Raw genomic sequence first — 57,256 nt, 5'->3', positions numbered from 1 at the left:
CCGCCCCGAAAGGCAGTCGGGGCGGACGGTCTGCACCACCCTGCCAGATCCCTCTGCAACACCCCAGCTAGCTCTCGTCAGGAGACTCTCGATGCGCAATCTGCGCTCTTCGGCGGCGCTCGTCGCCGCGGCCGTGGTGGCCGGCGGCCTGGCCCTCGCCACCCCGGCGGTCGCCGACCCCACCCCCGCGGGCACCTTCCGCCAGCTGGTCGGCGTGGGCTCGGACACCACCCAGGACGTGGTCAACGCCCTGGCCGGCGACACCGTCAACGGCACCAGCTACGCCGCGACCGCCGTGAAGTCGGCGGCCGGCGCCGGTATCGCCTCGTACGACGCGATCGAGCCCGGCACCGGCTCCACCACGTCCACCATCGTCACCCGCTCCGGCGGCGCGCCGTTCACCCGCCCGAACGGCTCCGGCAACGGCCAGAAGGCGCTGTCCGCGTCGCTGACCGGCGACAAGTTCCCGGCCGGCACCGGTACCGTCATCAAGGGCCAGGTCGACTTCGCCCGCTCCTCCGGCGGCCCGACCGCCACCGGAACCGCGCTCACCTACGTTCCGATGGCCCGGGACGCCGTCGGTGTCGCGGTCAAGGGCTCGGCCCTGAACTCGCTGACCAAGCAGCAGCTGTTCGAGATCTACTCCGGTTCGCTCACCGAGCTGAACGGCCAGACCCTGCACCCGAAGATCCCGCAGGACGGCTCGGGCACCCGCAAGTTCTTCCTCGCGGCGATCGGCATGTCCACCACGCCGCTCGGGGCGAACGTCCAGGTCGTCCAGGAGAACCAGGCCAACACGGCCCTCACCGAGGACGGCGCGCTCGTCCCGTTCTCCGTGGGCTCCTGGATCGCCCAGAACAACGGCGTCTCCCCCGACTACAGCAAGGCCGCGGCCGCGGCCGGCGGCCACCTGGCCTCCATCACGCTGCCGGGCGACACCGGCGACACCAGCCCGGTCACCACGGTGAACGGCAAGCTGGCCCCGGTCCAGGCCTACTACGAGAACTCGACGTTCGGCCGTGACGTCTACAACGTCGTCCCGTCCCGGGCGATCGACCCGACCAGCGTCTTCTTCGACAAGGACCTGTACGACGTCTTCGTCACCAGCGGCAGCCACATCGCCGCGACGGCGTCGGAGAACGCCGAGAAGGTCATCGCGGCGTTCGGCTTCGTCAACGAGCCGTACAACGGCTCCATCAACCTGCAGGCCAAGCACGCTCTGCAGGGCGGCCTGGAGGGTGCCTCCTCCGCCGTCACGGTGCCGGCCGCGCCGGTCCTCAAGTCCACCGTGGGCGACGCCAGCCTGAAGCTGTCCTGGACGGCCCCGGCCGCCACCCCGCTGCCGCTGACCGACTACCGGGTGACGCTGGCCGACGCGGACGGCGGGGTCGTCGCCACCAAGGACGTCCCGGCCACCACCAAGACGTACTCCTTCACCGGTCTCGCCAACGGCACCTACACCGCCACGGTCACCGGCTACAACATCGTCGGCGCCGGCGCGGACGCCACCTGGAAGGGTGCGGTCAAGTACGCCAGCACCACCAAGGCCACCACCGCCACCACCGCCTACGGCAAGACCCCGAAGGTCGCCGTCGCCGTCACCGGCACGCACGGTGTCAAGCCGACCGGCAAGGTCACCGTCAAGGACGGCACCACGGTCGTCGGCACCGGCACCCTGGACTCGGCGGGCAAGGTCAGCGTCAGCCTGTCGAACCACCTCAAGGTCGCCACGCACTCGCTGTCGGTCTCCTACCCGGGCACCTCCAAGCTCAACGCGTCCTCCACGACCGTCTCCCTGAAGATCACCAAGGCGTCGGCGGCGGTCTCCACCTCGCACCCCACCTCGGTGAGCCACACCGCCAGGGCCAAGGTCACCGTCAAGGTCACCGCGACCGGCACCACCCCGGGCGGCACCGTCCGCATCTACCAGGGCTCCAAGGTCATCGCGACCGGCACCCTGAGCGGCGGCAAGGTCACCATCACCCTGCCGAAGCTGTCCAAGGGCAAGCACACCCTGCACGCCTTCTACGTCGGTTCCTCGACCGTGAACTCGAAGACCGGCGCCAACTTCACCATCACCTCCAAGTAACCGTCTGACGGGCCCGCCGGGAGCCTTGGGGCTCCCGGCGGCCCCGCACGCATCTTCCGAAGGAGGCGGGCCCCGTGACCGTCGCCGTACCGACACCGAAAGCTCTGGCTGCGGCCGTGCCGCGCAGGCCCGTCCGCAGCCTCACCTTCGTCCGCCACCTCTCACGGGGCGGACTGCTCAGCCTCGCCGCCCTGCTGCTGGGCATCACCGCGCAGCTGCTGGTGGTCAGCGGGGCCCAGCAGCACTCCGCGCAGCACGCCGACTTCGACCAGCTGCGCGAGCAACTCGCCCTCGGCACCGCCCCGGTGGCCCAGACCGACCAGGACGGCAAGCTGCTGGCACCGGGCACCCCGCTCGCGATCGTCAGGATTCCGAAGCTGGGCCTGAGCCAGGTCGTCCTGGAGGGCACCGACTCCTCCGTGCTGACCGACGGCCCCGGGCACCGCCGGGACACCCCGATGCCCGGCCAGGCCGGCACCAGCGTGCTGATGGGCCGGGCGGCGGCGTACGGCGGCCCGTTCGGCAGGCTCTCGCAGCTGACCACGGGCGACACGTTCACCGTGATCACCGGCCAGGGCAAGGCGAAGTACCTGGTCATCGACGTACGACGGGCCGGGGATCCGGCGCCGGCCCCGCTCGCCGCCGGCAAGAGCCGGCTGGTGCTGATCACGGCGACGGGGCCGAAGTTCGTGCCCTCGGGTGTCCTGCGCGTCGACGCCGACCTGGTCTCCGAGCCGTTCCAGACCCCCGCGGCCGTGATCCGCGCCGGCACGCTGCCGGACTCCGAGGAACCCCTCGCCCGCCCCTCCGGGGTGCCGTGGCCGCTGGTGATGTGGCTGCAGGCGCTGCTGCTCACCGCCGTGGCCGCCGTCTGGACCTGGCACCGCTGGGGCCGCCACCAGACGTGGATCGTCTTCGCCCCGGTCGTCGCGGTGCTCGGCCTCCAGGTCGCGACGCGGACCACCGAACTGCTGCCGAATCTGCTGTGAACCAGGTGAATGAGATGACCGAGACCGCGACGACCGACACCGCCGCGCCCGACGCCGCGACGACCGACACCGCCGTACTGCCCGCCGCCGTCCCGGTGGTGGACGGCCCCGCCCCCGCCACCCTCGAAGCCCGTGCCGTCTCCGCCTGGTTCGGCTCCCACCAGGTGCTCAGCCAGGTGTCGCTGACCATGCCCGCGGGCGAGGTCACCGCGCTCATCGGGCCGTCCGGCTGCGGCAAGTCGACGTTCCTGCGCACCCTCAACCGGATGCACGAGATGATCCCCTCGGCGCAGTTCGGCGGTGAGGTGCTCTTCGAGGGCGAGGACATCTACAACCCGTCCTGGCGCCTGACCGACGCCCGCCGCAGGATCGGCATGGTCTTCCAGAAGCCGAACCCGTTCCCGGCGATGTCGATCTACGACAACGTGGTGGCCGGCCTCAAGCTGACCGGCACGAAGGTGAACCGGCGGGAGCGGGACGAGCTGGTCGAGGAGTCCCTGACCCGCGCGGGCCTGTGGAAGGAGGTCCGCGACCGGCTCCGGCAGCCGGGCGGCGCCCTCTCCGGCGGCCAGCAGCAGCGCCTGTGCATCGGGCGGGCGCTGGCGGTCCGCCCCCGGGTGCTGCTGATGGACGAGCCGTGCTCGGCGCTGGACCCCACGTCCACCCGCCGCGTGGAGGAGACGATCCAGGACCTGGCCGGCCAGGTCACCATCGTGATCGTCACCCACAACATGCAGCAGGCGGCGCGTGTCTCCCAGCAGTGCGCGTTCTTCCTGGCCGAACAGGGCACCCCGGGCGGCATCGTCGAACACGGCGCCACGGACGCCGTCTTCAACTCCCCGCAGGACCAGCGCACCGCGGACTACGTGGCGGGCCGGTTCGGCTGAGCCCGGCCGGCGGCAGGAGGGTCGATCGCCCGCCGGGTTTCCTCAGGGGACGGAACCCGGCGGCGCCCCGCACCGGTACGGCGACGACCGATTCGTCCCGCGCCGTCATCCCCGCGTACGCCGCGCCGTCACCCGTGCGGACCACGGCGGCGGGAAGCTGTGACCGAGGACACCGAGGACACCGGCCCGGGGCGCGCTGCCCCCCGTGTCCACGCCGATGTGAATACGCACGTCCTGAGGCCTTGCGGACCCTACGTATTGTAGGTTCCCCATCGGCCACGGCGGCTCGTCAGCTCATCGGGGGTACTCATGCAGGGCACGGACACACAGGAGGCGCGGCGCGGCCTCGCCCCCACGGTGGCGGTGCTGGTGGCGAGCCTGCTGGTCGCGGCGGTGGGCGTGTACGAGCTGTCCGGCTTCGGCCTGCACAGCCTGGACCGGCGCCCGCACCTGTTCAGCGACGGGCTGGCGACGGGCGGGGTGATCGTCGCGGCGGTGGCGGCGGGGGCGGCGATCGGGAACCTGGCGTGGGTGCTGGCGGCCCGGTGGCGGGCCGAGCGGGAGTGTCCGTAAGAGGACCCTCCCCCTGTTCACACCGTATTCCGCACCACGACCGGTCGCTCTCCCGGTCCGCGCCGTTACCCTACAGACTGTAGGGTCAGCTCCCTCCGCCATCGTCCCCGTCCCCAAGGTGACCGGTCACCATGCCCGCACAGCCGACGACCCTGATCCCCCCACGCGCGTCGGGCGACCGCCGCGCCCCCGCCGCCGCCCCCGGCGGCGCACTGCGCAGGCGGGCCGCCGACGCCACCGTCTGGTACCTGCGCCTGATCGCCGTCCTGAACATAGCGGCGGTGCTGTCCCTGCCGTTCCGCCAGGAGGTCGACGAACACAACAACGGCCGCCTCACCCTGCACCTGCACCGGCAGCACGCCCACCACTCCGGCCAGTTCTTCACCCCGTACCTGGCCACGGCGGGCCTGGTCTCGGCCGCCCTGGCGATCTTCTTCGTGCTGGTGATGCGGCGCCGCAAGCGAGCGGCGTGGGTGGTCAACGTGCTTCTGTCCACCCCCCTCTTCGCCCTCTACGTCCTCGCCCTCACCCAGCACGAGTACCGCGCCCACGTCTTCAACTGGGTCTCCGCCGCCCTGACCGGCCTCTTCGTGGCCGCACTGCTGATCAGCCGGCGGGAGTTCCACGCGGTGGGCGACCCGTCGAACCCGAGGCTGGCGCTGGCGGTGGGCGTGGGCGGCGTGGTCGTCACCGGCGTCCTCGGCACGCTCCTCGTCCACGCGACGAACAAGCTTCCCGGCGCCACCCTCCCCGACGAGATCGCCTACACCCTCCTGAGGGGCGTCAGCGTCGGCCCGCTCGCCGACCGCGTCACCGCGGTGCACGCCCCGCGCTGGACCGACATCGTCGTCAACGCCCTCCTCGCGGCCGCCTTCTGCCTGGTCCTGTACGCCGGTTTCCGCTCCCCGCGCGGCCGGCGCCTGCTCGGCCCGGAGGACGAGGCAAGGCTGCGCACGCTGCTCGACAGGCACGGCGCCCGCGACTCCCTCGGCTACTTCGCCCTGCGCCGCGACAAGGCGGCGATCTTCTCGCCCACCGGCAAGGCGGCGGTCACCTACCGCGTCGTGGGCGGCGTCAGCCTGGCGTCCGGCGACCCGATCGGCGACCCGGAGGCGTGGCCCGGCGCGATCGACGCGTGGCTGACGGAGGCCCGGCAGCACGCCTGGACCCCCGCGGTCATGGGCGCGAGCGAGGAGGCCGGCACGGTCTATGCCCGGCACGGCCTGGACGCCCTGGAACTGGGCGACGAGGCGATCGTCGACATCGCCGACTTCACCCTCGAAGGCCGCGCGATGCGGGTGGTCCGCCAGGCCCACAACCGGGTCCGACGGGCCGGCTACACGGTCCGCGTCCGCCGCCACGAGGACATCCCGCCCGACGAGATGTCCCTGCTGATCGACCGGGCGGACCACTGGCGCGACGGCACCACGGAACGCGGCTTCTCGATGGCGCTCGGCCGCCTCGGCGACCCGGCGGACGGCCGCTGCGTGATGCTGGAGTGCCGGGACGCCGACGACGTCCCCCGCGCCCTCCTCAGCTTCGTCCCCTGGGGCGAACAGGGCCTCTCCCTGGACCTGATGCGCCGGGACCGCGACGCGGAGAACGGCCTGATGGAGTTCATGGTCGTGGAGCTCCTCCTCAAGGCACCCGACCTGAAGGTGGACCGGGTCTCCCTGAACTTCGCGATGTTCCGCTCGGTCTTCGAACGCGGCTCCCGCCTCGGCGCCGGCCCGGTCCTCCGCCTCTGGCACGCGACCCTGACCTTCTTCTCCCGCTGGTGGCAGATCGAGTCCCTGTACCGAGCGAACGCGAAGTACCGCCCGATATGGGAACCGCGCTACATCCTCTTCACGAAGAGCAGCGACCTCCCGAGGATCGGTTTGGCAAGCGCCCGGGCGGAGGGGTTCCTCACGGTTCCTTGGGGGTCATGACGAGTCCGGGGACTCGGGGGAGGGCGGCGCGGACGGCTTCGGCCACTCGGGAGAGCTTCACGTCCAGACGGGTCAGGCGGGTCAGGAGATCAGGCAGGGGGAGCCCGGCGTAGGCGACGATCTCAAGGAAGTCGGAGATCGGCTTCCACAGGCTGAGGGGAAGGACTCCGACGGTCGTGCCCTGTACGTACGTGTCGAAGCACAGGCCACGATCGACCTCGTCCAGGTCGTCGACGCCGAGAACAGGCACGCGAAAACCGAATGCGGTCACACGTTCGACGACCTCCTCGGGTTCCATCAGCAGATTGCGGCCGGCGGAGACAAGGTGGTGCAGGGGCACCGGTTCGTTCTGGTCCAGCCGCTGTTCACCCTCGCCGTTCACGGCCACGCCCAGTAGTCCGGGATCGTCCCTGCGTGCCTTGGTCGGAGGTGCGGTCAGCGAGGTGCCCAAGCCGTAACAGGCCAGCCGGTCGACGACGCCGTTGGGCGGCTGGGCCGTGTTGTGGGCAGCACGCACCACCGCGCTCACCGGAACCCGGCGGTCCGGTCCGAGTCTGTCCCAGCTCCCCAGGGCGGCCCTGACCTCGCGGAGGTACACCCTGTCATGGGGCCCGACCTGTTCGGGAAGTTGTGTGTCCGGCGGGTTCAGGCCGTAGACGCGCAGCCGCGCGGCCAGCCGGGCCGGTGGCATCCCCAACTCATGGGCTGCCGAGACCAGGGATTCGAGGGGGATCTCGTCCCCTCCCTGGTAGAACCCCACCCACCGGGAACCGAGGATCCTGATGTCCTCGGGTTCGACCTCGTCGGGCAGCATGCCGACGGTGAGCGACAGCCCCTCCATCCGACGGGCCATGTCACCGAGCGGGACGGACGAGGCCTGCGCGGCACGAGCCAACAGGCCCAGCGGCAGGGGCGTCGTCGCCTTGAGCCGCCTCAGCTCCTCGAAGTCCCAGTCCCACTCCTCGCTCCGCCGCAGCAGTTCTCCGGCCAGGGGCTCGTCGAACCCGCCCAGCTCCGGACGGAATCCATAGCTCCGCAAAGTCTCGACCACGTCCGGGAACGACCGGCGCGTCACCGACATGGCGGCCACCACATGCCCGATGTCGACCGGCGTGTCCAGGCTGAGCCAGGGTTCCTGGGCGTTCAGGGAGTGGCTGAGCACGGCCACCACCCAGGCGTCCGGGGTGTCCGTCGGCATGCCCTCACCGGGAGTCTCGAAGCCGAGCGCCGCCATCCGGGCCCGTGCCTCCTCGATCCCGATGTTCAGCGCCAGGTGCGCCCTGAGGAGATGCCCCGGTGGCACGGGCTTTCCCGGGTCGCACCACCTGATGGCACCGGCAGCCGACGGACCGCCAAGACCACTGTCGAGCAGTGCCGTTCCCAACGGGTCCACCTCGATGTCATCACCAGGCGCTTGAGGGGGCGTCAGCCCCAGCAGCTCCATGCGGCCCAGCACGTCCCGGTACGCCACGCCACAGGCCTCGGCGACGGAATACGCGTGTCCCGGACGCGAGAGCTCTTCGGAGAGGTCGCCCTTTTCGGGCCACTTCCGGTTCCAGGGCAAGTTCGCGAGGGTGCGCAGCAGTACGTCCGAGGGCCGGGCGGCGAGAACGCCCCGGACTCGGGACAGCTCCGGAACCAGCTCGGTCAGTGCGGCCAGTTCGGCGCTGGGCCGATGCGCCAGCAGCCGCCACAGCAGTGTGACGTCGTCCAGGGTGCCGTCGAGTGGGACCGTGCCGGTGCCGTCCCGGCCGGGACGCGCATCCTTCCGGTGCACCATGCGGAGATCGGGCGGGAAGAACCCCACCCTGGCCACGGGTGCGGTATGGCCGTGCAGTTCCAGTGCGAAGCCCGCCGCCCCGGCCGCCTCCGTCACGATGTCCGCGAGCCTGGGGTTCGCCCCTGAGACCTCGGCGAGCCATCTCGTCGTCAGCAACGGCGGCTGCGCCGCGAACAGCGCCGGCAACGCGTCCCGGACGAGCCGCTCCACCTGGTCGCCCACCTCGCCGTCCAGGATCTCCATGCGGTCCACCGACAGGTCCTTCGGCCGCGTCGCCCCGGTCAGGTTCACCACCGCGCCCCTGAGCCGCAATGTGACGTTCGGACCGGCCAGCACCCCTCGCCGTACCCGGGGCTGGATGAAGATCCCGTCGGCCAGGATGCCGCCGCCGTGTTCGCACCACACCACCTGACCGTGAACGCCGTAGCCGCCCTCGGGGCGGCCGACCGTCCTGCCGTGCGCGAGGAATCCGGCCGGTCCGCCGAAGGGAGCTTCCCGGCGCCGGAGTACACCGGGCTTCCACCTCGCCTCCTGCTTGTCGTGCCTGGCACGGGTATGGAACTCGGCGATGCCCAGGAACCTGCGCAGCTCCTGCACGCAGGAAGGGGCCTTCTTGCCGTCCCGGAGGTAGAGGCGCACCGTGGTGCCGACACGCCTGCGCTCCTCACTGAGCCTGACCCGGAAGTAGTGGCCTGGACCGGTGATCAGCACGGTGAGCTGCTCCGAACCGCCTCTCGCGGGGCAGGTGGTGACACGGATCTCGTCGGCCAGCATGAAGTAGCTGAGCACGCCGATGCCGAACCTGCTGTTCGGGTAGACGTCGATGCCGTCCCTGCGCCACGCCTCGGACTCCTCCTGGAAACGGGCGTGTTCGGCGAACCGTACTCCGGCCTGCGAGAACACCTCGGCGAGGACGGTCTCGTCCATGCCGATGCCGTTGTCCCGGCACTCCAGGTAGTAGCGCTGCTCGTCCTCGTCGTACCCCTGCTCGAACTCGATCCGGCACCTGAAGTCGTCCTCGCCGTTGCGGGCGTGCTCCCAGGCCTTGCGGAGCCGGCAGGCGTCCAGGGCGTTCTGGTACAGCTCGCGGATGGCCAGGGAGCGGTCCCGGTAGAGGTTCTCGCCCATGAGGAGTTCCTGGATGCGGGTCTCGTCCAGCCGGAAGCGGATCACCTCGCCGCCCCGCTTGGGCTCGCCGGTGTCGTCGACCTCGTGCACCTCGTCGGCGTGCGCGTACACCGGCAACTCGCCGATCTCGTCCGTGGGCCGGGTGCGGCGCGCGTCCCGCAGCAGGGTGTCGACGTGCCGCGTGTGTTCGACGAGCGCGGCCACGACGGCGGGGTGGCCGCAGGCCGCCTGGAGACCGAGTGCGTCTCCGCGCGGAATCCACCGGGCCTCGTTCAGCACGATCCGCAGCGAGGCGGCCGTCACCGGCTCCGGAATGCCCACGTGTTCGACGACGTCCGGGGGCAGGTCGGTCGCCTCCAGGGCCATGGCATGGGCGATCGCGAACAACGGCCCGACCAGGTCCTCCCGGACCTTCTGCCACTCACCGCCTTCGAGTTCGACCGGGAACGGTTCGTGGTTCAGCAGTCCGTCCCGCCCCCTGGCGTACAGCGTGCGCGGCGGCAGATGGGCACAGGCCAGCAGCCGAGTGAGCAGCCGACGGTCGAGGAGCATGCCCAGGCCGGTGTCCCCGAGGTCCAGTTCGGCCAGCAGGACGCGCAACGAGCCGGTCTCCTGTCGCGCCCACTGGTGGAAGAGCCACCAGCCGATCTCCGGGCGCCCGTCCCCGCGGTCGGGCAGCGTGTGGCCGCGCTCGGCCTGCCGGACGAGCCGCCGGTGGCTGCGCAGCAGGACGTTGTGCTTCTCCCGGTACGGTCCGCCCTGTACCCGGTCGTTCAGGTTCGCGGGATCGACGTGGGCGAGTTCCGCGACGGTGTACGCGCCGTGCACCTGGTACAGAAAGGGCAGCAGGGCGATCAGGGCGGCCTCGGCGGGCGCCAGGCTCGCCCGCTGCAGACGTCCGTGCATCTCGTGCAGCAGGAGCTCCGCCGCCTGGGTCATACGGTGGGCGAACTCCGGGTCGTGCCAGGGATCCTGGTCCAGCAGGCCGCGCCGCTCGTCGTACAGCTTCGCGAGCCGTCGTACGACGTCCCGCGTCCGCTCCCGCACCGTCACGGCCCGCTCCTGCTCGGCGGCGAGGACGAGCTGCCAGGCCCGGGAGGTGGTCACGGCGTCCAGCCAGTCCTGGCCGAAGCCCGGTCGAACCGGCGGTTCCTCGGGTTTGACCGCCTTGCCTTCGCGGGCTCTGCGGGCCGCGTCCGCGAGGTTGTCCCACTGACTCCGTGTGAGGCGTGGCACGGAATCGGGGTTGCGGACCTGCGCGAGTTCCGTCAACACGTGCAGGAAGGCGTGCAGTTTGGCCTTGTCCCTGGGAACGACCTTGCACTGGCGCCAGCCGTCGATCGTGGGGGGCGGAACAGTGAGGCTGCATTTCCGCGCGATGTGCGCGCTCACGGATACCGAACTGGGTCCCCCGGCCGCCTTGAGCAGCCTCTCCAACTGTTCCTCGTAGGTCACCGACTGTCCCCCTCCCACCCGACCCGTACGACCCGTACGACTCGCGAAGTCGCAGATTACCGCCTTGACCTGCGATATCACCGGGTTTCGGGCACATCGGCCACCACCTTGGGCCGTGCACGTGGGCACAGTCGGCGGCGTCGATCCGAACCCCGGAAGGAACCCGATGGACCCCGTCCTCGTCTCTGCCGTCTGCCGTGTCGTCGCCCTTCTGATCCTGGCGATCGCCGCCGTGATCATCGTCCGTACCGCGCTCGGCGACACCGAGTCGAAGGACAGGGCACGGATTCTCACCGCCGTCGCGGCGATCATCCGCGCGCTGTGGGGCAAGCGGTGAGCCCCCGACGGCCCGTGACCGTCCGCCTGCTCGATCCCCGCCGACCCCCGCTTCTCCGCGCGGCGCGCCATCCGCGCATCCCCCGGCCCGTGGCGCGAGGGGCGTGGTTCACCCGCGCGGCGCCCCGCCGCCCGCGAGCCCCCCGCCCACCGTGAAGCCGATCACCGCGCCGCCGCCCTCGCGGCGGAAGGCGAAGGGGGCTCCGCCGTGGGCCATCGCGACCTCGCGGACGATGGAGAGGCCGAGGCCGGAGCCGGGGAGGGAGCGGGCGTCCGCGGCGCGGTAGAAGCGGTCGAAGATCCGGATCAGGTCGCCCGCGGCGATCCCGGGGCCGCGGTCGAGGACCTCCACGCGGACCGTGCCCGGCCGGGCGGGGCCGGTGACGTTGATCTCGATGGGTGCCTTGCCGTCCCGGTCGAACTTGGCCGCGTTCTCGACCAGGTTGGAGACGGCCCGCTGGAGCATGCCGGGGCGGCCGTCGGTGGTCGTGTCGCCGCTCGCGCGGAGCAGGATCTCGCGGCCGGTACGACGGCGGGCCAGCCCGGCGACGTCCTCCGCGATGTCGGCCAGGTCCACCCGCTGCGGCGGCTCCGCGTCGGACTGCCCGGCCGCCAGGTCGACCAGCTCGTTGACCAGGTCGGTCAGCTCGCGCGCCTCCTGGCCGAGGTCGGCGACGAGTTCGTCCCGGGTGGCCGGCGGCAGTTCGTCGATACGGCGGAGCAGGGAGATGTTCGTCCGGAGCGAGGTCAGGGGCGTGCGGAGTTCGTGGCCGGCGTCCTGGACCAGCCGCCGCTGGTCCTCCTCCGACTGGGCCAGCCGCCCCAGCATCCGGTCGAAGGCCCGGCCCAGCCGGCCCACCTCGTCCAGTCCCGTCACCGGGACCTGGATGCCGAGCTGCCGGGTGCGGGCCACGTCCTCCGCGGCCGAGGTGAGGATCACCAGCCGACGGGTGATCCGGCGGGCCAGCCACCAGCCGAACAGCCCCGCGGCGACCACGACCGCCGCCATCAGCGCCAGCGTCCGCTGCTGGAGCGCCCGCAGCAGGTCCTCCGTGTCGCTGAACTCCTGCGCCACCTGCACCGCGCCCCGGCCGTCGCCGAGCGCCACCGTGGCGATCCGGAACAGGTCGTCGCCGACCCGGACGTCCTTGTGCTGGGCCGTCGTCCCGGCCTTCTCGGCCATGGCGGCCGCCCGGTCCGCGTCGGTGACGGGCAGCACCGGGCTGCCGTGGTCGACGGTCTCGCCGTGCTCGCCGAGCACCTGGACGTCGGTGCGGGGCGGCCGGACCAGGTCATGTCCCGGCTTGGAGGAGAAGAAGTCCGCCGGGACCATCCGGTGCTGCTTGACCTCGTCCTGGACGTCGGAGACGACCTGGGTGAACACCGACTGCTCGTCCACGCGGACCAGCCGGGCGGCGGCGTTGTACGACAGGATGCCGACGACGATCGTGACGGCGGCGGTGACGGCCGCGAAGGAGACGACGAACGTGGTGCGCAGGGAGACGAGCCTGGGCCGACGCCTGACCAGCACCCGCCGGAGCCGCCTCAGGCGGCCCACTCAGTCCTCCCGCAGCACGTAACCCACGCCCCGGACGGTGTGGATCAACTGTGGGGCGCCGGGCTCGTCGAGCTTGCGGCGCAGGTAGCCGACGTAGACGGCGAGGTTCTTGGAGCCGGGGCCGAAGTCGTAGCCCCAGATACGGTCGTAGATCGTGGAGTGGTCCAGGACGATCCCGGCGTTGCGGGCGAGCAGTTCCAGGAGCTCGAACTCGGTACGGGTCAGCTCCAGCTCGCGCCGGCCGCGCCAGGCCCGGCGGGCCTGGAGGTCCATCCGCAGGCCGGCCGCCTCTACCTGCCGGTCGGAGATCTGCGGTTCCCCCCGGCCGGGGTCGGCGACGGCGCCGCCCGAGCCGCCGCCCGAGCCGCCGCCGGTGGTCACCGGGGAGGTGCGCCGCAGCAGGGCCCGCAGCCTCGCGAAGACCTCTTCGACGTCGAAGGGCTTGACCACGTAGTCGTCGGCGCCGGCGTCCAGTCCCGCGATCCGGTCGGCGGTCTCGACCAGCGCGGTCAGCATCAGGATGGGGGTGCGGTCGCCCTCGGCGCGCAGGACGCGGCAGACCTGGAGGCCGTCGATGCCGGGCATCATCACGTCGAGGACGAGGACGTCCGGCCGCTCTCGATGGGCGTGCGCCAGGGCTTCCACACCGTCCGCGACCGCCGTCACCTCATAACCCTCCAGGGTGAGGACCCGCTCCAGGGCGTGGCGGATGGCGCGGTCGTCTTCGGCGAGCAGCACAGTCTGGGGCACTCACCCAGTCTGCCAAGGCCTCCGGCGGTTCGGCCGGGGTGAGCGGGCCTACGATCACCCTTTTTACCTGGCTCTCACCGTCACAGAGGCAACCGGGCGCGTCGGATTTCGGGTGCGGGCGGGTGGGGGCTGGTCGCGCAGTTCCCCGCGCCCCTTACGGGGCGCTGCCCAGCCGCGTCCTCCATAGCTGCGGGCAGTCGTGCCACTGGGGCGGCACGGGTGGGCACTGGGGGTACCCCCTCTGGGGGAGGCACCCTGCCGGCGCCGGTAAGCGAAACCCCCCGCCCCAGCCGACCTCAGCTCGCCGCCAGCCTCGCCAGCTGTTCCTCGAACGGCACCACCGCCGGCGGAGCCTCCTGCCGCACACCGCTCAGCCCCGTCATCAGCGCCGCCAGTTCCCCCGCCGCCCGCTCGATCCGGGCCTCCAGGCCCTCCGCGCCCCAGTCCTCCGACGCCGCGTAGACGCCCGTCGGCACGACCACCGCCCGCAGGTACGCGAACATCGGCCGCAGCGCGTGCTCCAGCACCAGCGAGTGCCGGGCCGTACCCCCGGTCGCCGCGATCAGCACCGGCTTGCCCACCAGCGCTTCCTTGTCCAGGACGTCGAAGAACGACTTGAACAGGCCGCTGTACGAGCCCGTGAACACCGGCGTGACCGCGATCACGCCGTCCGCCTCCGTCACCGCTTCCAGCGCGGCCGCCAGCCTGCGCCCGGGGAAGCCGTTGGTGAAGTTGTGCGCGATCTCGACCGCGAGGTCGCGCAGCTCCACGACCTCGACCTCGACACCGGCGGCCTGCCGGCCCACCGCGGCCGCCAGCCGGTCGGCCAGCAGCCGGGTGGACGACGGCACGCTCAGTCCCGCCGAGACGACGACCAGCTTCATGCCCCGACCTCCTTCTTGTCCGACGCCGAGGCCTCCGAAGCGGCCGCGGCGAGCAGCGAGGCGTGCGTGGGCGCCTCCGGGACGTTCGCCGGACGGCCGTTCGCGAACTCCTTGCGCAGCACCGGTACGACCTCCTCGCCCAGCATGTCGATCTGCTCCAGGACCGTCTTCAGCGGCAGCCCCGCGTGGTCGACCAGGAACAGCTGGCGCTGGTAGTCGCCGGCGTACTCCCGGAAGGCCAGCGTCTTCTCGATGACCTGCTCGGGCGTGCCGACGGTCAGCGGGGTCTGGTCGGTGAAGTCCTCCAGGGAGGGCCCGTGGCCGTAGACCGGCGCGTTGTCGAAGTACGGCCGGAACTCGCGCACCGCGTCCTGCGAGTTGTGCCGCATGAACACCTGGCCGCCGAGACCGACGATCGCCTGCTCGGGCGTGCCGTGCCCGTAGTGGGCGTACCGGGACCGGTACAGCTCGACCATCTGCTTGGTGTGGTCGGCCGGCCAGAAGATGTTGTTGTGGAAGAAGCCGTCACCGTAGTAGGCGGCCTGCTCGGCTATCTCCGGCGAGCGGATCGAGCCGTGCCAGACGAACGGGGCGATCCCGTCCAGCGGCCTCGGGGTGGAGGTGAAGCTCTGCAGCGGTGTGCGGAACTTGCCCTCCCAGTCGACGACGTCCTCGCGCCACAGCCGGTGCAGCAGGGCGTAGTTCTCGATGGCGAGGTTGATGCCCTGCCGGATGTCCTGGCCGAACCAGGGGTAGACCGGGCCGGTGTTGCCGCGGCCCATCATCAGGTCCACCCGGCCGTCGGCCAGGTGCTGGAGCATCGCGAAGTCCTCGGCGATCTTCACCGGGTCGTTGGTGGTGATCAGGGTGGTGGAGGTGGAGAGGATCAGCTTCTCCGTGCGCGCGGCGACGTAACCGAGCATGGTGGTCGGCGACGACGGCACGAACGGCGGGTTGTGGTGCTCACCGGTCGCGAAGACGTCCAGCCCGACCTCCTCGGCCTTCAGCGCGATCGCGACCATCGCCTTGATGCGCTCCCGCTCGCTCGGCGTCCGACCCGTCGTGGGGTCCGGCGTGACATCGCCGACCGTGAAGATCCCGAACTGCATGCGCGCTCACCCTCCAGGTTGTTTACCGTTCAACTATACCCAGAGAACGAGACCCCACCCACCGGTATTCCCCAAGCCCCACCCACCGGCGTTGCCCAAGCCCTACCGCCGCCGTTGCCCAAGCCCTACCACCGGCGTTGCCCAAGCCCTATCGCCGGCGTTGCCCACGCCTCTTCCGTACGTCGCCCCCTACGCCTTCCAGCCCGGGTCCCGCCCGGTCACCCCCAGCAGCCGCTCGAACTCCGGCGCCCCCTGCACCACCGCCACCGGCTCCCCGAACATCCCCATCGCCCGCGCGGTCGGCGCCAGCCCCGCGACCTGCCCCGCCAGCTCCGCCACCACCGCCGGGTCGGCCGACGGCTCCCGCTGGCCGGTGGCCCGCGCCAGCTCCCACCCGTGCACGGTCACATCGAGCAGCGCCATCGAGCCCAGGGTCCGCGCGGGCATGTTCATCGTCCCCGCCGTGCCCTCCTCCGCCCCGGGCACCGACCAGGCCGCCACCAGCGCCTGGGCCGCCTGCGTGAACCGCTCCCGCCAGTCCGCGCCCTCCCCGACCCGGTCCGGTGTCCGGGTGAAGTCCACCGACCCCTTCGCGGCCAGCTTCCGGAACTCCACGATCACGTGGAAGAGGTGATTGACCAGGGCCTTCACGTCGTACTCGGCACAGGGCGTGCGCCCCGCGAGCGCCCCGTCCGGGATCCCCCGCACCACCGGCAGGGCCCCGTCCACCGCCCTCCCCAGCAGCTCACCGATGCCGTACTCCCGCGACTCCCGCGCACTGTTCGTGTTCGTCTCCATGCCGACGACCGTACGAACGCGCACCCGCACCCCTCTTGAACAAACGCGACGCGCGGCGCCGGACGTACGATCCGGCCATGGCCGCCGCCTCCGTCCACGACACCCGCGGGATCGTCGACCCCGCCGGGCTGCTGTCCCGCGTACGGTTCCGCCGCCACCGGCCCGCCGAGCCGCTGCGCCGGCACGTCGAGACGTACTGGTTCATCGACTGGGACCTGCCCGAGCCGTACGTCTCCCACGTGGTCCCGCATCCGTCGGTCAACCTCACCTTCCAGTGGGACGAGGAGGAAGGGCCGCCCTACGCGGAACTGACCGGCGTCGCGCTCGGCCTCTACGCCCGCAAGCTGACCGGCCGCGGCCGGGTGTGCGGTGCCAAGTTCCGCCCGGGCGGCTTCCGGCCGTACGCCCCGGCCCACCCGGTCTCCCACTGGACCGGCCGGGCGCTCCGGGCCGACGAGGTGTTCCCGCAGGCCCGCCCCGACGCGGCCCGGGACATCGTCACCCCGGCCGACGACCGCGACCGGGTGGCCGCCCTGGACGCCTTCCTCCTGGCCCTCGACCCCGCCCCCGACCCCCAGGCCGACCGGGCCATGGCCCTGGCCGACCGCATCCGCGCCGACCGCACGGTCCGCCGGGTGGCCGACTTCGCGCAGGCGCAGGGCATCTCGACCCGCACCCTGCAACGCCTCTTCGCCGCATACGTGGGCATCACCCCGAAGTGGGCCATCCTCCGGTACCGGATCCACGAGGCCGTGGAGCGGGCGGGCGGGGAGCAGGCCGTGGACTGGGCGGCCCTGGCCGCCGAACTCGGCTACGCCGACCAGGCCCACCTGATCCGCGCCTTCAAAGCGACGGTGGGCGTCTCGCCGACCGCGTATGCGGCCGGCATGTGAAGCGGACCCCGTGATCGAAGCGCCCCTTCAGGGGCGCGGGGCTGTATTCGACTTGCGGCTACCGCCGCGTGGGCGCGACCGGCCCGCATCCACATCAGCACACCCGCACCAGCCACCCCATTTCCGTTGTCCCACCGCCCCTGTCCGGGTCTCCCCTACGTAAGCCCACGCCCGTGGGAACGGACAGGAGCCCCGTGCCATGCCGCACCACCACCGCCGCCGCCACCGACCCCGCCGGTACTCCGGCCTCGCCGCCACCGCCGCCGTAGTCCTCACCTGCCTCGCCCTGGTGACCGGCGTGGTGCTGGCCCGTATGCAGACGGGCCCCGCCTCCGACCGGCGGACCGCCACCGCCGACCCGGCGGCGACGCCCCGTACGACAGCCGCCGCCACCCCGCTCGCGAGCCCCTCCCCGAAACCGTCACCGACCCCCTCGGCCTCGTCGCCTCCGCACGCCGGTACATCGCCCTCGGCCAAGGCCTCCTCGCCCTCCCGCACGGCACAGCAGCCGACGGCCGCCGCCAAGACCCCCGGCAAGCGCACCATCACCCTCGTCAACCGGCTCGACCAGACCATCTGGCCGGCCATCGCCGCCGACCCCAAGCACCCGGTCGAGGCGACCGGCTGGGTCCTGCGCCCCGGCGCCAGCCTGAGCTTCCGCATCCCCGACCACTGGGACGTCCGCCTCTGGGCCCGCACCGGCTGCTCCTTCGACGCCGCCGGCCGCGGCCACTGCCTGACCGGGGACTGCGGCCGCTTCCAGTGCGGCTCGACCTGGGGCGAATTCCCCTCCACGCTCGCCGAGTTCAACCTGAACGCCTGGAACGGCATGGACTTCTACGACGTCAGCCTGGTCGAGGGCAACAACCTGCCGATGTGGATCAACAGTTACGGCGGCTCCTCCCGCGACCGGATCGACGCGAACGGCTGCTCCGCGACCGGCTGCACCCGGGACGCCAACGCCACCTGCCCCGCCAAGCTCCAGCGCGTCCGCGACGGCCATGTCGTCGCGTGCCTCAGCGCCTGCCTGGTGTTCAAGACCGACCAGACCTGCTGCACCGGCGCCTACGCGGCCCGCCCCCAGTGCGTCCCGTCCTCCTGGCCCGTCGATTCCGCGGCCGTGTTCAAGGCGGCCGAGCCCAACGCCTACTCCTACGTCAACGACGACGCCACCAGCGTGCTCACCTGCTCCGGAGAGTGCGGCTACCGCGTCACCTGGGGCGTGAGCCCATGACCCCGAGGGGGCCGGCGCCCACCGCCGCACGGCGGTCGCACCGGCCCCCTCCGCTCAGCGCGCCGCCTGGAAGGCCCGGCCCGCCGCCGTGGCCGCCGTACCGTTCGTGAACAGCCCGCTGCTCGGCTTCGACGGGTCGGCGCCGAGCCCGAACCACGCGTAACGCTGCAGGTACGGCAGCGCGTCCAGCGCCTTCGCGGACGCGGTGACGAAGTCCGCCTGCTGCTGCGCGGACGGGAAACGCGTCCCCTGCGAGAAGTCGATCAGCGCGTACTCGGTGAGCCAGATCGGCTTGTGGTACCGCTCGTACACCGAGGCCAGATACGAGGTCAGCTGCTGCACGGCCTGCGGGGTGCGGAAGTCGCCGCCGTACCAGTGCAACGTGATGAAGTCGACCCGGTACCCCTTCGCCTTCGCCCCGGACATGAACCGGTCCAGCCAGCCACCGGACGTGTCCGCGCCGTACGCCACCGCCGGGCTGCCCAGCACCTTGCCGGCCCCCATCAGCCTGGGCCACAGCTCCAGCGCCTGCTCGACCGTCATGTTCGACTGCTGCGCCATGTCGGGCTCGTTGAACCCCAGCAGGTACGGCCCCTGCGCTCGGGCCTGCGCGAGCGACGCGTCGGTGACGGAGGCGGCGCCCCAGGCCATGGGCACGAAGGAGGCCGAGCCCGGGGTCGTCACGCCCTGGTGCTGGGTGTTCCAGGTGTAGTACCAGCTCGCCCCGCTCGCGGCCAGCGCCTGGCTCACCCCGTTGAACGACCACACACCGACACCCTTGCGGGCGCTGGAGGCGACCTGCACGGGGGCCACCGTGCGCGGGGACGGAGTGGGCTTCACGGACTGGCTCGGGGACGCACTCGGCTTGGCGGACCGGGAAGGCGACGGGGACGGCGAGTGCGTGGGGCTCGGGGAGGTGACCGCCACCGGCACCGACGGACGCGGAGCCGCCTGGGCCACCGGGGCCGAAGGGCCCGCCGTCAGCCGGGCCGCGACCAGCGCGGCCACCGCGACGACCGCGACCGCCGCCGAGCCACCGACCACGACCTGCTTGCTCACCGCCCGCCGGGCCCGCCGGGCGCGCCGGCCCGCATGCCCGTGCCGCCCGCGAGCAGCACCGGACGTACCGGATGTACTGGGAGTAGCGGGGGTACCGGAAGTCGCTGTGATGTGGGCGAGCACCCGTGCCGGATCGAGACCGGCCGGCACGGCCACCAGCGGCAGACCGCCCAACAGCCGGTCCATCGGCAACAGCCCCCGCTCCAGGCCCGCGCACTCCCCGCAGTCACGTATGTGACGGGCGAACCGCTTGCGCCACAGGGAACCCGGCGTGCCGTCCCACGGCGCGGCGATCTCGTCCAGCCGGGCACAGCGCGGCTCGGCGCCCAGCCCGCGCACCACACACCGCGCGACCTCCATCTGCTTCTTCATCCGCTGCACCCGCACGGCGGCATGCCGGTCGGACAGCCCCAGCGCACCGGCGAGGTCGGCGCGCTCCAGCTCACCGGTCTCCTCCAGCCACCACAGGGACAGCAGCTCCTGATCGTCCGGATCGAGCCATCGCGTCGCCTCGGCGATCTCCCGGCGCTGCTCGGTCAGGCCCAGCCGCAGGATGGTCAGCCCGGCGAAGTCCAGGTCGGGGTCGGCCAGCACCTCCGCGTCCTCCAGCCGCGCCCTGCGGTCGCGGTCGGTGGCCCGCAGGCTCTCCCGGTTGCGCACCTGCCTGATCGTGATCGCGACCAGCCAGGACCGGAACGCCGACGGATCCCGCAGCTTCGGCAGCCCGCGCACCATGCGCAACAGCGTCTCCTGTACGACGTCGTCGACATCGGCATGACCGTTCAGGGCCCGGCCGACGATGTTGTAGACCAGCGGCAGGCAGTCGGACACCAGCTGCTCCAGGGCCCGCCCGTCACCCGCGCGAGCGGCCGTCACCAGGCCGGGATCGGGCCCCCTCCGGTGGTTCTCGATCATGTGGGTCTGTTCCTCCGCGCAGGGATCCGGCTCTTGGACCGGCCTCGGTACCGGCTGTCGGACCGGCTTGTGATGTGGAGACCCTCCGAGGCACACGGGGACAACAGAAAACCGGCGGGCCGACGTCGAAACCTGTTCGAGTCCGCAATTTATGTTGTACGGCCGCCGCGCACGAGGTCCCCGAGAGGCAGGCACACATCCGGCACCGCCCGAGGAAGGCCCGAGGATGGCACGAGGACGCAGAAGACACGGCGCGAGACCACCGCGACGCCGCTGGTGGTACGCCTCGGCGGTGGCCGCGGCCCTCGCGACGGCGGCCACCGTACTGATCACCTACGGCGCGTGGACACCGTCACCCGGAACCGACACCGCGAGCACACCGGACCGCCGGACGGCCGCAGCCCCCTCCGCACCGCCGGCCACCTCGCCCGCGCCTTCCGCCGGCCACAGCACGTCGCCCTCCCCCTCCACGTCCCCCTCGGCATCCCCGTCCCGCTCGGCCAAGCCGTCGGCCACGACCGCCCGGAAACCGGCCGCCACGCCGGAACAGCAGGCCCCGGCGTCGGCCCCGGCCGGCCGGCGTCTGATCACGGTCGTCAACCGGACCGCGCAGCCGGTCTGGGCGATCGTCACCAACACCGCCGTCTACCCCGCGGGCCGCAGGCTGGCCCCCGGCCAGAGCCTCTCGCTGACCGTGGCCAACAACTGGGGCGGCCGCATCTGGGGCCGTACCGGATGCACCGGCACCGCCGCGGGCCCCTGCGCCTCCGGCGACTGCACCAGCGTCTGCACCGGCCCCAACCCGCCCACCACCCTCGGCGAATTCACCTTCGACGCGTACGCGGGCATGGACTTCTACGACGTCAGCATGGTCGACGGCGCCAACCTGCCCATGTACATCAACATCTCCCACACCACGACCACCGACCCGGTCAGCTCCACAGGCTGCTACCACGGCACCTGCACCACGGAGATCGACTGCCCCAAGGCGATGCAGGCCCTCTCCGGCGGCCAGGAGATCGGCTGCAAGCCGCCGTGCGCGGCGTTCGGCGGCGACACGTACTGCTGCCGCGGCGCCTGGGCGGGCCGCGACAACTGCGTCCCCGCCAAATGGCCCGTCGACTACACCCAGGTCTTCAAACGGGCCGCGCCGTACGCCTACTCCTACGCCTTCGACGACGCGGCGACCATGCCCTGCAAGGGCGCCTGCTACTACCGGGTGACCTTCGGCACGACCTAGCGTTCCGGTCAGAATTCCGGTCAGAATTCCGGTCAGAAGGCGTACGGGTCCCCGGTCGCCAGCACCAGCACCCGCTGCCTGTCGTTCGTACGGTCGTGGTCCACCGCTCCCCCGCCCCACGCCACGTCGACCTCCAGCGTCACCTCCGACGGCCGCGCCTGCAGCCGTACCGGAACCACCAGCTGCTCGCCGGGCAGGTCGACGGCGAGCGGCCCGGTGCCGCACACCACCTCCCGGTCGCCGGAGCGGGCACAGGCGGCCGGCAGCTGCTGCGTGTCCGCCAGCGCCGCCGACCAGCTCAGCCGCACGGTGGCGTCGGACACGGTGTCCGGCCCGAGGTTGCGCGGAGTCACCCGGACCTCCACCAGGTCCCCGCTCATCACGACCGACCCGTGCACCTCGAGATCGGCGTCCCCTGCCCAGGCGGTACCACCCGCCCCGACCACCAGCGCGCCCACCGCCACCGCCCCGACCACCGCAAGCCCGCAACGACGCATCGCCATGTCACCCGTCCCGTCCATCCGTCCATCCCGTCCGTCTCCGGCGTTCATACGGATGTATGCCACCCCTACCCCGTCGCAGGCGCCCTCCAACAGGTGACAGCCGGACGGCATGGCAGGCTGCGAGCATGCTGATCCTCCGCTCCGCCGCGCTGTTCGTCGTCGCCGCCTTCTTCGAGATCGGCGGCGCGTGGCTGGTCTGGCAGGGCGTACGGGAGCACCGGGGCTGGCTCTGGATCGCCGGCGGGATCCTCTCCCTCGGCGCCTACGGCTTCGTCGCCACGTTCCAGCCGGACGCCCACTTCGGCCGCATCCTGGCGGCGTACGGCGGAATCTTCGTCGCGGGCTCGATCCTGTGGGGCGTCGTCGCCGACGGCTACCGCCCGGACCGCTGGGACCTCACCGGCGCGGCGGTCTGCCTGGCGGGCATGGCAGTGATCATGTGGGCGCCGAGGAACGGCGGCTGAGCCTCGCCTAGGCTGGAAGGAGCCGACCGCCCGCCGAGCATCAGGAGCACCGTATGGCCACCGCACCGTCCGCCGCCTCCCGCATCGCCGTCGTCACCGGTGCGAGCAGCGGAATCGGCGCCGCGACCGCCCGACAGCTCGCCGCCGCCGGTTACCGCGTGGTCCTCACCGCCCGCCGCGAGGACCGTATCGAGGCGCTGGCCAAGGAGATCAACGAGTCCGGGCACGAGGCGACCGCCTACCCGCTGGACGTGACGGACCGCGCGGCCGTGGACGAGTTCGCGACCGCCTTCAAGACGATCGCCGTCCTCGTGAACAACGCCGGCGGAGCCCTCGGCGCCGACCCGGTGGCCACCGGCGACCCGGCCGACTGGCGCACGATGTACGAGACGAACGTCATCGGCACCCTCAACCTCACCCAGGCCCTGCTGCCCAGGCTGGAGGCGAGCGGCGACGGCACGGTGGTCGTCGTCTCCTCCACCGCCGGCCACGGCACCTACGAGGGCGGCGCCGGCTATGTCGCCGCCAAGCACGGCGCCCACGTCCTCGCCGAGACACTCCGCCTGGAGATCGTCGGCAAGCCGGTCCGGGTCATCGAGATCGCCCCCGGCATGGTCAAGACGGACGAGTTCGCGCTGACCCGCTTCGGCGGCGACGAGGAGAAGGCGGCGAAGGTCTACCAGGGCGTCGCCGAGCCCCTGACGGCCGAGGACGTGGCGGACACGATCACCTGGACGGTGACCCGCCCCAGCCACGTCAACATCGACCTCCTGGTGGTCCGCCCCCGCGCCCAGGCCTCCAACTCCAAGGTCCACCGGGACCTGTGATGCAGGACCCCCCGGAGAACGACCCCGCGGCCGCCCTGGAAAGCGACCTGGACAAGCGCCGCCTGGCACAGGAGACCAGAAACGAACGCCAGGTCTGGTACTTCCTGGCCTACTTCCTCTTCGGCATCCACTTCCTCGCCTTCGTGATGATCTACGCGGTCCATCACGCGAAGTGAGCGCCGGATAACCCACACGGGCGAACCTCATCGATCACCCGATCGCCGCACGAACATCCACCCTAGGCTCGCGCCACACGATCATTCGACGGCCCTCGGCAGGGATGGCACTCCCGGCCGAGGGCCTCGCCAGCATGGAAGTGGAGGCTTCCCGTGGCTGAATGCGAGCCTAACGCGCACCGGTTCATGGACCTCGCGGCGCCTGAGTACGCGTACATGTTCGGGTTCTTGCAGGCGGATGGACACCTGCACCAGGGCGTCGGCCAGAAAGGGCGCCTGACCGTCGAACTAAGCATCAGGGACGTCGACCTGCTCTACCGGTTCAAAAGTCTGACGCCGTACTACAGCAGCGTCACCGAACGCACTCGGTCGACGAACTTCGCGGAGAACCATCACTCTGCAACGTGGACACTGTGCTCCCTCGAGGCCAGGACAAAACTCAATCAACTTGGGCTGCCTTACGGGCGCAAGTCGCAGCAAATCAGCCCACCGAGCGTCGCCTTCTCTCAGCGGGACTACCTTCGGGGGCTCATCGACGCCGACGGGTCGGTGGGCTACACCGGTCCGGGGCTCCCCTTCGTCGCTCTGACCACCTCAAGCACCGCCATCAGCACATTTCTGTGCTCCTATGCGCAGAGCATCACGGGAGTCGAGCGCCTGATCAAGCGCAACGCACGTGACGGGGTCTACAACATCTCCTACGAAAAGGAGGCTGCTCAAGCCCTGGTGACAGACCTGTACTACCCAGGCTGCCTGTCCCTCGGCCGCAAGCAGGTCAAGGCAGACGCACTCGCCTCTTGGCGGCGTCCGCTCGACATGCGAGTCGCGCACTCACGCCCTTGGACGGCACAGGAGGACTTGGTACTGCTTCAGTCCCACGACGTCGTCGCCGTAGCCGACAAACTGGGCCGCACGGAGAGGAGTTGCCGGATGCGCCTCTGGCGGCTCCGGAAGGGTCACCTGCTCACACCGAGTGACCACTGACGATCGGCCGTGGGACCCGACCGCAACGTCTGGGTCCCACAGCCATGTCAGCCCTTCACACACAGGAACTGCTTCAGCTTCGCAACGACCTGAACGAGATCGTGCTGCTGCTCCATCACTTGGTCGATGTTCTTATAGGCACCCGGAATCTCGTCCAGTACGCCAGAGTCCTTACGGCACTCCACTCCCCTTGTCTGCTCCTCCAGGTCCCGTACCGTGAAGTGCCGCTTGGCGGCGTTCCGACTCATCCGCCGACCAGCGCCGTGCGAGGCGGAGTTGAATGCCTTCTCGTTTCCAAGCCCCTTCACAATGTACGAACTGGTGCCCATCGAACCCGGGATGATCCCGAACTCACCAGAGCCGGCGCGGATCGCGCCCTTACGGGTCACCAGCAGGTCCCTGCCCTCGTACCGCTCCTCCGCCACATAGTTGTGATGGCAGGAGATCTCCGGTTCGAAGGCCGGCTTCGCCTTCTTGAACTCCTTGCGGATCACGTCCTTCAGGAGCGCCATCATCAGCGTACGGTTGTACTTCGCGTACTCCTGCGCCCAGAACAGGTCGTTGCGGTACGCCACCATCTGCGGGGTGTCCGCGACGAAGACGGCGAGGTCACGGTCGACCAGGCCCTGGTTGTGCGGAAGCTTCTGGGCCACGCCGATGTGATGCTCGGCGAGTTCCTTGCCGATGTTCCGGGAACCCGAGTGCAGAGTGAGCCAGACACATCCCTCAAAATCGAACAATAGTTCGATATAGTGATTCCCCGAGCCGAGCGTTCCCATCTGCTGATGCGCTCGCCCCTCACGGAACTTGACCGCATCCGCGACCCCGTCGAACCGCCCCCAGAACTCCCCCCACCCGGCCGTCGCCAGCCCGTGGAAGTCCCCCGGCTCGACCGGATCGTCATGCATCCCCCGCCCCACCGGAATCGCCTGCTCGATCTTCGACCGCAGTCGCGACAGATCCCCCGGCAGGTCGTTGGCGGTCAGTGACGTCTTCACCGCCGACATGCCGCAGCCGATGTCGACGCCGACCGCCGCCGGGCACACGGCCCCCTGCATGGCGATGACCGAGCCGACCGTGGCGCCCTTCCCGTAGTGGACGTCCGGCATGACCGCCAGGCCCTTGATCCACGGCAGGGTCGCGACATTGCGCAGCTGCTGGAGCGCCACCTCCTCGACGGCGGCCGGATCGGTCCACATCCGGATCGGCACCTTCGCGCCCGGCATCTCCACGTACGACATGGCTTCCTCATTCCCCCGCGGACAATCAAACAAAAAGGACAAAAGACTTAATGAATGCATAACGCAAATGCGTCGCCAAGGCCACCTAAATCAGACTTGGGACCGGCGTTCACGGCAGTGCGTGCGATACACATTGTCTCCAGGGGACGCCCCGCTGCGGCAAGCGATTAACCAGCGGGGACACTGGAGCAGGACCGAGCGACCCAGTGAACGGAAAGGAGCCTGACCGTGCAGCGGAAGGCGTACGTAACCGGCACCGCCGCCCTCCTCGCGGCCCTGCTGGCCGGCTGCACGAGCGGTTCCAGCGGTGGCGACGACATCAGCGACAAGAACGCGGACACCGGCACCTCCACCGCCGCCGCCCAGCCCGGCAAGTACCGCACCCTCCCGGAGCCCTGCGGCGCGGTCGGCCAGGACACCCTCGACTCGCTGCTCCCGGGCATCGCCCAGATCGCCGACGAGGAGCAGCGCGACAAGGCGTACGCGGGCACGGCCACGCTCACCTACGACACGGACCGCAAGGTCGGCTGCCGCTGGAAGGTCGAGTCCGCCGACGCCACGGACCGGCTGTCCGTCGACTTCGAGCGCGTGGTGTCCTACGACAACGCGGTCAGCGACGACAACGAGGCGCAGACGATCTACACGCAGCGGGAGTCGGCGGCCGGCATCCCCGAGTCCGCGCCCCCGAGCGCCACCGAGTCGGAGTCGCCCTCCGGGCCGGCGTCCGGAACGGCGTCCGGGACGCCGACCCCGTCCCCGTCCTCCTCCGCGCCCACGTCCACGTCCCCCTCGGGATCCGCCGGCACCTCCGCCTCGACGTCCGCCACGGCGTCCACCTCGGCCTCCGCCTCGACCACCCCGGTCGACCTCCAGCCCCGCACCCTCGCCGACCTCGGCGACGAGGCGTATCTCGACGACCAGCTCAGCGGTTCCGGCTCGACGGCCGAACAGCGCACGGTGACTGTGGTGTTCCGCACGTCCAACGTCGTGGTGACCATCGAGTACGAGGAGCAGCCGATGGCCACCGGGACCGTCCCGGACAGCAAGGAACTGCAGGACAGGGCCCAGAATCTGGCCGCCCAGCTGGCCGAGGACCTCAACAGCTGAGCGCCCGGGCACGCCGTGCACACCCCGCCCGCAAAGCCCGCGAACCGAAACCGCACAGCTTCCTCACCGCGTACCGTGGCCCCTCGGACCCGATCCGACCGCAGGAACCCCGAACGTATGAGTGAAGGAACCATGCAGCGAGTAGCAGTCCAGCAAGACGGCCGGCGCGACCGGAACGAGCGGAACGCACAGCGACGGGCAGGGCGCCTGCGCCGCGGCCTCGTCTGTGCGGTCGCCGTCCCCGCCGTGGCGCTGTTCGCGGCGGCCTGCTCCTCAGACTCCGACGACGCCGCGAAGGAGACGGGCGGCGGTTCCAACCCGGCCACCGCCCCCGCCGGCTCCGGCTCCGATGCCGGCACCGCCGCTTCGCCGACCGTCCAGGCGGCCAAGTACCAGAAGCTGCCGAAGCCGTGCGCGGTGCTGTCGAAGAAGACGCTCACCGCACTCGTACCGAAGGGTGCGAAGTCGGGCAAGGAGGGCGCTTCGGACGATGTGGCCACGCGGGGCAGTTGCTCCTGGAGCAGCCTGGACAACAACGGCGTCAAGGGCTCGCAGTTCCGCTGGCTCAACGTCTCCTTCCTCCGCTTCGAGTCGGACGCCAACCGCGGCTCCGGCGAGAAGCAGGCCAAGGCGTACTACGCGAGCCAGTGGCAGGAGGCGCAGTCCGTGACCGGCGCCAAGAACACCAAGTCGGAGCCGGTGACCGGGACCGGTGACCAGGCGACCGTCGTGCACTACGACCTGAAGAAGAAGGAAGGCTCCTTCCGGCAGCAGACGGTCGTGGCCCGGGTCGCGAACGTGGTCGTCACCGTCGACTACAACGGCGCGGGTCTGGCCGGCGAGAAGACCCCGGACGCGGGCACTCTTTCGAAGTCCGCCCAGAAGGCCGCCAAGGAGGCGGTGGCCTCGGTCGCGACGGCCAACGGCTCTGCCGCGACTCCGAGTTCACCTGCGGCGACGACCTCGAAGCCGGCCTCGAAGGAGCCCTCCAAGTCGCCCTCCGCGAGTGCGTCGCCCTCCAAGTCGTCAACCAAGAAGGGCTGACCGGCAACACGCGCGCCGCACTGATGTGCCACCCTGTTGCGCGCAACAACATGCAAGGGGAGGGGAGTACGGGTGGCCGCGCCAATACAGCTGACTCGGATGCACCGCATTCTCATAGGTGTGGTCGTGGCCGGCGCGATGATCATCGCCGGCATCGGCTTCGCCGGTTCGTACGCGGCCGTCCGTGAGCTGGCCATCAAGAAGGGCTTCGGGAACTTCGCCTATGTCTTCCCGATCGGCATCGACGCGGGCATCTGCGTCCTGCTCGCCCTGGACCTGCTGCTGACCTGGATCCGCATCCCCTTCCCGCTGCTGCGGCAGACGGCCTGGCTGCTGACCGTCGCGACGATCGCCTTCAACGGCGCGGCGGCCTGGCCGGACCCGCTGGGCGTGGGCATGCACGCGGTGATCCCGATCCTGTTCGTGGTCTCGGTCGAGGCCGCCCGCCACGCGATCGGCCGGATCGCGGACATCACGGCGGACAAGCACATGGAGGGGGTCCGCCTCACCCGCTGGCTGCTCTCCCCGGTGCCCACGTTCCTGCTCTGGCGCCGGATGAAGCTGTGGGAGCTGCGCTCCTACGACCAGGTCATCAAGCTGGAGCAGGAACGTCTCGTCTACCAGGCGAGACTGCGCTCCCGCTTCGGCCGGGCCTGGCGCCGCAAGGCCCCGGTGGAGTCCCTGATGCCCCTGCGGCTGGCCCGCTACGGCGTCCCCCTGGCCCAGACGGCCCCGGAGGGCCTGGCGGCGGCGGGCATAGACCTGCCGGCGCTCCTGCCGGCCCCCGCACCCGCTCCGGTCGCCGCCGCCGCGCCCGCTCCCGCTGCCGTCCCGCAGCAGGCGGCGCCTGCCGGCGAGCAGCGCCCCGAGCTGGTCCCCGGCCCCGACGCCGGGCAGCGCGCATACGCGCCGGAGTCCGCGCCGGAACCCGACCCGCAGCTGAACCCCTGGCTGCACGCGAGGGACCCTCAGCAGATCGAGTACCACGGCGACTACGACCCGACGTTCGAGCCCCAGTACACCGAGGAGCAGTACGCGGCCTGGCAGGCGCAGCAGCAGTACGAGCAGGAGCAGTACCAGCGGGAGCAGTACCAGCAGCAGCTGGTCCGGCAGCAGCAGCAGTTCCCGCCCGCCCAGTTCGCGGAGGAGCAGTTCCCGCCGGAGCAGCAGCCGCTCCCCGAGGAGTCCGCGTCGGAGACGACCGGCAGCTTTCCGATCCCCTCCGGCCCCGGCCGCACCCGTGAACTCGGCGAGGGCGGTGGCCCCCCGGAGCCGACCGAGGAAGACTTCTACCTGGTCTTCAAGAAGTCGATAGACGGGGGCTACCCCAGTTCGAGCCAGTTCAGGGGCGACGTGGAGGCGACGTACGGCACGACCCTCCCGCAGCGCGAGGCGGAGCGCATGGTCAACCGCTTCACGAACCGTCACACGGCGGAACTGCAGGAGGACCACATCGCGTAGGACGCGCACGGCATGAGCATGAAGAAGGGGCCCTCCGCCGAAGAGGGCCCCTTCTTCGTGCTCATGCCGATGCCGGCTTACTCCCCAAGCAGGACCCGCACCCGCTCCTGCCCCACGGCGAGCAGCAGCGTGGGCAGCCGGGGCCCGGTGTCGCGCCCCACCAGCAGGTGGTAGAGCAGCGCGAAGAACGTCCGCTGGGCCGTCTTGATCTCGGCCGGCAGCTCCTTGGGCGTCGCGTCGGCGGAGAACCCGGCCTGCACCTTGGGCACGCCGTACACGAGGTGCGTCAGCCCGTCCAGGGACCAGTGCTCGGCGAGCCCGTCGAGCAGCAGCCGTACCGACTGCTGGGACGCCTCGTCGAGGGACTTCAGCAGCTCGGCGTCCGGCTCGGCCCGCACGATGGTGCGCTGGTCGGCCGGTACCTGGGTGTTGATCCATGCCTCGGCCTTGTCGTACCGCGGCCGCACCTCGTCCACCGATCCCAGCGGGTTGGCCGGGTCCAGCTCGCTGAGGATCCGCAATGCCTGGTCCTCGTGCCCGGCGGTGATGTCGGCGACCGACGCCAGGGTCCGGTACGGCAGCGGCCGCGGGGTCCGCGGCAGCTCACCGGCGGCCGTGCCCACCGCACGCGCGTGCGCGGCGACGTCGGCGGGCAGCGCGGCGCCCTCGCTCACCTTCGCGTCCAGCTTGTCCCACTCGTCGTAGAGCCGCTGGATCTCCTGGTCGAAGGCGATCTTGAAGGACTGGTTGGGCCGGCGGCGGGCGTAGAGCCAGCGCAGGAGCTGCGGCTCCATGATCTTCAGCGCGTCGGCGGGCGTGGGCACGCCGCCGCGCGAGGACGACATCTTCGCCATCCCGCTGATGCCGACGAACGCGTACATGGGCCCGATGGGCCGCTGCCCGCCGAAGATCCCGACGATCTGCCCGCCCACCTGGAAACTCGACCCCGGCGACGAGTGGTCGACACCGCTCGGCTCGAAGACGACGCCCTCGTACGCCCAGCGCATCGGCCAGTCGACCTTCCAGACCAGCTTGCCCCGGTTGAACTCGCTCAGCCGGACGGTCTCGGTGAAGGCGCACGCGGTGCAGACGTAGGTCAGCTCGGTGGTGTCGTCGTCGTAGGACGTGACGGTGGTCAGGTCCTTCCCGCAGTCGCCGCAGTACGGCTTGTAGGGGAAGTATCCGGCGGAGCCCGCGGAACCGTCGTCCTCGCTCGCCGCGCCCGAGCCCTCCTCCGCCTCCAGCTCGGCCTCGTCGACGGCCTTCTGCTGCTGCTTCTTCGCAGGGGCCTTCTTGGTCCGGTACTGGTCGAGGATCGCGTCGATGTCCCCGCGGTGCTTCATGGCGTGCAGGATCTGCTCCCGGTACACCCCGGAGGTGTACTGGGCGGTCTGGCTGATCCCGTCGAACTCCACGCCCAGCTCGGCCAGCGACTCGGTCATCGCGGCCTTGAAGTGCTCGGCCCAGTTCGGGTACGCGGAGCCCTTCGGGGCGGGGACGGAGGTGAGCGGCTTGCCGATGTGCTCCGCCCAGGACTCGTCGACCCCGGCGACACCGGCCGGCACCTTGCGGTAGCGGTCGTAGTCGTCCCAGGAGATCAGGTGCCGGACCTGGTGCCCGCGCCGCCGGACCTCGTCCGCGACCAGGTGCGGGGTCATGACCTCCCGCAGGTTCCCCAGGTGGATGGGGCCGGACGGGGAGAGCCCGGACGCGACGACGACCGGTTTGCCCGGGGCCCGACGCTCCGACTCCTCGATGACCTCATCCGCGAAACGGGAGACCCAGTCGGTGGTCTCGGTGCTCTGAGCCACGATCGGCACGTCCTTCTTTCTGACATGGGACAGCCGGTACGGTCGCACGGCTGACCGCTCCATTGTCCCAGGCCCTACGGCATCCACGAAAACGCCTTTACACAAGCGCGCCCCACAGGCGGCGCAACCGCCGTCTGGCGGCGCAGCCGCCTTTTGGGGGCGCGGGGCTGTACCGATCTGCGGCTCCGCCGCGCGAGCGCGACCAGCAGGCGGCGCAACCACCTTCTGGCGGCGCAGCCGCCTCTTGGGGGCGCGGGGCTGTATCGATATGCGGCTCCGCCGCGCGGGCGCGACCAGCCCCCACCGCGCCGCACCCGGCCACCCGCCACGCACCCCCCGAGCTCCTAGCCGCAAAAACCCCTTTACCCCCCGTGAAATACTGGTCCCGTCCACCCGCACCCACGAGGAGAACGGCTCCCACCCCATGGCCTCGGTCACGTCGCTCACCGATCTCGTCAATCAGCGTCTCGCGGACGCCCTCTCGGCAACCCTGCCGGAGGCCCCCGTCGACCCGCTGCTGCGACGCAGCGACCGGGCCGACTTCCAGGCGAACGGCATCCTCGCCGCCGCCAAGAAGGCCAAGGCCAACCCCCGGGAGCTGGCGACGCAGGCCGTCTCCCACATCGTCACCGGCGCGGACCTGATCCAGGACGTCGAGGTCTCCGGCCCCGGCTTCCTCAACATCACCCTCTCCGACAGGGCGATCACCGAGAACCTGACCGCGCGGTACGCGGACGGCGACCGGCTCGGCGTACCCCCCAAGGCGCACCCGGGCCTCACGGTCATCGACTACGCCCAGCCGAACGTCGCCAAGGAGATGCACGTCGGCCACCTGCGGTCCGCGGTGATCGGCGACGCCCTGCGCGGCATGCTCGACTTCACCGGCGAGCGGACGATCGGCCGGCACCACATCGGCGACTGGGGCACCCAGTTCGGCATGCTCATCCAGTACCTGATCGAGAACCCGGACGAGCTGTCCCCGGAGACCGACACGGACGGCGAGGAGGCCATGTCGAACCTGAACCGGGTCTACAAGGCGTCCCGGGCGGTCTTCGACGCGGACGAGAACTTCAAGGAGCGGGCCCGGAAGCGGGTGGTCGCCCTCCAGTCCGGCGACAAGGAGACCCTCGACCTGTGGCAGCGGTTCGTGGACGAGTCGAAGGTCTACTTCTACTCGGTCTTCGAGAAGCTCGACATGGAGATCCGCGACGACGAGATCGTCGGCGAGTCGGCGTACAACGACGGCATGCCCGAGACCGCCCGCCTCCTGGAGGAGATGGGGGTCGCGGTCCGCTCCGAGGGCGCGCTCGTGGTCTTCTTCGACGACATCCGGGGCAAGGACGACCAGCCGGTCCCGCTGATCGTGCAGAAGGCGGACGGCGGCTTCGGCTACGCGGCCTCGGACCTGACGGCGATCCGCAACCGGGTCACCGGCCTGCACGCCACCTCGCTGCTCTACGTCGTGGACGTGCGTCAGTCGCTGCACTTCAAGATGGTCTTCGAGGCGGCACGGCGGGCCGGCTGGCTCACCGACGACGTCACCGCGCACAACATGGGCTACGGCACGGTGCTGGGCGCGGACGGCAAGCCGTTCAAGACGCGTGAGGGCGAGACCGTACGGCTGGAGGACCTGCTGGACGAGGCGGTGCAGCGGGCCGCCGGGGTCGTCCGGGAGAAGGCGCAGGACCTCACCGAGGCGGAGATCCAGGAGCGGGCCCAGCAGGTCGGCATCGGTGCCGTGAAGTACGCGGACCTGTCGACGTCGCCCAGCCGGGACTACAAGTTCGACCTGGACCAGATGGTCTCGCTGAACGGCGACACGTCCGTCTACCTCCAGTACGCGTACGCCCGTATCCAGTCGATCCTCCGCAAGGCGGGGGACGTCCGGCCCGCCGCGCACCCGGAGCTGGAACTGCACGCGGCGGAGCGGGCGCTGGGCCTGCACCTGGACGCGTTCGGCGACACGGTCTTCGAGGCCGCGGCCGAGTACGCCCCGCACAAGCTGGCCGCTTACCTGTACCAACTGGCGTCGCTGTACACGTCGTTCTACGACAAGTGCCCGGTGCTGAAGGCCGACACCCCGGCCCAGGTGGAGAACCGTCTCCTCCTGTGCGACCTGACGGCCCGCACCCTCCACCAGGGCATGGCCCTGCTGGGCATCCGGACGCCCGAGCGGCTCTGATCCGACGACGACGGACGGGCCGTCCCCTCCCGAGGGGGCGGCCCGTTCGCGTGCGCGGGATCGGCAGCCGGTGTTGTCGAAGCCCCGGAACGCGGCCCTGGTCGCGGGTCCGGCGACGTCCACCGGGCGAAGGTTGACCGGAACACTTCATGTGGGCGCCAACGTCGTTGTCAGTGGCCGCCCTTACAGTCTGTGGCATGGCGACTCTTCCCAACCCGCTGCCCAAGCTGGCGACCGACCCGAGCGGTCGTTCCCTGGGGCTCCAACTCCCGCCCGGCACGCTGCTGGACGAGACCCTCGACGGCCCGTGGCACCAGCCGTTGCTGTGGTACGCGGGACAGCCCGCCGGTCCCGGCACCTGGACGGCGCTGGGCGCCCCGGCCGGCCGCGCGGGGCTGCTGCCGGTGCTCATCGACGTGTCCGAGGTCGACGACTGGGACTTCGCGCCCGAGGAGACGTCGTACCCCGGGGACCACGACGCCGACGAGGTGCTGGAGGACTACTGGGAGGAGGACCCGCCGGACGGCGAGGAGTGGCCGGGGCTCGCCCTCGCCCCGACGCTGGTCGCCGACCCGGACGCACGGGCCGCCGATGTCGCCGACGCGCTGAGCCAGGGACGGCCCTGGCTGAAGGAGCCGCACCTGGCGCTGGTGTCGGCCCGGCGCAGCGCGGACATACCGGCGGCCATCGGCTGGAGCGGGCCGGTGCACTACGAGGAGGACGTGGCCCGGCTGTGCGCGGTGCTGCGCTCCTGGGAGGACCGCTTCGGGATCCGGGTGGTGGCCCTCGGCCTGGACCATCTCGCCGTCTCCGTGGCCGCCCCGCCCGCCGACCTCGACGAGGCGGAGGCGGTGGCCGCCGAGCACTTCGCGTTCTGCCCGTACAGCGTGCTGCCCGGCGCCGATGACACCCTGTCGTCGTACGCCGAGCAGCTGGTCGGCGAGCGGCTGTGGCACTTCTGGTGGGACTGACCGGGAGGGACTGATCCGGTGGGACTGCCCGGTGGGACTGACCCGCCTCAGCCGTTGAGCCCGGCGGCCAGCCTGCGCAGCCCCTCCCCGATCTCCTCCGGCGTCTGGGTCACGAAGCACAGCCGCAGGGTGGAGCGGTCGGGGTCGGCGGCGTAGAAGGGCTCACCGGGGACGTAGGCCACGTCGTGCTCCACCACCCGGCGGAGCAGGGCGGTGGTGTCGTACGGCTCCGGGAGCCGGGCCCAGAGGAACATGCCGCCCTCGGGCCGGTTCCAGGTGGAGCCGGCCGGCAGGGCGTCGGCGAGGCCGGCCAGCATGGCGTCCCGGCGTGCGCCGTACACGGCACGCACGGTGGCGACATGGCCGTCCAGGACGTCCAGGTACCGGGCGGCCGCGAGCTGGTTGAGGGTCGGGGTGTGCAGGTCCGCCGCCTGCTTGGCCACCGCGCAGGCGCGGCGCAGTGCGCCGGGGGCGCGGAGCCAGCCGAGGCGCAGGCCGGGGGCCATCACCTTGGAGAAGGAGCCGAGCAGGACCACCCGGTCCGCGGCGCCGGGGAAGGACGCGATCCAGGGGACGCGGTCGCCGTCGTAGCGGAGTTCGCCGTAGGGGTCGTCCTCGACGATCCACAGGCCGTGCCGGGCGGCGGTCGTGGCGAGGGCGGCGCGGCGGGCGGCGGGCATGGTGCGGCCGGTGGGGTTCTGGAAGGTCGGGACGAGGTAGAGGAGTTTGGGCCGCTCGGCGCGGATCAGTTCCTCCAGGGCGGCCGGGTCGACGCCGTCCGCGTCGCCCGGGACGGGCAGGATCCGGGCGCCGGCCAGCCCGAAGACCTGAAGTGCCGCCAGATAGCAGGGGCTTTCGACAAGGACCGTGTCGCCGGGGTCTATCAGTGCGCTCGCCAGGAGGGAGAGGGCCTGCTGGGAGCCGGTGGTGACGAGCAGGTCGTCGGGGTCGGTGGGCAGGCCCTGTGCGGTGACGCGTGCCGCCAGCCCGGATCTCAGGGCCGGCTCGCCCTCCGTCGTCGAGTACTGCAACGCCCGTTCCGGCGACTCCTCCAGCACCGTCCGGAAGGCGGCCGAGATGCCTTCCCGGTCGAAGAGTTCGGGGGCCGGCAGCCCGCCCGCGAAGTTGATCACCTCGGGGCGTGCGGTCACCGCGAGGATCTCCCGCACCGGCGAACCGCCGACGGTACGGGCCCGGGCCGCGAGCGGCGGCAGGGCGGCTGGGGCACTGGTGACGGTCATGGACGGCTCCTCGGGCTGATCCTCGTCTTGGCGGGAGCCTAGAGAGGTGGATGCCGTCTACACCCGTAATTCCGCGATATGGACGAACGGCGCCGGGCACCGGATCCGGGTGCGCGGGCGTCCCGTCCCGCCGTCCCAGGGAGTGGGATCCGTGCAGGTCGGAGGCGTGGACCGGGTTCACCCGTCCCGAATCACCGGTGAGGTCTGGCGGTCCGGGCCCGCCACCCCACAGGCTGAGGGCACACCGAGATCGCCGACCATGCCGAGCACCGCCGAGCACGCCGCCGACGTCAAGGGAGCCCCCGCATGTCCGCCACGCGCCCCACCCCGGCCGCCGGCCGCCGCCGTCTCCTGGCGGCGGCCGCCCTGGCGCTGGTCGCCGCGACCGCCCTCGGCGGCTGCCGGGACGGCGAGGGCGTACGCGACGAGGGCCCCTCCGCCGCGTCCCTGTCTCACCCCGCCGACGACGCGGTCCGCCAGGCCTCGCCGCCCAGCGGGAACTCGTAGGCGGGCCGCCCGTTGTTCCCGCTGGTGCGGAACGGCCGCCCCTTGTCGTCGATCCGCAGCGTCCCGTGCCGCGACCCGCTGGACCAGGACAGCTCCAGGTACCAGCCCACGTAGTACGCCGAGGCGTCGGCCCTGATGTAGAACACCTCGGGGTCCGACTCGCTCACCTTGAACGGGAAGTCCCGGTGCCCCGCCTCCGGCACCACCGCCGGCCGCATCGCGTCCAGGGCGACGGTGAAGGAGCGGGTGGGCACGTTCCCGCCGCAGCCGACGCCCGGATATCCCATCGCGTAGTCGTTCCAGGCGAGCGGCGAACTCCGCTCCGCCGTACGGACCGTGAGCCCCTCCAGCACCACGGACCCGGTGCCGCTGCCCTGCACGGTCAGCGTGACGTACTGCTCCCCCGAGGAGACCGCCTGGTGCGCGGTCACCCACGCGGTCGCGTCGGACTCCAGCGGCGGCGGCGCCACGTCGTCCGGGGCCCGCTCGATCAGGTAGCGCTGGGAGCAGGGGCTTTCCCAGCTGTAGGGCTGGGTGTTGACGGTGAGCGGGGGCGCGGCCGTGCTGTCGTCCGCGGTGGGCGAGGAGCCGGCCGTGGCGGTGTCCTCGGCCGGACCCGCGGCCGGCGCCGAGGACGACGCGGAGGGGGTCTTCGAGGCGGCGGACGAACCGGCCGTCGGCGCCGTCGGGGAGCGGTGCGTGCGGTGCGGAGTGGCGCCGGCCGCGGCGGTGGCGCCCGCGGGCCCCGCGCTCTTGTCGTCCGTCCCGCCGGAGGGCAGCTGTACGGCGGCCAGAACAGCGCCGAACAGGGCGACGACCGCGATCCCCGCGAGGAGCGCGGGCCGCGGAACCCGGCGGCCACGCACAGCGGCACCCGGCCCGACCACCACCTCCGGCACCGGCATCGGATCCGACTCCGACTCCGGCACCCGCTCCGGCTCCGGCTCCGGCTCCGCTGTTACGACTGCCTCGGCCGGCTTCTCCGGCTTCTCCGGCTTCTCCGGCGCGTCCGGCTTCCGCCCCCGCACCGCATCCGCCAGCACCCACTGCCGATGCAGCTCGACGAGTTCCTCGGGGCCGGCCTTGCAGAGCCGGGCGAGGCGTTCCACGGGGGCGTAGTCCGCCGGTACGGCGTCCCCGTTGCAGTAGCGGTGCAGGGTCGAGGTGCTCATGTGCAGCCGCTTGGCGAGCGTGCCGTAACTCAGTCCCGAGCGGTCCTTCAGCTCCCGCAGCAACTCCGCGAAGCCGCTTCCCGCAGCGCCGTCCGACACGGTTCCTCCGTCCCCCCACATCCCGTTCCCGCGTTCCAGGGAAGGGATGTTCTCCCAGGTCAAAGCCGGTGTGGCCGTTCCAGCGTCCCTGATCGTCCGGCAACTGTGGCGGACGGGACGGAGTGGCCCACAGGCTGTGGCCATCCAAGCACGCCGTCACTCGAAAGAGGATTCGCCATGCGCACCGCCCGCCGTGTCCGCCTGCTCGCCGCCACCGGCGCCGCCGTCGCCGCCCTCGCCCTCACGGCTTGCGAGAACGGAACGGGCACACGAGACGAGGGAGGGTCCCGGTCGACGACGACCGCGTCCACGCCGACGGCAGCGACGCCGAAGCCCTCGGAAACCGCCGACGGCGGCACGGGCACCGGCTCCAGCACCGGCACCGGCACCGGCACCGGCACCGGCAAGTCGACGTCCGCGCCCGTGAGCGACACGGCCACGAAGGCGCCGAGCGGCGGGGGCGGGGGCGAGGGCGGCGGCAAGTCCGCCACCGTCCTCTGCAACGGCTCCAACAGCACCGTCACCGTCCAGCCGCTCGCCCGCCCGCTGAACCACATGCTGATCACGGTGAAGAACACCGGCAGCAGGACCTGCTACCTGACCTACTACCCCGTGCTCCGCTTCGACGAGATGCAGTGGGTGCCGCAGCCCGCCGAGGAGACCCACCCGCAGGCGGTCACCACCCTCGCCCCGGGCGAGTCCGGGTACGCGGGCGTGCTGCTGTCCGCGGCCGACGGCAGCGGCGACGGCGGTACGACCGGCCGCAAGCTGGTCGTCGCCTTCCAGGGCATGTCCCCGAACAGCAGCGGCGGCGCCTCGGCGACACCGTCGCTGCCGGCGAAGGGCATGTACTACGACAGCTCGCTGCGGGTCACGTACTGGCAGCAGGACCGGGACGACGCCCTCAACTGGTGAGCCGGTGGCCCAAGTCGTCTCATGAAAGTGCCCGCTGTGAGATCTCACAGCGGGCATCGCCCTTGCCCCCCTGCCCGTCGGGCTCAGTCGAGCATCCGGGCGGCCTCGACCGCCCAGTAGGTGAGGATGTTCTGTGCGCCGGCCCGCTTGATGCCGGTCAGGGTCTCCAGGATGGCCCGGTCGCGGTCGATCCAGCCCTTCTCGGCGGCGGCCTCGATCATCGAGTACTCGCCGGAGATCTGGTAGGCGGCGACCGGTACGTCCACGGCGTCGGCGACCCGGGCGAGGATGTCCAGGTAGGGCCCGGCCGGCTTGACCATCACCATGTCGGCCCCCTCCTCCAGGTCCAGGGCCAGCTCCCGCATGGACTCCCGCGCGTTGGCCGGGTCCTGCTGGTAGGTCTTCCGGTCCCCCTTCAGCGAGGACCCGACGGCCTCCCGGAAGGGCCCGTAGAAGGCGGAGGCGTACTTGGCGGTGTAGGCGAGGACGGCGACGTCCTCCCGCCCGATCTGGTCGAGGGCGTCACGGACGACGCCGATCTGCCCGTCCATCATCCCGCTGGGCCCGACGACATGGGCGCCCGCGTCGGCCTGCACCTGGGCCATCTCGGCGTACCGCTCCAGGGTGGCGTCGTTGTCGACGCGCCCCTCGGCGTCCAGCACCCCGCAGTGCCCGTGGTCGGTGGTCTCGTCGAGACAGAGGTCGGACATCACGAGCAGCTCGTCGCCGACCTCGGCCCGCACGTCCCGCAGGGCGACCTGGAGAATCCCGTCCGGGTCGGTGCCGGGCGTCCCGAGGGCGTCCTTCTTGTCCTCCTCCGGCACCCCGAACAGCATGATCCCGGAGATCCCCGCCTCGACGGCCTCCAGGGCCGCCTTCTTCAGGGTGTCCCGGGTGTGCTGCACGACGCCGGGCATCGCGGCGATCGGCACCGGTTCGGCGACGCCCTCGCGCACGAACGCCGGGAGGATGAAGTCCGCGGGATGCAGCCGGGTCTCGGCGACCATGCGCCGCATGACGGGGGTGGTCCGCAGCCGACGCGGCCGCGTACCGGGAAAGGAGCCGTACTTCGTCATGCCGCCTACGCTACGCCCGTCACCTGAGCGCACTTGCCGACGTGGCGTCGGCACTCCGGCAGCCGCCGACGGAGGTCACCGACCCGACAGCGACGCGCCCCGACAGGGGCGCGGGGAACTGCGCGACAAGCCCCCACCGGGCCCGCAGTTCCCCACCCACCCGCAAAAAGAAGGGGGTCCAGGGGGCGCAGCCCCCAGACCCCCCGCGGCTCACCTCACGTAGTGCTGCGCCGCCGCCGAGCCCCCGGCCGCCGCTCACTCGGCCGCGTCACCGGATCCCCGGCCTCCAGCGCACTCGCACGCCTCCGCAGCCCGAACTCCGCCAGCGCCTCCGCCAGCTTCCCGGCCGACGGCTCCGGAGCCATCACGTCCACCCTCAGCCCGTGCTCCTCGGCCGTCTTGGCCGTGGCCGGACCGATGCACGCGATGACCGTCACGTTGTGCGGCTTCCCGGCGATACCCACGAGGTTCCGCACGGTCGACGACGACGTGAAGAGCACCGCGTCGAAGCCGCCGCCCTTGATCGCCTCCCGGGTGTCGGCCGGCGGCGGCGACGCCCGCACGGTCCGGTAGGCCGTGACGTCGTCCACCTCCCAGCCCAGCTCGATCAGCCCGGCGACCAGCGTCTCCGTGGCGATGTCGGCGCGCGGCAGGAACACCCGGTCGATCGGGTCGAAGACCGGGTCGTAGGGCGGCCAGTCCTCAAGGAGTCCGGCGGCCGACTGCTCACCGCTCGGTACCAGGTCCGGCTTCACGCCGAAGGCGACCAGCGCCTTCGCGGTCTGTTCGCCGACCGCCGCGACCTTGATGCCCGCGAAGGCACGCGCGTCGAGCCCGTACTCCTCGAACTTCTCCCGTACGGCCTTGACCGCGTTGACCGAGGTGAAGGCGATCCACTCGTACCGTCCGGTGACCAGGCCCTTGACCGCGCGCTCCATCTGCTGGGGCGTGCGCGGCGGCTCGACGGCGATCGTCGGCACTTCGTGCGGCACGGCGCCGTACGACCGCAGCTGGTCGGAGAGGGTCGCAGCCTGCTCCTTCGTCCGCGGCACGAGTACCTTCCAGCCGAACAGCGGCTTGGACTCGAACCACGACAACTGGTCGCGCTGCGCGGCGGACGACCGCTCACCGACCACGGCTATCACCTGCCGGCCGCCCTCCGGGGAGGGCAGCACCTTCGCCTGCTTCAGGGTCTGGGCGACGGTGCCGAGGGTGGCGCTCCAGGTCCGCTGCCGGGTGGTGGTACCGGCGACCGTGACCGTCATCGGGGTGTCCGGCTTGCGGCCGGCGGCGACCAGTTCCCCGGCGGCCGCGGCCACCGAGTCGAGGGTCGCCGACACCACGACCGTGCCGTCCGAGGCACCGACCTCGGCCCAGCACCGGTCGGAGGCCGTACGGGCGTCCACGAAGCGGACGTCCGCGCCCTGGGCGTCCCGCAGCGGCACACCGGCGTACGCGGGTACGCCGACCGCCGTGGCGACACCGGGCACGACCTCGAAGGGCACACCGGCGGCGGCGCAGGCGAGCATTTCCTCGGTCGCGTACGTATCAAGTCCCGGGTCCCCGGACACCGCACGGACGACCCGCCTGCCGCCTCGTGCGGCCTCCATGACAAGATGAGCGGCATCCCGCGCGGGCGGGAGCGCAGCGGTTGTTGACGCTCCGTCAACAACCGTCAGTTGAGGCGTGCCTGTGCCCTGATACGGGTCCGACGAGGAACCCGGATTCATGGGTACGACGGAGACGCCCTGCCTGGCGTGGGCCCTGATCACGTCGAGCACGTCGTGCTCGGCGACCAGGACGTCCGCGCTGGACAGTGCCTCCACGGCACGCAAGGTCAGCAGCCCCGGATCCCCGGGTCCGGCACCCAGGAAGGTGACGTGCCCGTGTTCAAGGCCGGCGGGAAGGTTGGTGGGGCTCACTGTGCTCGCTCCCCCATCAGACCGGCCGCGCCCTGGGCAAGCATCTCGGTAGCGAGTTCGCGACCGAGCGCCGTCGCCTGGTCGTTTGTCTCGGGCACGGGACCGGTGGTGGACAACTGCACCATCCGTGTGCCGTCGGTCGTGCCGACGACGCCACGCAGGCGCATTTCCTTGACAATCTGCCCGTCGGCCAGCAGGTCGGCAAGCGCGCCCACAGGGGCGGAGCAGCCGGCCTCCAGGGCGGCGAGCAGTGATCGCTCGGCGGTCACGGCGGCCCGCGTGAACGGGTCGTCGAGTTCCCCGAGCGCGGCGATCAGCGACGCGTTGTCCGCGGCGCATTCGACCGCCAGTGCCCCCTGGCCGGGGGCGGGCAGAACCGTGTCGACCGACAGGAAGTCGGTCACCTCGTCGATGCGGCCGATGCGGCTGAGTCCCGCCGCGGCCAGCACCACGGCATCGAGCTCGCCGTCGTGTACGTATCCGATCCGCGTGTCGACGTTCCCGCGGACCGGGACGGTCTCGACGTCCAGCCCGTGGGTGCGTGCGTACGCGTTCAGCTGCGCCATCCGGCGCGGCGAACCGGTGCCGATGCGCGCACCGCGCGGCAGGTCGGTGAACTTCAGCGCGTCCCGGGCGACGATCACGTCACGCGGGTCCTCGCGTACCGGTACGGCGGCCAGGACCAGGTCCTCGGGCTGCGTGGTCGGGAGGTCCTTGAGCGAGTGAACCGCGAAGTCGACCTCGCCGCGCAGCAGCGCGTCCCGCAGGGCGGTCACGAAGACACCCGTGCCGCCGATCTGTGCGAGGTGCTCGCGGGAGGTGTCGCCGTAAGTGGTGATCTCGACGAGCTCGACGGGCCGTCCGGTCACCTGGCTCACGGCTTCCGCCACTCGCCCGGACTGGGCCAGGGCGAGTCTGGATCGCCTGGTCCCCAATCGCAGTGGGTTGTCACTCATTCCGGTCGGTCCTTCTTGTCTGTGCTGTCCACGGCCCGGGAGACGGCAGCCACCGTCTCGGGGTCGAGGTCGAACAGGGTCCGCAGCGCGTCCGCGTACCCGGCGCCGCCGGGCTCCGCCGCCAGCTGCTTGACCCGTACCGTCGGCGCGTGCAGGAGCTTGTCGACGACCCGGTGCACGGCCTGCCGGATCTCCCCGCGCTGCCGTTCGTCCAGGTCGGGCAGGCGCCCGTCGAGCCGCGCGATCTCACCGGCCACCACGTCGGCGGCCATGGTGCGCAGGGCGACCACGGTCGGCGTGATGTGCGCGGCCCGCTGCGCCGCCCCGAAGGCGGCCACCTCGTCGGCGACGATCCGTCGTACCTGGTCCACGTCGGCCGCCATGGGGGCGTCCGCGGACGCCTCCGCCAGCGACTCGATGTCCACCAGCCGCACCCCGGCCAGCCGGTGCGCGGCCGCGTCGATGTCGCGGGGCATGGCGAGGTCGAGGAGGAAGAGCGCGGGGGCGGGCCGGGCGAAACCGGCGACCGGCTCGGGCCTGCGCAGCTCGGGGATGCGCCCCACCCGGGCGGAGGCCGCGGCGAGCGCGCCGATCAGCTCCGCCTCGGCCTCGGGCGTACGGCGCCCGGCCTCCCGGATGTCGACGGTGCCGTTGTCCACCCACGCCGCGTGCTGCTCCAGCTCGGCGGCGGCCATCCCGGCGACGGCGGCCTCGCCCATCACGGAGAAACCGCTCTGCTCGGCCGTGAGGTCGAGCGGGCAGTTCTCGTCGGCGCCGAGGCCGGCGGCGGCCGGCTTCGGGGCGCCCTGCGCCGGACGGTCGTCCTCGATCTCGGCGACCGGCTCACCGGTCCGCCCCTCGACCGCCGCGGCCACCGCCTCGGCCGTCAGCACCAGCCCGGTGGCCCCGGTGCAGGAGACGGCGACGTCGGCACGTGTCAGCTCGACCGGCACCGAGTCCATCGGTACCGCGCGGGCCACCACGTCCGTGTCGTCGCTGTCGTTCAGGATCTGAGCGAGGCGCTCGGCGCGGTCGTACGTCCGGTTCGCCACGACGATCTCCGCGACGCCCGCCCGGGCCAGTGTCGCGGCGGCCAGCGAGGACATCGAGCCGGCGCCGATGACCAGCGCCTTCTTGCCCTTGGCCCAGACCTCGACGTCGGTACCGGCGGCGAGCTGTTCCAGGCCGAAGGTGACCACGGACTGTCCGGCCCGGTCGATCCCGGTCTCGGAGTGGGCGCGTTTGCCGACTCTCAGCCCCTGCTGGAACAGGTCGTTCATCAGCCGGCCGGCGCTGTGCAGCTCCTGCGCCTGGGCGAGCGAGTCCTTGATCTGCCCGAGGATCTGCCCCTCGCCCACGACCATCGAGTCCAGCCCGCAGGCCACCGAGAACAGATGGTGGACGGCCCGGTCCTCGTAGTGCACGTAGAGATAAGGGGTGAGCTCGTCGAGGCCGACCCCGCTGTGCTGGGCGAGCAGCGTGGACAGCTCGGCGACTCCGGCGTGGAACTTGTCCACGTCGGCGTAGAGCTCGATGCGGTTGCAGGTGGCGAGCACCGCGGCCTCGCCGGCCGGTTCGGCGGCGACCGTGTCCTGGACCAGCTTGACCTGGGCGTCCGTGGCGAGCGCGGCCCGTTCCAGGACGCTGACCGGGGCGCTGCGGTGGCTCAGCCCGACGACGAGGACACTCATGCCGGCATCACGGCGGGTACGTCCCCGTCGGGTCCCTGCTCGGTGGACTCCTGGTGGGCGGCGACGGGCGCAACCGTGTTCTCGTGCTCCTCGCCGGCCTTGCGCTGCTCGTGGAAGGCGAGGATCTGCAGCTCGATGGAGAGGTCGACCTTGCGCACGTCGACGCCGTCCGGGACGGTCAGCACGGTGGGCGCGAAGTTCAGGATGGAGGTCACTCCGGCGGCCACGAGCCGGTCACAGACCTGCTGGGCGGCACCGGCGGGCGTGGCGATGACCCCGATCGACACACCGTTGTCGGTGATGATCTTCTCCAGGTCGTCCGTGTGCTGCACCGGAATGCCCGCGACCGGCTTTCCGGCCATCGCCGGGTCGGCGTCGATCAGGGCCGCGACCCGGAAGCCGCGGGAGGCGAAGCCGCCGTAGTTGGCGAGAGCGGCGCCGAGGTTACCGATACCGACGATCACGACCGGCCAGTCCTGGGTCAGGCCCAGCTCACGGGAGATCTGGTAGACGAGGTACTCGACGTCGTAGCCGACACCGCGCGTTCCGTACGAGCCCAGGTAGGAGAAGTCCTTGCGCAGCTTCGCGGAGTTGACCCCCGCGGCGGCCGCCAGTTCCTCGGAGGAGACCGTGGGGACCGAGCGCTCCGACAGTGCGGTCAGCGCCCGGAGGTAGAGCGGAAGCCTGGCGACGGTGGCCTCGGGGATCCCTCGGCTGCGGGTCGCCGGTCGGTGAGTTCGGCCAGTTGCCACGGTGCTCCTGCGGGTAGAGCGGGGCTGCGGACGGTCACACGTTCCCAGACCGCCCCGTCGACAGCAGGCTATGTCTTTGTGAACGCGTGCACAAAGATGGTGTCCGATTTGCCCGGCCAACGTGACCGGGGTCACGCACCCCCGGCGCGGTCGCGGGGGACCGGCGCACATGCGCTCGCGCTCCATCTCGGATGGGGGCAAAACAGTACACACTCCTCACGAATCCCGCCCCCGAGACCAAGCCGCCGTCGATCCTAAGCGACTTTCCGGCCCGTTTGGACTAGTCAGTCAGTGCCTTGCGGAGGCGCTCTTCGTTCACACGCCAGAAGGTGTGCTGTTCACCGTCGACGAGTACGACCGGAATCTGCTCCCAGTACAGATCGTGCAGTTGCGAATCCTGGGTGATGTCCTTCCCTTCCCAGTCCACCCCCAGCTCGCCGCACACCTTCTCGACCACGACCTGTGCGTCATCGCACAAATGACAACCCGGCTTACGGATCAGAGTGACCAAACGCGCACGAGACGCAGGCGCCTTGCGGCCGAAGAGAGGACTCATGCGGTCCATTCTCCCGCCCTGCCGCGCCCTGTTCGACACGTTGTTTAACGGACCGGTCGCGGAGAGTTCACACCCATCCAACTCCCGCGACTCCGGGACCACCGAACAAACTGGCTATGCTCACGACATGGCCGCTCTCGGATGGCTCACTCCCCGTAGGCGCTCCGCCACGGCGCGGAGCGTGTTGGCAGGCGAGGCCTCGGCGGAGGCCGCGCGCAAGAGCCAGGAAGCCCTGGCCGCGGACGCGTCGGCCCCGGCCGACGGCGCCCTGGCCAAGGACGCCGGAGAACCGGACTTCCCGGTGCTCGGCGACACCAAGGCCGCCGCGTTCTTCGACCTCGACAACACGGTCATGCAGGGCGCCGCGATCTTCCACTTCGGCCGGGGCCTGTACAAGCGGAAGTTCTTCGAGACCCGCGACCTGGCGAAGTTCGCCTGGCAGCAGGCGTGGTTCCGGCTGGCCGGCGTCGAGGACCCGCAGCACATCCAGGACGCGCGGGACTCCGCCCTCTCCATCGTCAAGGGCCACCGGGTCGCCGAACTCCAGACCATCGGCGAGGAGATCTACGACGAGTACATGGCCGAGCGCATCTGGCCCGGCACCCGCGCCCTCGCCCAGGCCCACCTGGACGCGGGCCAGAAGGTGTGGCTCGTCACAGCGGCGCCGGTGGAGATCGCCGGCGTGATCGCCCGCCGCCTGGGCCTGACGGGAGCACTCGGCACGGTCGCCGAGTCGGTCAACGGCATCTACACGGGCAAGCTGGTCGGCGAGCCCCTGCACGGTCCGGCGAAGGCCGAGGCGGTACGCGCCCTGGCCGCCGCCGAGGGCCTGGACCTCTCCCGCTGCGCCGCCTACAGCGACTCCCACAACGACATCCCGATGCTGTCCCTGGTCGGCCACCCGTACGCCATCAACCCGGACACGAAGCTGCGCAAGCACGCGCGGGAGATGGACTGGCGCCTGCGCGACTACCGCACGGGGCGCAAGGCGGCGAAGGTGGGCATCCCGGCGGCGGCCGGGGTAGGAGCGGTGGCCGGTGGCACGGCGGCCGCGATCGCGCTGAGCCGACGGCGCCGGTAGCGCGACGCCTGGCGGAACCACGCCGTAGGACTGCGGGCCGAGTCCCGTCCGCGGGTGCGTGGGGGCCGACCGCGCAGTTCCCCGCGCCCCTGACGGGGCGCTCCCCAGCCGCGTCTCCATAACCACGGGCCCGCCTACCAGCCACCCCAGCCTGCGGGCAGTCGTGCCTCCCCCAGTGCCTTAAGGGCCTGGGAGGTGCCCCCAGGGCGGCACGGGTGGGCGCAGGCGGCACCCTGCAAGCGCCGGTAAGCGAAACCCCCCGCCCCCACCCACCCGCACCCGAACACCCCGGCGCCCCGAACCTCGCGCCCCAAACCTCGCGCGCCCGAATTATCGCGCCGCCATCCCAACACGCCCTCGACTCCGCCTCAACACGCATCTTTCTGATCAACAACCGATCACCCTGCGGCACTTGAACCACCCCAAAACGGTTACAGAAGCGACGCAATCGGTGATTTGAGCAACTCGGTGTAGCAGTGCCTGCACGAAGCGTTATTCTCCTCAGACGCAAACCGGTACCCCTCCGTCGCTACGACGGGTGAAAGGTTCCGTACTGCACGTGATGGAAGCTCTGCCTCTGGGAGTCCCGTGTACCCACACGTCGGGGTTGACGCCTCGGGCCTGGCTACGCTGCGCGCAACTGTCGCAACGGTCAAAGAGACGCTGCGCGGCCTTGTCCCGACCGCGTACGCCGTCCCCGCCTTCGCCAACGCCGCACCGATCGGCCCGTGCTACGCACTGGCCGACGGCAGCGCGGCCGTCGGCAGACGCGGCCGTGCCACCGGCACCGCCGCGACCACCGCCCGTCGCCCGGCCGCGGACAGCGACAGCGCCCGGATGATGGACCTCGTGGAGCGTGCCCAGGCCGGCGAGTCCGACGCCTTCGGCCGCCTCTACGACCAGTACAGCGACACCGTGTACCGCTACATCTACTACCGCGTCGGCGGCAAGGCGACCGCCGAGGACCTCACCAGTGAGACGTTCCTGCGCGCCCTGCGAAGGATCGGCACCTTCACCTGGCAGGGCCGCGACTTCGGCGCCTGGCTGGTCACCATCGCCCGCAACCTGGTCGCCGACCATTTCAAGTCGAGCCGTTTCCGGCTGGAGGTCACCACCGGTGAGATGCTCGACGCCAACGAGGTCGAGCGCTCCCCGGAGGACTCCGTCCTGGAGTCCCTCTCGAACGCGGCGCTCCTGGACGCCGTACGACGACTCAACCCCCAGCAGCAGGAGTGCGTGACGCTCCGCTTCCTCCAGGGCCTCTCGGTCGCCGAGACCGCCCGCGTGATGGGCAAGAACGAGGGCGCCATCAAGACCCTCCAGTACCGGGCCGTGCGCACTCTCGCCCGGCTCCTCCCGGACGACGCACGCTGAGCCGGGCACGCTCGGCGACACCCAACTCACGTTCGGTGAAAGCCTGTTGCCTTTCTCAGCCGATCACCGGTCGTCCGTAACCCAAGTGCCGAGCCGCTCGTTGTGCGGGATACAGGCTCCCTGTGGTCACGTCCAGCAAGACCCTGATCACACGATCGTGTGAATTGGTCGAGGGCGTGCAACCCTCAGGACCCCCTGGGGAGTCGACCGTCATGACGAGAGGAGGTGCCGCCAGTGATCGCGAACGTATCGGCGCACCGGCGGGCGAACGCCTTCGCCCAGGCCCTGGAGGAGCAGCCCGACCGGGACCCGGCGGCCGAGCGGTCCGAGGGGCCGGCGGGCGATCCGCCGGCCGCGCCGGACCGGGCCGAACGGACCGAGCCGGGCGAGCTGTTGGCCCTGGCGACAGGGCTCGGCGCACTGCCCAAGCCGGTGCTCGACCCGGAGGTCAAGGTCGTCCACCGGGCCCAGCTGGTGGCCGCGATGGAGGCCATGCTGGCGGAGGGCACCCTGGGCGGGGCGGCGGACGCGTCGCTTCCCGAGCAGCGCTCCCATCGGGCCAAGGGCGCACACCGGGCCAGCCCGCTGGGCAAACTGCGACCGCGTTCCCGGCTCACCAAGGGCCTGGCCGCGGGTGGCCTGAGCGTCGGCGTGGCCGCCGGAGCCTTCGGCGGAGTCGCCGCCGCCAGCTCCGGCGCCCTGCCCGGCGACTCGCTGTACGGCCTCAAACGCGGCATCGAGGACTTCAAGCTCAACTATCTGGCCGACGGCGACGACCAGCGCGGTCAGACCTACCTCGACCAGGCCTCGACCAGGCTGATGGAGGCCCGCCGGCTGATGGACCGTGATCGCGGCGGCCATCTCGACCACGAGTCCATCGGCGAGATCCGCCGCACCCTGTCCGGGATGCAGCACGACGTCACCGAGGGCCACCGGCTGCTGCACGAGGCCTACGAGCGCGATCCGAACTCGCTGGGCCCCATCCAGGCCCTGTCCGCGTTCGCCCAGTCCCACCGCGAGGCCTGGGGCGTGCTGCGCGACAAGCTCCCGGTCCAGCTCGGGGACGTCAGCCAGCAGGTGTCGTCGGTCTTCGACGCCATAGACGAAGAGGTCGCCCCGCTGCAGTCCCTGCTTCCCCAGCCGCCCCAGGAGACCGGCGGCGGTACCGGCAGGCAGGGCTCCGGCACGGCGTCCACCGGCACCTCCGGCAGCCACCGGTCGACGGCCCCGTCGTCCTCGGGCAGCTCCGCCTCGGGCCACGAGTCCGGCACCGGCAGCCCCAGCGGCACGGCGTCCGGCAGCGCCGACGACAGCCTGATCGGCGGCACCACGGGCGGCCTCCTGGACCCCCCGAAGACCGGGAGTTCGGGCGGCAGCAGCGCGTCCCCGTCAAAGAGCCCGACCAGCGAACCGGACGTCACCCTGCCCCCGCTCCTCCCCGGCCTCCTACCGGGCCTGGGCATCGACAGCGAGGACGCGTCGAACTAGCGGGTTTCCGAGGGCGCCTCTCCACACGAGGGGCGCCCTCAGCGCGCGCCTTTAGGGGCGCGGGGCTGTATCCGATATGCGGCTCCGCCGCGTGGGCGCGACCAGCCCCCACCGGCCCCGCAGGCGACACTCAACGCATCGCACTCAGAAAAACACCGACCGCCGCTGCACAAGCAACTTGTACAGCGTGTGCTGGATCTGCTCCCGCACCTGATCCGTCAGGTTGAACATCAGCATCGGATCCTCGGCCGCCTCCGGCGGATAGCCGTCCGTACGGATCGGCTCCCCGAACTGAATCGTCCACTTCGTCGGCAGCGGCACCGCCCCGAGCGGCCCGAGCCAGGGAAACGTCGGCGTCAGCGGGAAGTACGGGATCCCCAGCACCCGGGCCAGCGTCTTCGCGTTGCCGAGCATCGGGTAGATCTCCTCTGCCCCCACGATCGAGCAGGGAATGATCGGCGCCCCCTGCCGCAGCGCGGTCGACACGAACCCGCCCCGCCCGAACCGCTGGAGCTTGTACCGCTCGCTGAACGGCTTCCCGATGCCCTTGAACCCCTCCGGCATCACCCCGACCAGTTCGCCCTGCCCCAGCAGCCGCTCGGCGTCCTCCGCGCACGCGAGCGTGTGCCCGAGCTTGCGCGCCAGTTCGTTCACCACCGGCAGCACGAAGACCAGGTCGGCCGCCAGCAGCCTGAGGTGACGATTCGCCGGGTGATGGTCGTGCACGGCGACCTGCATCATCAGCCCGTCCATCGGCAGCGTCCCGGAGTGGTTGGCGACGATCAGCGCACCGCCCTCGGCCGGGATGTTCTCCATGCCCTTCACCTCGACGCGGAAGTACTTCTCGTACACCGGCCGCAGCATGGACATCAGGACCTGGTCGGTCAGCTCCTCGTCGTACCCGAAGTCGTCGACCTCGTAGTCCCCGGTCAGCCGCCGGCGCAGGAACGCGAGACCGCGTGCGACGCGCTGCTCCAGGCCGGCATCGTCGTGCGGCTCCTCCACGCCCGTCTCAGGGCTCTCCCGGGTCACATGAACATCTTCCTGCGCGGGGATCCGCCCGGCGAGAGGCTGGACCTCACGCACCACCCCGGACTCGCGCACCACCGCCTGCTCGCCGCCGCCCTTGCGCCGGTTCCCCGGCGCCCGGCGCCGGGCCGGCCGCTGCACGGCAGCCCCGCGGGACCGGTCGTCGTCGAACGGAATGACCTTGGCGTCCGCCATCGTGTTGCGCTCCTCAGTTGGCGCTCTGCGTCGGTGTCTTCCCGCCGCTCAGGACGGGCAGGGCGGCGATCCGGTCGACGGCGGCGGCCACCGTCTGCGGCGGCAGCAGCCCCCTGGCCTGGGCGCGCACGAAGTCCGCGAACGTCTCCGCCGTCGTGTACTTCGGCTGGAATCCCAGCGTCTCGCGCATCTGGTCGGTGGCGACCACCCGGCCGTGCGTCAGCAGTCGGATCTGCTCGGGCGAGAAGTCGCTCATGCCGAGCGTCCGCACCAGGGACCCGGCCCAGGTGACCGCCGGCAGCAGCAAGGGCACGGTGGGCCGCCCCAGCCGTCGCGAACACTGCGAGAGCAACAGCACACCGTCGCCGGCGATGTTGAACGTGCCGCTGTTCAGGGTCCCCCGCGCCGGCTCGTGCGAGGCGATCCGCAGGACGTCGATCACATCGTCCTCGTGCACGAACTGGAGCCGGGGGTCGTACCCGAAGACGGTGGGCAGCACGGGGAGGGAGAAATAGGAGGCGAGCGGAGTATCGGCGGTCGGCCCGAGAATGTTGGCGAACCGCAGGACACACACGGCCACGTCCGGCCGCCTTCTCGCGAACCCCCGCACGTACCCCTCCACCTCCACCGTGTCCTTGGCGAACCCGCCACTGGGCAGCGATTTCGGCGGGGTCGTCTCCGTGAAGACGGCGGGATCCTTCGGCGCGGAGCCGTACACGTTCGTACTGGACTTGATCACCAGCCGCTTGACGACCGGCGACTTCTGGCAGGCGCCGAGCAGCTGCATGGTCCCGATGACGTTGGTCTCTTTGACGGTGGCCCGGCTCCCGCTGCCGAGCGGCGTACCGGTCACGTCCATGTGCACGACGGTGTCGGCGCCGGTCTCGGCGAGGATGCGGGCGACGGTCGGCTGGCGGATGTCGGTCTGGATGAAGTCGGCCCCGCCCAGATGATGCTCCGGCCGCACCGCGTCCACGGCGACGACCCGGTCGACATCGGGGTCACGCTGGATCCGTCGTACGAACCGGCCCCCAAGTTGACGGGCCACTCCGGTCACAAGCACGACCTTCCCCAAGATCAGCGCCCTTCTTCCGTGTTCCCGTAGTACCCGTAGTTCCCGTATGCGGGCCAACTTAGCGGGTTGATGTTGCGCTGGCATGACCCCCAGCAGGCCAGGGCGAGCCGTCGCGGCCGGAAAATGCGTATGGCCCCTCACCGTACTGGTGGGGGCCATACACAAGCTCTCGCGGCTCGACGCCGTAATTACTTCTTGTTACGGCGCTGAACGCGCGTGCGCTTAAGCAGCTTGCGGTGCTTCTTCTTGGCCATCCGCTTGCGCCGCTTCTTGATAACAGAGCCCACGACTACCCTCGCTCACTTCTCATCACTCGGTGCTGGGCGCCATGGGCCCATACGACCTACGAGGGGCTAGCCTACCCGCCCGAGCGCTGAGGTCGTAATCGAGGTGCTCCGGGTATCCCGAAACCGTCGTCAGGCGGTCTCCACCCCCACATAGCTCTCGCGAAGGTACTCGTGTACCGCTTGCTCGGGGACGCGGAAGGACCGCCCCACCCGGATCGCGGGCAGATGACCGCTGTGCACCAGCCGGTACACGGTCATCTTCGACACTCGCATCACCGCGGCGACCTCCGCCACGGTAAGGAACACAACCTCGTTGAGAGGCCTCTCGCCAGCTGCCATGACACACCTGAACCTTCCGCACTCGACGGGCCACCGGCTTCCCCTTCCGGTGACTCTTCGTCGTTGCGTGCTCACTCCCCAATGTAGGGGCGGGTGATGCGAGTGGGGAAGAGGTGCACCCATCGGCGGCCTACTGTGACAGACACGCTCGATTGAGTACGTAGCGGGTAAGCGGCGTGTAGTAATCGGACCGCACGCCGTCATCAACCGGAACGGCGACGGACACGACCCCCTCGGCCTCGCCCACGAAGAGCGCAGGGTCATCCGTATCCGCCAGCCCAATGGCCTCAAACCCGAGCTGACCAGCACCGCAGACCCACCCGTGGTCTCCCACCACCAGCTCGGGCAACGGCCCGCCGGCACCCGCCGCCGCATCCAGCGCCACCCGAACCGGCAGCGGCGAGTGCGTGTGCGTACCCGGCGCACAACCGGGGCGTTCACCTCCCGATTCCCGCACCAACCCGACACCTTGTACGTAATCGAGGTTGCACGTACGTAGACCGAACCGGGTCGTTATGTCGACACAGCGACCCTGCGCGGGGGTGAGAACCTCACACCCCGCCGCCGACAACGCGTCCGCGAGACCGGCGTAGAAGCCGATCAGCCGATGCGGATGCCCGGTCCCGAACAACACGGGCGCCCGCCGCCGGGCGACGTCCCCCACCCGCTCCGCGAAGGAATCCAGCGCGGCGACGGTCAGCTCCGGATCGATCACATCATGCCCTGAAACACACCGCGGATCGTCCGAAACCCCACACTTGCCCGCCATCAACCGAACCAAATCCCGCTCACTCCACCCCCCTTGCGGATCAATCCCGATCAACACCCGAGGATCCCGATCCGCGAACCGCCGATAACGCCGAAGACTCCGCTCCCGGGAGGAAGTCACCACCCCCGCCAGCCCGACGGTCACCAGATAGTCCCGAAGCCCACCACCACTCGACACGCCAGAGATGGTGACGGAACCAGCCGCCCAAAAACCCCAGAACCAGAGGAACACCCCACGGTTGGCGTAACGATCAACCAGCCCCTACGCCAACAACCCCCGCAGCGGAAACACAGCCCGCCGAGTGGCCAGCACCGCCTGGTCCAGGCGGTCAGCGGGGTCGTAGCCCGCTTCCCACTCCGCCCACCCCACCGGCCACCGCCCGTCCGTCATCCGCCCGGGTCCCAACTGCCGGGTCCGGGCGAACACTTCCTGCCGCCACTCCTCGGGAACCAGCGCTTCAGGCGCGATCTCCCGCCCCGCGGCGATCGCCACCAGGTGCGTCCACGACCGGGGCACGACATCCACCACCTCGTACCCCCCGCCCCCCAACGCGACCCACTTGCCCCCGGCGTACTCGTGCGCCAGCTCATGGCAGGCGACCTGCACGGCCCGCTGCGCATCCAGCGAAACGGCGAGATGCGCCAACGGATCCTCGAAATGCGTATCGGCGCCGTGCTGGGTCACCAGCACCTGCGGCCGGAAGTCGGCGACCAGCTCCGGTACGACCGCGTGGAACGCCCGCAACCACCCCGCGTCCCCGGTCCCCGCCGGCAGCGCCACGTTCACCGCGGCGCCCTCTCCCGCCCCGGCCCCGACCTCCGTCGGCCAGCCGGTCCCCGGGAACAACGTCCGAGGATGCTCATGCAGCGAGACCGTCAGAACCCGCGGATCCTCCCAGAACGCGGCCTGCACCCCGTCCCCGTGATGCACGTCGACGTCGACATAGGCGACCCGCTCGGCCCCGAGCTCCAGCAACCGGGCGATGGCGAGCGAGGCGTCGTTGTAGATACAGAACCCGGAGGCCGCCCCCGGCATCGCGTGGTGCAGCCCACCCGCGAAGTTCACGGCGTGATCGGCGTCCCCCCGCCACACCGCCTCCGCCGCCCCCACCGACTGCCCGGCGATCAACGCGGACACCTCGTGCATCCCGGCGAACGCGGGATCGTCCAGAGTCCCCAGCCCGTACGACTGATCAGCCGCCGCGGGATCGGCCGAGGCCGCCTTCACCGCCTCGACATAGTCCTCCCGGTGCACCAGCCGAAGCGTCGACTCCCCGGCCGGCTTCGCCGCGACGACGTCCACCACCCGGTCGAGCCCGAACGCGTCGACCAGTCTCCGGGTCAACGCCAGCCGGACCGGATCCATCGGATGGCCCGGACCGAAGTCATAGCCCGTTACTGCCTCGTCCCACATCAGCTGTGCGCGGCCGCTCATGCCCGCCACCGTATCGGTCCGGTTGAGTCGCGAACGAACGGGCGTACACCAACGTCACCAGCACCAACACCATCGGCACCAGCATCGCCCCGCGATAGCTCCAGGCGTCGCCCAGCGCGCCCACCAACGGCGAACCGATCAGGAACCCGACGTAGTTGAAGATGTTCAGCCGGGCGATGGCCGCATCCGAATCCCCCGGGAACAACCGCCCGGCCGCCGCGAAGGTCTGTGGCACCAGCACGCACAACCCCAGCCCCAGCAGAGTGAACCCGGCCATCCCCACCCACGCCCCGGACGCCCCCGCCACCACCGCGAACCCGACCGCCGCCACCAGCGCCCCCAGCCGCACGACCGCCACGGCCCCGAACCGCCGTACCCCGAAGTCCCCGATGGCCCGCCCGACCAGCGTGGTCACCATGTACACGTTGTACGGCACGGTGGCCAGCTGCTCACTGCTCCCCAGCACGTCCTTCAGATACTTCGCACTCCAGTTGGAGACGGTCGAGTCCCCGATGTAGGCGAAGGTCATCACCAGACACAGCGGCAGCAGCAGCTTGAAGACGACACCACCGCCCGCACTCGCACGCGCCCCGTCCGCCGCGTCCTCCACCGGCGCCGGCTTGCCGTCCACATACCACCGGCTCCCCACCAGCGTGGCCGGCAGCAGCACCGCGACGACCGGCAGGTACGACACCCACAGCGCGAGATGCCAGTGCGCCCCCACCCAGGCCAGCGAGGCCCCCAGAATCCCACCGAGGCTGTAGACCGCATGGAAGCTGAGCATGATGCTGCGTCCGTACGTCCGCTGCAGGCTCACCCCGAGCATGTTCATCGAGGCGTCCAACGCCCCGACCGCCAGGCCGAACGCGGCCAGCGCGATCGCCAGCTCGGCCACCTGGCTGCCGGCCCCGACCCCGAGCAGCGCCAGCATCACCACGGGCTGGGACCAGCGCAGCAGCAGGCTCGGCCGTATGCGCTTCACCAGCTGTTCGGTGGTCACACTGCCGACGCCGGCCAGGATCGGCACGGCGGCGAGAAAGACCGGCAGCAGCGCGTCGGAGACGCCGTACCGGTCCTGGATGGCGGGAATGCGCGTCACGAGCAGCGCAAAAGTGGCGCCCTGTGTGAAGAAGCTGAACGCCAACGAGGCCCTACCGCGCCGCAGCACATCTGTCATGGCGGCGAGCGTAGGGCCCCGGCGTACTCGTGGGTAGATCCAGCCAAAGATGAATTTCCTTCAGCTTTACCTTCGGCGGGTCAGTCCGGCGGTGTCAGGCGGCGACAGCCACCTCACGCTTCACGCCGTCCTCCGCCTCCTCCGCGGCCTTCACCTCGGCGGAGATCATCCGGGCCATCGGCTCGGCGGCGAGCCCGCCGCTGACCACCATCCCGATCCCGATCGCGCCGACCAGGATGACCGTGCCGAGCCACACCATGGTGTCCACCGGCAGGGTGTACGCCCCCACGATCCGCACCACGCACTCGGCGAGCAGCAGCACACCCCACACGAGAGAGTAGACCCGCTCCGACCGCCGGAACGCGGCGGACCCGGACCGCAGCCGATCGAAGGCCGCCGCCCTGGCCGCGTCACCCTTCAGCACGAACGGCTTGAGCCCCTCGGTCATCATCGGCCGGCCCATCACCACCGACGCCAGGATCGCGATCCCGATCGCGCTGCTGACCCCGCTGTCCTTGGCGAGCATCAGCCGCGGGTCGCCGGAGACGAAGCTCAGCGCCAGCGAGACCAGGTTCACCAGCAGGATGAGCCCCGCGAACGCGTTGCCCCGACGCTCCTTGACCAGGCTCCACACCGTCCGCAGTGCCGGCACCACACTGCTCCAGGCGAGCGCCGCGAAGGTGCTCATCCCGAAGGCGCCCTTGAAGAGGTAGTACGACCCGAGAGGAACCGCCACGTCCACGATCAGCGGCTTGAAGTTCTCCAGCACGCTGGGCTGATGCTTGTCCTGGTCGCTGTTCCGGGCCCCGGCGTTCGTCGTCTTCGTCATGCCCTTAGCTTCGCGTCCGGGCGGGGTCCCCCAGTAGAAACGATCGTCCGTAGCTCGGCATGACAATTGTCAGCCCCGCCGTGCTGCCCTCGGTCATTCCAGCAGGTCAGCCAACTGCCCCGGATCGGAGAAGAGTTGCGTGGCCCCCCGCAGCCGGTCGGCCGGTGTCATCGCCGTGAACCCGTACACGTCCATACCGGCCGCGACGGCGGCCTGCACACCCAGCGGACTGTCCTCGACGACGGCACAACGCCCCGGAGCGACCCCCATCCGCTCGGCCGCGTACAGGAAGAGGTCCGGCGCCGGCTTCCCCCTCCCCACGTCCTGCGAACTGAAGATCCGTGACGCGTCGAACCACCGGTCGAGCCCGGTCGTCCGATGCCCCACCCGAATCCGCTCATGACTCCCGGACGACGCCACGCAGTACGGCACCCCGTCGGCCGCCAGCCGCTCAAGCACCTCCGCGACCCCGGCGACGGGCTTCAACTCCGCCTCGAAGGCGGCGAACACCCGCGCATGGAAGACGTCATCGAAGTCGTCGGGCAGCCGCTGCCCGGTGCGCTCCTGGACGAGGTCATGGACGCGGTGCATCGCGGATCCCATGTAGTCCCGTATGGAGTCCTCGTAGGAGGTGGGGTGCCCCAGCTCGGTGAGATAGGCGGCCAGGAGCCGGTTGGAGATGGGCTCGCTGTCGACGAGGACGCCGTCGTTGTCGAAGATAACCAGGTCGTAGCGCATACCACCGAGCTTAGACGCAGCCGCAAAAGCAGCCGTAAACGCAGAAAGGCCCACACCATATGGCGTGGGCCTTTCCCAAAATTTGTTCGGCGGTGTCCTACTCTCCCACAGGGTCCCCCCTGCAGTACCATCGGCGCTGTAAGGCTTAGCTTCCGGGTTCGGAATGTAACCGGGC

The 57,256-nt window shown here is 71.0% G+C and carries 50 protein-coding genes and 1 rRNA gene; 23 read left to right on the top strand and 28 right to left on the bottom strand.

Annotated elements, in window-relative coordinates; all coding sequences use genetic code 11:
- Window positions 1–91: 91 nt before the first annotated feature.
- The 5 genes from ACFWXC_RS41890 to ACFWXC_RS41870 all read left to right on the top strand — a co-directional run bounded on the left by ACFWXC_RS41890 (window position 92) and on the right by ACFWXC_RS41870 (window position 6,469).
- Entirely contained in the window at window positions 92–2,089 is a 1,998-nt protein-coding gene (locus ACFWXC_RS41890) for an Ig-like domain repeat protein (protein WP_384487530.1), read from the top strand.
- A gap of 74 nt (window positions 2,090–2,163) precedes the next feature.
- On the top strand, window positions 2,164–3,078 hold the full coding sequence (locus tag ACFWXC_RS41885; RefSeq protein WP_384487528.1) for a sortase: 915 nt from the start codon (window positions 2,164–2,166) through the stop codon (window positions 3,076–3,078).
- Between the two features lie 14 nt (window positions 3,079–3,092).
- Window positions 3,093–3,965 carry a phosphate ABC transporter ATP-binding protein PstB gene (pstB, locus tag ACFWXC_RS41880; protein WP_384487527.1) on the top strand — a complete coding sequence of 291 codons (873 nt, stop codon included), beginning with the start codon at window positions 3,093–3,095 and terminating at the stop codon, window positions 3,963–3,965.
- 309 nt (window positions 3,966–4,274) lie between these two features.
- The gene (locus ACFWXC_RS41875) at window positions 4,275–4,538 is read left to right on the top strand and encodes a hypothetical protein (protein WP_351741198.1); all 264 of its coding nucleotides are present in this window, start codon (window positions 4,275–4,277) and stop codon (window positions 4,536–4,538) included.
- A 131-nt stretch (window positions 4,539–4,669) separates the two neighbouring features.
- The gene (locus ACFWXC_RS41870) at window positions 4,670–6,469 is read left to right on the top strand and encodes a phosphatidylglycerol lysyltransferase domain-containing protein (RefSeq protein WP_384487525.1); all 1,800 of its coding nucleotides are present in this window, start codon (window positions 4,670–4,672) and stop codon (window positions 6,467–6,469) included.
- Here the strand turns inward: ACFWXC_RS41870 and ACFWXC_RS41865 are convergent.
- The gene (locus ACFWXC_RS41865) at window positions 6,447–10,832 is read right to left on the bottom strand and encodes a hypothetical protein (protein WP_384487523.1); all 4,386 of its coding nucleotides are present in this window, start codon (window positions 10,830–10,832) and stop codon (window positions 6,447–6,449) included. The genes ACFWXC_RS41870 and ACFWXC_RS41865 overlap by 23 nt on opposite strands.
- A gap of 166 nt (window positions 10,833–10,998) precedes the next feature.
- Here ACFWXC_RS41865 and ACFWXC_RS41860 point away from each other — a divergent pair, with 166 nt between their 5' ends.
- Window positions 10,999–11,169 (top strand): hypothetical protein, encoded by a 171-nt coding sequence (locus ACFWXC_RS41860; protein WP_384487521.1) that lies wholly within the window; start codon window positions 10,999–11,001, stop codon window positions 11,167–11,169.
- Between the two features lie 108 nt (window positions 11,170–11,277).
- Here the strand turns inward: ACFWXC_RS41860 and ACFWXC_RS41855 are convergent, their stop codons facing one another.
- The 5 genes from ACFWXC_RS41855 to ACFWXC_RS41835 all read right to left on the bottom strand — a co-directional run bounded on the left by ACFWXC_RS41855 (window position 11,278) and on the right by ACFWXC_RS41835 (window position 16,267).
- Window positions 11,278–12,717 (bottom strand): ATP-binding protein, encoded by a 1,440-nt coding sequence (locus tag ACFWXC_RS41855; RefSeq protein ID WP_384487563.1) that lies wholly within the window; start codon window positions 12,715–12,717, stop codon window positions 11,278–11,280.
- A 9-nt stretch (window positions 12,718–12,726) separates the two neighbouring features.
- On the bottom strand, window positions 12,727–13,464 hold the full coding sequence (locus tag ACFWXC_RS41850) for a response regulator transcription factor (RefSeq protein ID WP_384487561.1): 738 nt from the start codon (window positions 13,462–13,464) through the stop codon (window positions 12,727–12,729).
- A 308-nt stretch (window positions 13,465–13,772) separates the two neighbouring features.
- A complete protein-coding gene (locus tag ACFWXC_RS41845; RefSeq protein ID WP_384487519.1) occupies window positions 13,773–14,360 on the bottom strand; it encodes an FMN reductase in 588 nt (195 codons plus the stop codon).
- Window positions 14,357–15,469, bottom strand: a complete 1,113-nt coding sequence (locus tag ACFWXC_RS41840; protein WP_384487517.1) for an LLM class flavin-dependent oxidoreductase — start codon at window positions 15,467–15,469, stop codon at window positions 14,357–14,359. Before ACFWXC_RS41840 ends, ACFWXC_RS41845 begins: the two co-directional genes overlap by 4 nt.
- Before the next feature lie 189 nt (window positions 15,470–15,658).
- A complete protein-coding gene (locus tag ACFWXC_RS41835) occupies window positions 15,659–16,267 on the bottom strand; it encodes a TIGR03086 family metal-binding protein (RefSeq protein WP_384487515.1) in 609 nt (202 codons plus the stop codon).
- Window positions 16,268–16,344: 77 nt separating this feature from the next.
- Between ACFWXC_RS41835 and ACFWXC_RS41830 the strand changes: the two genes are divergently transcribed.
- The gene (locus ACFWXC_RS41830; protein WP_384487513.1) at window positions 16,345–17,160 is read left to right on the top strand and encodes a DUF6597 domain-containing transcriptional factor; all 816 of its coding nucleotides are present in this window, start codon (window positions 16,345–16,347) and stop codon (window positions 17,158–17,160) included.
- Between the two features lie 199 nt (window positions 17,161–17,359).
- On the top strand, window positions 17,360–18,394 hold the full coding sequence (locus ACFWXC_RS41825; RefSeq protein WP_384487511.1) for a thaumatin family protein: 1,035 nt from the start codon (window positions 17,360–17,362) through the stop codon (window positions 18,392–18,394).
- 54 nt (window positions 18,395–18,448) lie between these two features.
- Here the strand turns inward: ACFWXC_RS41825 and ACFWXC_RS41820 are convergent, their stop codons facing one another.
- Window positions 18,449–20,368, bottom strand: coding sequence for a sigma-70 family RNA polymerase sigma factor (locus ACFWXC_RS41820; protein WP_384487509.1), 1,920 nt, complete (start codon window positions 20,366–20,368; stop codon window positions 18,449–18,451).
- A 226-nt stretch (window positions 20,369–20,594) separates the two neighbouring features.
- Here ACFWXC_RS41820 and ACFWXC_RS41815 point away from each other — a divergent pair, with 226 nt between their 5' ends.
- Window positions 20,595–21,608, top strand: coding sequence for a thaumatin family protein (locus ACFWXC_RS41815; protein ID WP_384487507.1), 1,014 nt, complete (start codon window positions 20,595–20,597; stop codon window positions 21,606–21,608).
- Window positions 21,609–21,640: 32 nt separating this feature from the next.
- On the opposite strand, the gene ACFWXC_RS41810 is transcribed toward ACFWXC_RS41815, so the two are convergent.
- Entirely contained in the window at window positions 21,641–22,111 is a 471-nt protein-coding gene (locus tag ACFWXC_RS41810) for a hypothetical protein (RefSeq protein ID WP_384487505.1), read from the bottom strand.
- Between the two features lie 125 nt (window positions 22,112–22,236).
- On the opposite strand from ACFWXC_RS41810, the gene ACFWXC_RS41805 reads away from it, so the two are divergent.
- From ACFWXC_RS41805 to ACFWXC_RS41790, 4 genes are all read left to right on the top strand, one after another.
- Window positions 22,237–22,575 (top strand): YnfA family protein, encoded by a 339-nt coding sequence (locus ACFWXC_RS41805; RefSeq protein ID WP_360489005.1) that lies wholly within the window; start codon window positions 22,237–22,239, stop codon window positions 22,573–22,575.
- A gap of 53 nt (window positions 22,576–22,628) precedes the next feature.
- A complete protein-coding gene (locus ACFWXC_RS41800; protein ID WP_384487503.1) occupies window positions 22,629–23,402 on the top strand; it encodes an SDR family NAD(P)-dependent oxidoreductase in 774 nt (257 codons plus the stop codon).
- Window positions 23,402–23,578: a hypothetical protein gene (locus ACFWXC_RS41795; protein WP_384487501.1), complete on the top strand. Its 177-nt coding sequence runs from the start codon at window positions 23,402–23,404 to the stop codon at window positions 23,576–23,578. Before ACFWXC_RS41800 ends, ACFWXC_RS41795 begins: the two co-directional genes overlap by 1 nt.
- Window positions 23,579–23,731: 153 nt before the next feature.
- Window positions 23,732–24,562: a hypothetical protein gene (locus tag ACFWXC_RS41790; protein WP_384487499.1), complete on the top strand. Its 831-nt coding sequence runs from the start codon at window positions 23,732–23,734 to the stop codon at window positions 24,560–24,562.
- 47 nt (window positions 24,563–24,609) lie between these two features.
- On the opposite strand, the gene ACFWXC_RS41785 is transcribed toward ACFWXC_RS41790, so the two are convergent.
- Window positions 24,610–25,803 carry an RtcB family protein gene (locus ACFWXC_RS41785; protein ID WP_384487559.1) on the bottom strand — a complete coding sequence of 398 codons (1,194 nt, stop codon included), beginning with the start codon at window positions 25,801–25,803 and terminating at the stop codon, window positions 24,610–24,612.
- 228 nt (window positions 25,804–26,031) lie between these two features.
- Between ACFWXC_RS41785 and ACFWXC_RS41780 the strand changes: the two genes are divergently transcribed.
- The 3 genes from ACFWXC_RS41780 to ACFWXC_RS41770 all read left to right on the top strand — a co-directional run bounded on the left by ACFWXC_RS41780 (window position 26,032) and on the right by ACFWXC_RS41770 (window position 29,415).
- On the top strand, window positions 26,032–26,910 hold the full coding sequence (locus ACFWXC_RS41780) for a DUF3558 domain-containing protein (RefSeq protein WP_384487497.1): 879 nt from the start codon (window positions 26,032–26,034) through the stop codon (window positions 26,908–26,910).
- Window positions 26,911–27,042: 132 nt separating this feature from the next.
- Window positions 27,043–27,954, top strand: a complete 912-nt coding sequence (locus ACFWXC_RS41775) for a DUF3558 domain-containing protein (protein WP_384487495.1) — start codon at window positions 27,043–27,045, stop codon at window positions 27,952–27,954.
- A 99-nt stretch (window positions 27,955–28,053) separates the two neighbouring features.
- The gene (locus ACFWXC_RS41770; RefSeq protein ID WP_384487493.1) at window positions 28,054–29,415 is read left to right on the top strand and encodes a DUF2637 domain-containing protein; all 1,362 of its coding nucleotides are present in this window, start codon (window positions 28,054–28,056) and stop codon (window positions 29,413–29,415) included.
- A 77-nt stretch (window positions 29,416–29,492) separates the two neighbouring features.
- Here the strand turns inward: ACFWXC_RS41770 and lysS are convergent, their stop codons facing one another.
- Window positions 29,493–31,235, bottom strand: a complete 1,743-nt coding sequence (gene lysS / locus ACFWXC_RS41765) for a lysine--tRNA ligase (RefSeq protein ID WP_384487491.1) — start codon at window positions 31,233–31,235, stop codon at window positions 29,493–29,495.
- A gap of 415 nt (window positions 31,236–31,650) precedes the next feature.
- Between lysS and argS the strand changes: the two genes are divergently transcribed.
- Both argS and ACFWXC_RS41755 read left to right on the top strand, forming a co-directional pair.
- Complete coding sequence (gene argS / locus ACFWXC_RS41760; protein ID WP_384487489.1) at window positions 31,651–33,408, top strand: arginine--tRNA ligase; 1,758 nt, start codon at window positions 31,651–31,653, stop codon at window positions 33,406–33,408.
- A gap of 197 nt (window positions 33,409–33,605) precedes the next feature.
- Window positions 33,606–34,379: a DUF4253 domain-containing protein gene (locus ACFWXC_RS41755; protein ID WP_384487487.1), complete on the top strand. Its 774-nt coding sequence runs from the start codon at window positions 33,606–33,608 to the stop codon at window positions 34,377–34,379.
- Window positions 34,380–34,426: 47 nt separating this feature from the next.
- Here ACFWXC_RS41755 and ACFWXC_RS41750 read toward each other — a convergent pair whose 3' ends face one another.
- Window positions 34,427–35,620, bottom strand: a complete 1,194-nt coding sequence (locus ACFWXC_RS41750) for a PLP-dependent aminotransferase family protein (protein WP_384487485.1) — start codon at window positions 35,618–35,620, stop codon at window positions 34,427–34,429.
- A gap of 306 nt (window positions 35,621–35,926) precedes the next feature.
- Here ACFWXC_RS41750 and ACFWXC_RS41745 point away from each other — a divergent pair, with 306 nt between their 5' ends.
- A complete protein-coding gene (locus tag ACFWXC_RS41745) occupies window positions 35,927–36,127 on the top strand; it encodes a hypothetical protein (RefSeq protein WP_362564220.1) in 201 nt (66 codons plus the stop codon).
- On the opposite strand, the gene ACFWXC_RS41740 is transcribed toward ACFWXC_RS41745, so the two are convergent.
- A complete protein-coding gene (locus tag ACFWXC_RS41740) occupies window positions 36,073–37,398 on the bottom strand; it encodes a helix-turn-helix domain-containing protein (RefSeq protein ID WP_384487483.1) in 1,326 nt (441 codons plus the stop codon). The genes ACFWXC_RS41745 and ACFWXC_RS41740 overlap by 55 nt on opposite strands.
- A gap of 177 nt (window positions 37,399–37,575) precedes the next feature.
- On the opposite strand from ACFWXC_RS41740, the gene ACFWXC_RS41735 reads away from it, so the two are divergent.
- A complete protein-coding gene (locus ACFWXC_RS41735; RefSeq protein WP_384487481.1) occupies window positions 37,576–38,313 on the top strand; it encodes a DUF4232 domain-containing protein in 738 nt (245 codons plus the stop codon).
- 83 nt (window positions 38,314–38,396) lie between these two features.
- On the opposite strand, the gene hemB is transcribed toward ACFWXC_RS41735, so the two are convergent.
- The 6 genes from hemB to ACFWXC_RS41705 form a co-directional block, all read right to left on the bottom strand.
- On the bottom strand, window positions 38,397–39,389 hold the full coding sequence (gene hemB / locus ACFWXC_RS41730; RefSeq protein ID WP_384487479.1) for a porphobilinogen synthase: 993 nt from the start codon (window positions 39,387–39,389) through the stop codon (window positions 38,397–38,399).
- A 215-nt stretch (window positions 39,390–39,604) separates the two neighbouring features.
- Window positions 39,605–41,311: a uroporphyrinogen-III synthase gene (locus ACFWXC_RS41725; RefSeq protein WP_384487477.1), complete on the bottom strand. Its 1,707-nt coding sequence runs from the start codon at window positions 41,309–41,311 to the stop codon at window positions 39,605–39,607.
- Entirely contained in the window at window positions 41,308–42,267 is a 960-nt protein-coding gene (hemC, locus tag ACFWXC_RS41720) for a hydroxymethylbilane synthase (protein WP_384487475.1), read from the bottom strand. The genes ACFWXC_RS41725 and hemC overlap by 4 nt, the downstream gene beginning before the upstream one ends.
- Window positions 42,264–43,958 carry a glutamyl-tRNA reductase gene (locus tag ACFWXC_RS41715; RefSeq protein ID WP_384487473.1) on the bottom strand — a complete coding sequence of 565 codons (1,695 nt, stop codon included), beginning with the start codon at window positions 43,956–43,958 and terminating at the stop codon, window positions 42,264–42,266. The genes hemC and ACFWXC_RS41715 overlap by 4 nt, the downstream gene beginning before the upstream one ends.
- Entirely contained in the window at window positions 43,955–44,710 is a 756-nt protein-coding gene (locus ACFWXC_RS41710) for a redox-sensing transcriptional repressor Rex (protein WP_384487471.1), read from the bottom strand. Before ACFWXC_RS41710 ends, ACFWXC_RS41715 begins: the two co-directional genes overlap by 4 nt.
- Before the next feature lie 280 nt (window positions 44,711–44,990).
- Window positions 44,991–45,266 carry a glutaredoxin family protein gene (locus ACFWXC_RS41705; RefSeq protein WP_382535733.1) on the bottom strand — a complete coding sequence of 92 codons (276 nt, stop codon included), beginning with the start codon at window positions 45,264–45,266 and terminating at the stop codon, window positions 44,991–44,993.
- Window positions 45,267–45,393: 127 nt separating this feature from the next.
- Here ACFWXC_RS41705 and ACFWXC_RS41700 point away from each other — a divergent pair, with 127 nt between their 5' ends.
- The 3 genes from ACFWXC_RS41700 (at window position 45,394) to ACFWXC_RS41690 (ending at window position 49,209) form a co-directional block, all read left to right on the top strand.
- Window positions 45,394–46,347, top strand: a complete 954-nt coding sequence (locus ACFWXC_RS41700) for an HAD family hydrolase (protein ID WP_384487469.1) — start codon at window positions 45,394–45,396, stop codon at window positions 46,345–46,347.
- Window positions 46,348–46,935: 588 nt separating this feature from the next.
- Complete coding sequence (locus ACFWXC_RS41695) at window positions 46,936–47,721, top strand: ECF subfamily RNA polymerase sigma factor, BldN family (RefSeq protein ID WP_384487467.1); 786 nt, start codon at window positions 46,936–46,938, stop codon at window positions 47,719–47,721.
- Between the two features lie 234 nt (window positions 47,722–47,955).
- Window positions 47,956–49,209 (top strand): DUF5667 domain-containing protein, encoded by a 1,254-nt coding sequence (locus ACFWXC_RS41690; protein ID WP_384487465.1) that lies wholly within the window; start codon window positions 47,956–47,958, stop codon window positions 49,207–49,209.
- A 144-nt stretch (window positions 49,210–49,353) separates the two neighbouring features.
- Here the strand turns inward: ACFWXC_RS41690 and ACFWXC_RS41685 are convergent, their stop codons facing one another.
- The 10 genes from ACFWXC_RS41685 to rrf all read right to left on the bottom strand — a co-directional run.
- Window positions 49,354–50,433 carry a lysophospholipid acyltransferase family protein gene (locus tag ACFWXC_RS41685; RefSeq protein ID WP_384487463.1) on the bottom strand — a complete coding sequence of 360 codons (1,080 nt, stop codon included), beginning with the start codon at window positions 50,431–50,433 and terminating at the stop codon, window positions 49,354–49,356.
- 13 nt (window positions 50,434–50,446) lie between these two features.
- Window positions 50,447–51,508, bottom strand: coding sequence for an NAD-dependent epimerase/dehydratase family protein (locus ACFWXC_RS41680; RefSeq protein WP_384487461.1), 1,062 nt, complete (start codon window positions 51,506–51,508; stop codon window positions 50,447–50,449).
- 188 nt (window positions 51,509–51,696) lie between these two features.
- Window positions 51,697–51,795 carry a 30S ribosomal protein bS22 gene (locus tag ACFWXC_RS41675; RefSeq protein ID WP_003948845.1) on the bottom strand — a complete coding sequence of 33 codons (99 nt, stop codon included), beginning with the start codon at window positions 51,793–51,795 and terminating at the stop codon, window positions 51,697–51,699.
- A gap of 129 nt (window positions 51,796–51,924) precedes the next feature.
- Entirely contained in the window at window positions 51,925–52,134 is a 210-nt protein-coding gene (locus tag ACFWXC_RS41670; protein WP_067299677.1) for a helix-turn-helix domain-containing protein, read from the bottom strand.
- A gap of 130 nt (window positions 52,135–52,264) precedes the next feature.
- Complete coding sequence (locus ACFWXC_RS41665; protein ID WP_384487557.1) at window positions 52,265–53,080, bottom strand: phosphatase; 816 nt, start codon at window positions 53,078–53,080, stop codon at window positions 52,265–52,267.
- 84 nt (window positions 53,081–53,164) lie between these two features.
- Complete coding sequence (locus ACFWXC_RS41660) at window positions 53,165–54,337, bottom strand: acetoin utilization protein AcuC (protein WP_384487459.1); 1,173 nt, start codon at window positions 54,335–54,337, stop codon at window positions 53,165–53,167.
- On the bottom strand, window positions 54,288–55,514 hold the full coding sequence (locus ACFWXC_RS41655; protein WP_384487457.1) for an MFS transporter: 1,227 nt from the start codon (window positions 55,512–55,514) through the stop codon (window positions 54,288–54,290). Before ACFWXC_RS41655 ends, ACFWXC_RS41660 begins: the two co-directional genes overlap by 50 nt.
- A gap of 94 nt (window positions 55,515–55,608) precedes the next feature.
- Window positions 55,609–56,343, bottom strand: a complete 735-nt coding sequence (locus tag ACFWXC_RS41650) for a VC0807 family protein (protein WP_384487455.1) — start codon at window positions 56,341–56,343, stop codon at window positions 55,609–55,611.
- A 93-nt stretch (window positions 56,344–56,436) separates the two neighbouring features.
- Complete coding sequence (locus ACFWXC_RS41645; protein ID WP_384487453.1) at window positions 56,437–57,081, bottom strand: HAD family hydrolase; 645 nt, start codon at window positions 57,079–57,081, stop codon at window positions 56,437–56,439.
- 84 nt (window positions 57,082–57,165) lie between these two features.
- A 5S ribosomal RNA gene (gene rrf / locus ACFWXC_RS41640) occupies window positions 57,166–57,256 on the bottom strand; the annotation flags it as partial.

This window comes from Streptomyces sp. NPDC058683, from assembly GCF_042716195.1.
Classification (GTDB): Bacteria; Actinomycetota; Actinomycetes; order Streptomycetales; family Streptomycetaceae; genus Streptomyces.
This window is presented reverse-complemented; position numbering and strand designations above follow the sequence as displayed.

Coding starts and splice junctions, on each gene's coding strand:
- ACFWXC_RS41660 (WP_384487459.1), bottom strand. CDS start 54,337: ATGAGCGGCCGCGCACAGCTGATGTGGGACGAGGCAGTAACGGGCTAT.
- ACFWXC_RS41795 (WP_384487501.1), top strand. CDS start 23,402: ATGCAGGACCCCCCGGAGAACGACCCCGCGGCCGCCCTGGAAAGCGAC.
- ACFWXC_RS41840 (WP_384487517.1), bottom strand. CDS start 15,469: ATGCAGTTCGGGATCTTCACGGTCGGCGATGTCACGCCGGACCCCACG.
- ACFWXC_RS41860 (WP_384487521.1), top strand. CDS start 10,999: ATGGACCCCGTCCTCGTCTCTGCCGTCTGCCGTGTCGTCGCCCTTCTG.
- ACFWXC_RS41650 (WP_384487455.1), bottom strand. CDS start 56,343: ATGACGAAGACGACGAACGCCGGGGCCCGGAACAGCGACCAGGACAAG.
- ACFWXC_RS41875 (WP_351741198.1), top strand. CDS start 4,275: ATGCAGGGCACGGACACACAGGAGGCGCGGCGCGGCCTCGCCCCCACG.
- argS (WP_384487489.1), top strand. CDS start 31,651: ATGGCCTCGGTCACGTCGCTCACCGATCTCGTCAATCAGCGTCTCGCG.
- ACFWXC_RS41770 (WP_384487493.1), top strand. CDS start 28,054: ATGCACCGCATTCTCATAGGTGTGGTCGTGGCCGGCGCGATGATCATC.
- ACFWXC_RS41735 (WP_384487481.1), top strand. CDS start 37,576: ATGCGCACCGCCCGCCGTGTCCGCCTGCTCGCCGCCACCGGCGCCGCC.
- hemB (WP_384487479.1), bottom strand. CDS start 39,389: ATGACGAAGTACGGCTCCTTTCCCGGTACGCGGCCGCGTCGGCTGCGG.
- ACFWXC_RS41775 (WP_384487495.1), top strand. CDS start 27,043: ATGCAGCGAGTAGCAGTCCAGCAAGACGGCCGGCGCGACCGGAACGAG.
- ACFWXC_RS41685 (WP_384487463.1), bottom strand. CDS start 50,433: ATGGCGGACGCCAAGGTCATTCCGTTCGACGACGACCGGTCCCGCGGG.
- ACFWXC_RS41800 (WP_384487503.1), top strand. CDS start 22,629: ATGGCCACCGCACCGTCCGCCGCCTCCCGCATCGCCGTCGTCACCGGT.
- ACFWXC_RS41890 (WP_384487530.1), top strand. CDS start 92: ATGCGCAATCTGCGCTCTTCGGCGGCGCTCGTCGCCGCGGCCGTGGTG.
- ACFWXC_RS41655 (WP_384487457.1), bottom strand. CDS start 55,514: ATGACAGATGTGCTGCGGCGCGGTAGGGCCTCGTTGGCGTTCAGCTTC.
- ACFWXC_RS41815 (WP_384487507.1), top strand. CDS start 20,595: ATGGCACGAGGACGCAGAAGACACGGCGCGAGACCACCGCGACGCCGC.
- ACFWXC_RS41750 (WP_384487485.1), bottom strand. CDS start 35,620: ATGACCGTCACCAGTGCCCCAGCCGCCCTGCCGCCGCTCGCGGCCCGG.
- ACFWXC_RS41645 (WP_384487453.1), bottom strand. CDS start 57,081: ATGCGCTACGACCTGGTTATCTTCGACAACGACGGCGTCCTCGTCGAC.
- ACFWXC_RS41805 (WP_360489005.1), top strand. CDS start 22,237: ATGCTGATCCTCCGCTCCGCCGCGCTGTTCGTCGTCGCCGCCTTCTTC.
- ACFWXC_RS41700 (WP_384487469.1), top strand. CDS start 45,394: ATGGCCGCTCTCGGATGGCTCACTCCCCGTAGGCGCTCCGCCACGGCG.
- ACFWXC_RS41705 (WP_382535733.1), bottom strand. CDS start 45,266: ATGAGTCCTCTCTTCGGCCGCAAGGCGCCTGCGTCTCGTGCGCGTTTG.
- ACFWXC_RS41670 (WP_067299677.1), bottom strand. CDS start 52,134: ATGGCAGCTGGCGAGAGGCCTCTCAACGAGGTTGTGTTCCTTACCGTG.
- ACFWXC_RS41835 (WP_384487515.1), bottom strand. CDS start 16,267: ATGGAGACGAACACGAACAGTGCGCGGGAGTCGCGGGAGTACGGCATC.
- ACFWXC_RS41845 (WP_384487519.1), bottom strand. CDS start 14,360: ATGAAGCTGGTCGTCGTCTCGGCGGGACTGAGCGTGCCGTCGTCCACC.
- ACFWXC_RS41785 (WP_384487559.1), bottom strand. CDS start 25,803: ATGTCGTACGTGGAGATGCCGGGCGCGAAGGTGCCGATCCGGATGTGG.
- ACFWXC_RS41745 (WP_362564220.1), top strand. CDS start 35,927: ATGTCCGCCACGCGCCCCACCCCGGCCGCCGGCCGCCGCCGTCTCCTG.
- ACFWXC_RS41755 (WP_384487487.1), top strand. CDS start 33,606: ATGGCGACTCTTCCCAACCCGCTGCCCAAGCTGGCGACCGACCCGAGC.
- ACFWXC_RS41825 (WP_384487511.1), top strand. CDS start 17,360: ATGCCGCACCACCACCGCCGCCGCCACCGACCCCGCCGGTACTCCGGC.
- ACFWXC_RS41830 (WP_384487513.1), top strand. CDS start 16,345: ATGGCCGCCGCCTCCGTCCACGACACCCGCGGGATCGTCGACCCCGCC.
- pstB (WP_384487527.1), top strand. CDS start 3,093: ATGACCGAGACCGCGACGACCGACACCGCCGCGCCCGACGCCGCGACG.
- ACFWXC_RS41870 (WP_384487525.1), top strand. CDS start 4,670: ATGCCCGCACAGCCGACGACCCTGATCCCCCCACGCGCGTCGGGCGAC.
- ACFWXC_RS41820 (WP_384487509.1), bottom strand. CDS start 20,368: ATGATCGAGAACCACCGGAGGGGGCCCGATCCCGGCCTGGTGACGGCC.
- ACFWXC_RS41810 (WP_384487505.1), bottom strand. CDS start 22,111: ATGGCGATGCGTCGTTGCGGGCTTGCGGTGGTCGGGGCGGTGGCGGTG.
- hemC (WP_384487475.1), bottom strand. CDS start 42,267: ATGAGTGACAACCCACTGCGATTGGGGACCAGGCGATCCAGACTCGCC.
- ACFWXC_RS41715 (WP_384487473.1), bottom strand. CDS start 43,958: ATGAGTGTCCTCGTCGTCGGGCTGAGCCACCGCAGCGCCCCGGTCAGC.